This is a genomic window from Hyalangium sp. (assembly GCF_035629615.1).
In the GTDB taxonomy this organism is placed as follows: domain Bacteria; phylum Myxococcota; class Myxococcia; order Myxococcales; family Myxococcaceae; genus Hyalangium.
Window position 1 is genome coordinate 1 of sequence record NZ_DASPHO010000071.1, and the last position, 40,940, is coordinate 40,940.

Here is a 40,940-nt window from a genome sequence, read left to right on the forward strand (position 1 = left end):
ATGAGCAGCGGCTTGCCGCTGCGGGCCACCTGCTCGAGGATGGGGATCATGTCCTGCATCGACGCGACCTTCTTCTCGCTGATGAGGATGTAGGGGTCTTCCTGGACGGCCTCCATGCGCTCGCGGTTCGTCACGAAGTACGGCGAGACGTAGCCGCGGTCGAACTGCATGCCCTCCACCACGGTGAGGTTGGTCTCCAGGCCCTTGGCCTCCTCGACGGTGATGACGCCCTCCTTGCCCACCTTCTCCATCGCGTCCGCGATGATGGTGCCGATGGTCTCATCCCCGTTGGCGGAGATGGTGCCCACCTGGGCAATGGCCTTCTTGTCCGAGGTAGGCTTGGAGAGCTTCTTCAGCTCCTGCACCACCACCTCGACGGCCTTGTCGATGCCGCGCTTGAGATCCATGGGGTTGTGGCCGGCGGCCACCAGCTTCAGGCCCTCCTCATAGATGGCCCGGGCGAGCACCGTGGCGGTGGTGGTGCCGTCACCCGCCTTGTCGGAAGTCTTGCTGGCGACCTCCTTCACCATCTGGGCGCCCATGTTCTCGAACCGGTTCTCGAGATCGATCTCCTTGGCGACGGTGACGCCGTCCTTGGTGATCGTGGGGGAGCCGAAGCTCTTCTCGATGACCACGTTGCGGCCCTTGGGCCCCAGCGTGACGGCCACCGCGTCGGATAGGATCCGGACGCCGCGGAGAATGGCCTCACGGGCGGACTGGTGGAAGAAAATCTCCTTCGCTGCCATGGTAACCTCCTGAAACTACTGGGAAATGGAAATTGGGGGCCGTTAGCACTCGACCCAGGCGAGCGCCAAAATAAGGGTCAGGCAGAGGATGTCAACACGGAAAGCCGCAGGTGTGGGCGGCAGGACGGCTGGAGTGCCTGCCCGGCTACTCGGCGAAGCGCACCAGGGTGAGCAGCTGGCCCATGTCCACCGGCTTCTCGAGCATCATCGCCACGCCCTTGCGCAGCCCCCTGTCCGTGGTGGCCACGTCCGGGGAGGCGGTGATCAAGAGCACGGGGATGGACGCGAAGCGCGGATCCGCCTTGAGCATCTCGGCGAAGCGGATGCCATCCACGTGGGGCATGAGGTAGTCGGTGATGATGAGCTCGACGGGCTGGCGCTCCATGACATCGAGCGCCTGCAGGGCATCCCCGGCCGAGTAGACCGTGTATCCATTCCTCTCCAGGAATTGGGAGAGGCTGGAGCAGAGGCTGAGGTCATCATCGACGACAAGGATGTTCACGAAAGCGCACCTGGCCCTGGGAGCCCAGGGAGGTTGCGAAGGTAACAACCACCCCCTGCGTTGACAACGCACTGTGGGACCTGGATATGAGGCCGCTCATGATGGGGAAGCGGGAGAAGCGCTCGGCGCCGGGGGATGTGGAGGAGCGGCTGGAGGCGATGGCCGGTGCATTCGAGTCAGAGGACTTCAAGGGAGTGCTGGAGCAGGCGGAGGCGCTCTTGAAGGAGGCGCCGGCGCAGCCCGAGGCGCTGCACTACCGCGCCGCAGCGCTGGTGGAGCTGGAGCAGTTCGAAGAGGCGGCCCAGGCCTGGCAGCAGGCGCTGAGGGTCAGCCCGGAGGACCTGGAGCTCATCCTGGGCGCGGCGGACTTCCTGCTCTGTCGGATGGGGGAGGATCGGGAGGCGGTGGAGGATGGGCTGACCCTGTGTGGGCGCGGCCGGACGCTGGCGGAGCGCACGGACAATGTGGAGATGGTGTACGAGTTCCTGCTCCTGGAGGGCATGGGGCTGAACCAGGTGGGCGAGTGCGAGCGGGCGCTGGAGAGCCTGGAGGCGGCGCTGGAGCACATGCCGCGCTCGGTGGATGCGCGGGTGGAGCGAGGCATCGCGCTGTTCGAGCTGTGCCGCTTCAAGGAGGCGCAGTCGGCCTTCGAGAAGGTGCTGAAGGACACGCCGGACGAGGCATGGGCGCACCACTACCTGGGGCTGCTGGCGGAGCGCAAAGGAGACCCGAAGGAGGCGAAGAAGCGCTTCGCCAAGGCGCAGGCGCTGATGCCGGAGGAGTTCCCGCCGCCGGTGTCATTGTCGGAGCAGGAGTTCGATCAGGCGCTGGAGGCGGCGGTGAAGGCGCTGCCCGAGCACGTGAAGGGCTACCTGGACAACGCGACGATCTCGGTGGAGGACATTCCGGCGGACGATGAGCTGATGGATCAGTCCCCTCCCCTGTCGCCGTGCATCCTGGGGGTGTTCCGGGGGACGCCGGTGGGGGAGCGGAGCGTGACGAACGCGTACGATCACTTCCCGGCGGCGATCGTGCTGTACCAGAAGAACCTGGAGCGCTTCGCGAAGACGCGAGAGGAGCTCATCGAGCAGATCGGGATCACCGTGATGCACGAGGTGGGGCACCTGGTGGGGCTCGACGAGGACGACCTGTGGGAGCGCGGGCTGGACTGAGCGGAGGAGGAACTCCGAGCCGAAGCAGGAGTCGGCCTGGGCTTCACGGCGGCTTCGAGGTGGGCTGGCGCTGGGGCGGAAACGAGGGCAAGTAGCAGGCCCCTTTCCAGTCGTACGCGTCATCCTTGCAGGGGGGCTTGGCGGCTCCGAGCAGGTACCAGCACCCGTCCCGAAGCTCCACCTCGCCAAACTTGTTGCAGGGCGGCGTGCGCTGGCCGGGCAGCGGCTTCTCGGGCAGAGGTCCTCCCAAGGCTTGAACCATTTCGGCCCTGAGCTGCGTCCCACTGGGAGCGCTCGCCGTGCGGTCGCCCAGGGCCACGATGCCACCATCGCGGGAATCCATCTCCGAGGCGGCCTGCCCCTCCTGCTGGGCCTGGTCAGGTCCCAACAGAGCCACCATGACGAGCAGCACTCCCAAGAAGGCCACCGCGCCTGCCGCTCCCCAAGCCGGCGCGAAGACTGGGGGCCGAGCCTGCTCGACGGCTGGCCTGGATCGATTCCTCTCCTCGGCCTCGCGCCGCTGGAACTCCTCCCTCGCAGCGGCATCCTGCTCAGCGGCGCGACGCACTCTCTCCAGAGAACGCGTGGAAGATCCGTACTCGTGCTCCCAACGGAACAGGAGCCTGCCCGCCTCAGGCCTGATGCCCTCCGCTGCCTTCTCCAGCGCCTGGGCCGCCTCTTGGGCACTGCCGTTGAAGCGCACATTCGGGGGAATGGCCAGCGCGCGAAGGATGAGGGAGTCCAGCTCCGGACCCAGGAGGGGGTTGAGAGCTCGCGGAGGCAGCGGCCCCGGCCCATCCTCGCACCATACCTCCCCGCCTCTCTCCTCGAGATCGGTAGGAGGCGGGTACTCATCCGTCACCAACCGGTATGCCATGACTCCCAGCGCGAACAGGTCGTCGCACGCGCTGGCCGGGTAGACGATGGTGGGGTGGCGCCGGAACGCCCGGAGAAAAGCCCACGCCTCGGGGCTGCGATAGGCAGGAGTGCTCGGGGGCAGCAACTTCGACGTGAGCGTGAGTGCTCCTCGGAAGTGCCCGGCGCCAAAATCCGTGAGGAAGGCCCGGCCATCCGCCGCGCGCACCAGCACATTGTCGCCTTTAACATCCCGGTGCACGCCGCCCGCCGCATGCGTAGCCTCGAGGGCTCGGGCCACCTGGGCCAACAGCCTGAGCACTTCGTGTTGAGTGGGGTTACGCCGCGCAGCCCACGCGTACAGCGGCTCGCCTTCAATCCACTCCATCACCAGAAATGGAAAGGCTCCCGAGGAATGCTCCCACACCCCCTGGTCATAGAGCTGTGGGACGTGGGGACTCTGGATGTGCGAGAGCAACCAGGCCTCTCGCTTGAAGCGCTCATCCCGGGGGTGGATGGCCAGCTTGAGCGCGAACGACCCGGCGGCCTCCTGGCCTTCCTTCTCTACACGGTAGAGCGTGCCATAGGAGCCACGCCCTCCCCAGCCCCGGATCCGCCACGGCCCCAGCAGCATCCCGATGGGCAGGGCGAGCGGATCCACTTCCAGCAAGGGCTCCTTCTTCCCCATGAGCGTTCTCCGGCGTGGGGTAGCCACTTCACCTCCTCAGCCTACCCTACCTCATGGGTTCCTAGAACGCTTCCTGCCCTGAAGGTCCACACCCTTTCTCAGGTACCCGCATCGACTGACGAGGGCACTCCCCCATCCCGCATCCATGATGGAGTTCGTGGCTCGACGCGTTCAGGTACACTCCCTCCATCTGTCCCACTCCCTCCGTCCCTCCACCCAGGAGGCAGGTGACGTGCGGTGTCATACCCGGGAGGTTTGAGGACGGTAGCGAGGCCCGGTTCATTGAAGAGTTTGCCAGGGCCAGCGTCCGGGTTCGTCGAGGCAGCAAGTGCTCCGGACTCATGGTCGAAGGCGCGCCGCAGGATGCGACCGTCCGCACTGATCGCGTACTTCACGCCAGAATCCAGCATCAGGAAAGGCTGCCCACAGCGGGCAAGATCCGCATGGATGGAGACAAAGACGATGTCTCCCTGCCGTACGACCTGGAACCCACGCGCTTCCAGCGTTTCCCAACAGAGCCGGGACCCGGTCCCAGATGGCATGAGATCATTGGCCGCAACCATCAGAGCGCGAAACATGACGCCATCGAGCGCGTAGGTCTTGTCGCGCTCTCCGACAATGATCGCGGGACTCCTGTAGAAATCCGGGAACACGACGGACGGGTCCTCGTGCACGGGCGGCGCGGAGGAGCTCTGACTCCGCACGCAGCTCACGAGGATCGCCAGTGCCACCAAGGGGATGCTTCTCATGAGGTCCCAGGTCCATGAAATTAGAGAGGCGCGGAGTGTGGCACGGAGCCAGAAGTACGCATGACTCTCACGGCCAGTATCATCACTCCCACCCAGTGCTCGTGCAGGTAGGCAACGCATCCTCACGTCGAGGCATCAGGGCATCTTCGCGCAGCGGGTAAGAATCCTTCGGGCGGAACTCCCTGGCGGACTCGCATGGCCCACAGCCGTCCTCCACCGAGAGCGGCGTTGACGACTTCTGGGAGACCGGGCAGTAGAGTCGAGCGTGGTAGGGCCTCCGGATCTGGTGGCCGGCCCGGTCTTCAAAACCGGTGAGGGGCCGTGAGAGCGGTCCCTGGTGAGTTCGATTCTCATGCCCTACCGCCACCTTTTCTCCTCTGAAATCGGGCGGTTGTGGCTGGCCGTCGGCGGGACTTGAAGCGTTCGGGCAAGTGCGCAGGCGTTCAGTGGTTACGTCCCTTTTACGTCACTTTTACGTCCCTATGGCGGCCCATCGCAGCGCTCGATCGTGACGTCGCCTCAATGCAGATGGCCACGTGACAAGACACTGGTGTCGCCAGTGCGGAAACGTTCAGCGCCGGCGTGCAGACCTTCTCTAGCGCGATGGCCACGAAGTGCACGCCGCTTTGCCGTGCAATGCGAGCGACTCCAGCGAACTACGTGTCCGGTCCGTACACAGCTGTGCGTGTCGGTCGAAAGTCGTATGCTAGCTTCAAAGGACAGCACCCAGCATGACCAGGTATTGGTGGGTTAACCACTCGCAGACTTTCCGCCAGGAGATCGAGGGAGGGTACCTCTGGTCGCCCAAGCAGGAGGCCCACGGAGCCCGGAGCCAGTTCTACGAGAACATGCGGCTGGCTCGTCCAGGAGACATGGTGCTCTCGTTCGCCGATGCGCACGTTCGCTTTATCGGGCGAGTCACTGACTATGCACTCAGTGTCCCGAAACCCTCGGAGTTTGGAAGCGTGGGGGCGAACTGGTCGGCCGAGGGCTGGCTCCTTCCAGTGACGTGGGTCCGCCTCAATCCGGCAGCCCGTCCCAAGGACTTCATGGACGTACTCGGGACGCTGCTGCCAACGAAGTACTCCCCCATCAACCCGGTCACTGGGAACGGCAACCAGAAGGCCTATCTCGCGGAGATCTCGCGAGCGGTCTTCGAATCGGTCACGAGCAGGGGCACGTTCGACCAGGAAGCGCTCCGAACAACCACCGGAAGGAACTCCGGCGACTTCGTCGAGCTTCTGGAGGTTACAGTTGAAGAGCGGTTGAAGCAGGACGTGTCGCTCGGAGAGACGGAGAGGACACAACTCCTCAAGGCCCGAAGGGGGCAAGGCCAATTCCGCGAGCGCCTCTGCCGCATCGAGCAGCGATGCCGGGTGACGGGCGTGTCGAATCTAGCGCTACTAGTCGCCAGCCACATAAAGCCATGGCGGGCCTGCACAACGGCACAGGAACGCCTCGACGGCTACAATGGCCTGCTGCTCACCCCACACGTCGACCTCCTATTCGACCGGGGGCTCCTCAGCTTCGGGGACGAGGGGCGAATCCTGCTGTGCCCTCGCCTGGAGCGAGACGACCTTGAGAGATTGGGCTTGGAAACACGCCTCCAGCACTCTGTGGGAACCTTCCTGCCCGAGCAACGGCGCTATCTGCGGTACCACCGGGAACACGTCTTCCTCGCCGAGTGACGTAGCGGGCGGGTGTTTCGTGCCGCATCAGGACGAGTTGCCGCCTAACGTGCCTGCCGCGCTCCGGTGTTCGTGGTGAGCCGTCACGTCGTTTCCCCGAGGCGGAGCACCACCTAGCTATTCGTGCGGACGCTCCGCTAAAGGCCGGGAGAACAGCTCCAGGAGTCGTTGAATCTTCTCCCGTTTGGAGCCTCCGATCTTCAGCTGGTGCTTCGCCAAGACGGCATCGAGCTGCTTGGAGTCAAGTTCCATCATCAGCGAAACCTCGCTGAATCGAGACTCCCAGAGTAGCTGGACGAGGTGCTCCTTCGAGCCAGTTATCCGCGGTGCGTCGATACCCGAGAGGATGTCCGACAGATCCTGGCCTCGGAACGAAGCGAAGAGTGCGTCGAATGCGGGCGCGGACAGCTGGCGTGGCTCGGGCGGCGGAGGCGGGGGTTCGGCAGGCTTAGGCCGAATGTCGTAGCCGAGAGCGAAGAAACGGACCAGGCGAGTAACGAGTTCGTCCTTGCTGCCTCCCACCCCGAGTCCGACATCCCGGCACACATCGCGAAGCGTCGCGAGCGGCACCGGTGTCAAGACCTCGATGGGCTGCACGTAGTTGTCCACGAGTCGCTGAACTTTTTCCTCCTTGGTACCGCTCGTCCGGAGGGCTGCCGCTTCGAGGGCCGCACTCACATCGGCTCCCGTCAGGCGCTCGAAAAGCCGCTTGCGAGCTGCGGCGCCGGCTTCGAGGCCCAGCACCTGCCGAGCGATCGCGACGAGGTCTTCCGGGAAACGGAGTTGGCCGTGCGCGCTATGAACTAGCCCACTCGAACGCAGCCCGTTGAGGGCTCCGAGGAAGGCGTGGTCCGCGTTCCAGAAATGGTGGAAGTCCTCGTGGTGCTCGATGAGGAAATGCTCGACCTGACGAATCTTCAGCTCGCGACGAAGCACCCCCAGGAGCGCGGCTTCGGATGCATCGAGTTCGAGTTCGTTCCGCCGCGCCTCGAGCAGTACGTGTCGGTAGACGACAAGCCCATTATCCCGTCCCAGGATTTGCCCCTTGGTCACCCGCTGCGCCAAGTCGAGGGTCTCAGCGATGACGCTCTCCTTGAGGCCGTCGAGTGGGAGAGAGTAACCCTCCGCATCGAGCAGCCGCTCGAGCATCCGGAATGATGGGGGCTGGAGATTGTAGATGGTTTCTCGGACGTACTTCGGGCTGCGCAGCACGTTCTCCAGGTTGAGGCACACAGTCGCACGATTCTCCGCCTCACCCGCTTCAAGATGGTGATGGGCGAGCCTATCGAGCGTCTCTTGATCCAAACCTGCGAGGAGCTCTACGAGCCGCATGGAGTCATTCTCACATGATTTCCGCGAGTGCCGTGAGACCAAAGCGCCCAAGTGCCGAGGTCAACGCGTCACCCTCCAGTTGCGGAGTACCGTGCAGGTGAACGACATACCGGACCGACGACACTCCGGGATCGACCGCATGGATGCGCGGAACCGTGGCGAGGGCGAAGGCCATCGGAGGAATCAACAACCGGTACCGAGTCGAGGCTGCGTCCAGAGTCGCAAGCGATAGGCTGTGTCGCGCGAGCGCTTCGAGCAGCGGTGTCGCATCGGAGAGGCGGGCAAAGAGCGACCTCACGAGATCAGCCACGCTCTGCCCCGTGGCGCTGCGGTCTGCCGCGAGTGAGAGGAGGATGCCAGAACCGTCTTGGGGAGCCACCTGGGTGAGCGACACATGGTGCACACCAGGGTGGCGCGAAGCCTTCACCTCCAACCGTGCCTCTTCGACGAAGAAGTCGTACGTCCCGCCATCGCTCCCCCGCCAGCCGCGCACGAGGACGTCCGGGTCAGCGCTCTGATTGATGGTCCACAACTCGCCCCACAAGCCGAGTTCCTCCGCCTCCGAAAGACGAGCGGCAGGCGCGAAGAGGCTACTCCAGCGCTGGAGCAGCGAAACAACCATCGCCGCCGTCGGTGCCGGAGTGGAAACGAGCGCGTTGCCCAATTCGACTCCCAGCGGAGCGAAGACGTCCAAGAGGTGTTCGTCCACGCAGGCGACGGCAATGGCGCTCGCGGAAAACTGTGTGCCGCCCACGTCGAAATCCACAGCGGGATATCCATGCACCCGGAGCGCACGGGTAGAGAAGCCTGTCGTGGCATGGCCATGCACCCCCGTAACAAGGAGCGTGGGATCACGCTTCGGGCTGAGCGCCACAAGCAGCTTGGCGTGTCCGGCCACGAGCTCACCGACGACTTGGTATGTCTTCTCGTCCGGGTTCGGCGCAGCCGCGGCGGCGTCCGCAAGTAGACGGCGCAAGTCGGAGGCAGCCCATTTCATTCGACGGGTCCGGCGCCGGCGCTTGCGTCGTTGAAGACGTGCGTGGGCAGATCGGCTCGCATGGGTAGGACGAGTTCCGGGAAGATGTACGGGAAGTCGATGTTGACTTCGACCGTTTGCCCGATTCGCTTCAGCTGCCCCGAATCGTCCTTGAAGATGCAGAGGACGGGACGCCCGGCAGCGCGCAGTTCCTGGAGCTCCGCCCCCCCGACCATGCCTTCGGTCAAACTCGTGCGCTTTGCGGTACGTGCGTACAGATAACCTTGGTTCCCGAAGAGAGCCGAGGAGCTTTGCAGGACACTCTTGATGGCCTCAGGGTCCCACTGCCCCGTGCCCAGATTGTCGTACGGGAGGTAGCCCAGCGCCTCGATGATCTCCGCGAGCGACACGGGGTGGAGCGCGTCCCGCTTGATCGGTCCGAACTTCCCACCCGGGAACAGCTTCTCGACCTTGTCGAGGGCCTTCTTGTGCTCCGCGGCAGCCGACTTCGGCTGGAAGAGAGGCGCCGCTGGGTAGAGGTGCTCGCCCGGCATGTAGGCCACGACGTGTGACGTATCGAGCACGCTGGTGCGCGTTGCCCGCAGTTTGCGCGCGACTTGTACCGGCACTCGAGCCGGGGAGCCGTTTGTCCCGAGAAGGTTGCGCAGCCGGTGCTCGGCCGTGCAGATCTGGTGGAAGCGCAGGGCCTGGATCTCGGGGATGTACACGCGGAGGAAAGGCTTGGCCGACTCCCGGTAGCCGAACATACGCGCGTGCTGAAGCATCGTGTCCATCTGAGCGATCTTCGCGGAGCGCAAGTAGTAGGTGACGAGCAGATTGTCGATCGTCAGGCCGCGGCCCAGGATGTTCCCGCCGACGATGAAGTTCAGCTTCGGCCCGAAATTGGCGTCGTCCTGCTCCGAGTTGACGACCTTCACCTCACGATTGCGCAGGCGCTGCCGCACGTACTCCTCGACGGTTTCCAGCGGAGGCAGGGAGGTGACGCTGCGCGACAGCTCCTTGAGCCCACGCTGCAAGCCGATGCGGGCGGTCGTGCGGTCGCCCTTGAGCGACTCGTAGACCTCCATGAGCAGCTCGCGTACACGCTTCGCCGCCACCTCGTGGTCGTCTTTCTTGACGCTCGTGTGACAGAGGTAACTCTGCGGGCCGAGCTTCGACTTTGGGTCGGCGAGTCCCTGCGCAGCAGCTGCGACCAGGAAGTAGTACAGGGAGTTGCGCAGGCCATCGGGCGTCTCGCCCCCGGTGAGACTGTCGCCCTCGTCAGCGGCGATATAGACCAACGGGGCCGCACCTTCATCGATCACGTTCTTGGGGAAGAAGAACTCCCCACCCGTGTACCCTTGCCCCGGCTCAAGCACCTCGGTGAATAGGGGCCGAAGCGGGCTGTCCGTGTTCTGGAGGAGCAGGGCATACGGCGTCGCGGTCACTTGGAGGTACAGGTGGTGGCGAAGCGTCTGCCGGATCGAGAAGCCCTCCTCCCCTTCGCGGTCGTTGACGTTCGTTTTCGAGAAGATCGCGCTCGGGACCGCACTGGGAGCAGGAGCCTTGCCCTTTGCGCGCGCACGTGCCCGGGCAGCAACACTCGTGTCGAGCGACGCCTGATCGGCCTCGTCGTCGAGGATCAAGGCTGGATGCTCCGAAGCCCCGACCGTCTGTAGGAAATCGACGAACGTCGAGAGGTGCGAGGTGTTCTTCGCCGTAATCAGGACAAGACCGGCCTCTGAGAGCGACGCACGCACGTGGTCGACGTCCGAGATCCACGACCCGATGTCCGTCGACTCTTTCACAACGACGCCCTGGAGCACGCCGAAGCGGTCCGCGGTCTGCTTCACCAAGCTGACGTTGTCCGAGGTGAGGACGACGATGACTTTGAAGCCGTTGTCGATGGCCATCGCAGCGGTGGTGATCATCGCCAGCGTCTTGCCGCTCTGGACTCGACCATAGAGCAGTCCCGTCGGGCAACCGTCCTTGAACGGAGCCTGCTCCGTCGCGAGCCCCGTGCCGCTCGGGCCGACCTCTCCGGATGCAACGTTCGCCTCGTAGTGCCGCAGGATCGATGTCATGAGCCGCATCACCTGCTCCTTGACGCGCTCAAGGGTCGCCAGAGGCATGGGTAGCGACTTGCCAATTCCCGCCGCGAGTGCGCTCAGGGTGTCCGACAGCACGGGACCGTCGATACGTGGCACGAGCGTTGGCGCTCCTGACCCGACCTTGGCAGTACCGATCTCTCCACTCACCGTGCACCCTCCTCAGGTATGGCGGAACGAGCCGTGTTGGCCGGCCCCCCGCCGGGAAGTCACTATCCTATGCGGGCATGGAGGAACTCCCCCCCGCATTTGAGCCTGGCCCGCAGGTATCTTACCTGCTCTGGGATCGGCAAGCCTTGAGGCCCATCCGTCCCGAGCAGAATATTTTTGGGGCGACCATCCCACCACTTCGTGTCAGGCCGCTTCTCCGGTCTGGCTCCGCAGGCGATTCAGGCGGCCGTTGGGCTCGTTGCGAGTTGCTGAATTCAGCTCCGTGGCAGAGAACTTCCAGCGAGAGCTGAACGAGCAGCGGCGTGAGTTACGGGCGCTCGGCAGGCATTGCACGAGGCGATGACGAGCATCACAGCCCGGCAGGACTCGCTGGAGGCGCTTATCCGCGGTACGCCCCGAGAGGAGCGCGTTTCCAGTGGCAAGGGTGAGCCTTCCTCCTCCCCTGCCCCGCACCAGGCGACGGCCAACAACGCCGCGCCCGGCGGCAAGTACCAGGGAAACGCCCACGAGGCCAGACTCGCGCCTACCTTGGGCCGTGCTGCTGTAGGGGAGCTTCGCGCTGCACGTCTTCGCCTACTCCCTGTAGCGGTGCCATCATCGGAGAGTCCCCTCCCACGATCTAACCCTCATCCCTGGCTATAAGCTCCTGGCGGAACTCCTCCGCTGACGCTCGGATGGCTGCGACGGGTAACGAGCTGACACTACCTGTCGAGCTCACCTGAGCGTCGCTACACCGCAGAGCCCCTACCCCACTCAACCCTGCGCCCGCTGGTGCGCATCACGCGCGCCGAGCGGGCTCCACGCCCTTCATGCGCGCACGCATGGACGACACGTGAAGAAGATCATCACCGCAGTCCGGAACTGCCGCCTGTTCCGGCCAATGACGTTCGAGGAGGCGAAGTGCCTCTGCCGAATCCTCAGCAAGCCCATCGTCTGCGAGAACACGAGCATCCTGAAGACGCCCCTAGACCACGACGATCACCGCGGAGTTGCACGGCACTTGGTCTGGATGGCCAAGCGCACGAGGAGGCTCCGCCTGAGCCGAGCCCGTCTGCTGCTGCACTTCCGCCTACTGGTGGGCAGCTCACAGGAGCGGGGGGACATCATCGCAGGCTGCTTCGATGCGAACTTCGAACTGATGCTCAAGCTCCACCAGGACGATGGGCCACCGCCTGGAACGAAGAGTCCGCCTGACCAGTGCGACAGCGTCCGAAACGCGCGGGCGCCGGTGGGTATCAGCATCTGAACCCGGGAATTCCCTCTCGGATCCCACCAGAAGTCCTGCATGGCCGTTTTCCCCATCATCACCAACAACCTCGGCAAGATCGCCGCCACCGCGGCGGCAGCCACCTTGAGCGCGGTGGGCTACGCAAACCGCCGTACACGCACTGACGCCGAATTCACCCACGAGCCATCCACGAGCAACAGCCTGGACCTCGCTGGAGGCGGGCACGCCAGACTAGGCTCTTCACCGAGAGAGCAGCCACGTAAGGGGCAACCGCGTGCATCAGTTAGGCAACGCCGGGGGCGCCGTATTATCCTTCCCTACGTGACACGTCCTGAAGAAACCATACAACCCCCGGCAGAGGTCTCGCGGCGGATGAAGACCGTGCGGCATCGAGACACGAAGCCGGAAATTGCGGTTCGGCGTCTCCTGTGGAGAGCAGGAGCGCGGTTCCGGACCTGTCCCCGCGACTTGCCGGGAAGACCCGACATCGCCAATAAGGGCGCGCGCTGGGCGGTATTCGTTCACGGCTGCTTCTGGCATGGCCATCGCGGTTGCAAGCTGGCGACCGTCCCGAAGAGCAACCGCGCTTTCTGGCAGGAGAAGTTGGCCTCCAACCGTCAGCGTGATGCACGCAAGGCGCTTGCACTTCGGCGCCTCGGTTTCCGGGTTTTTGTGGTATGGCAGTGTGAGCTGCGGAACCCGGATACCCTCGTCCGTCGTTTTTCCAATGAGGGTGTAACGAAGTAATGAGCCACGACTTGGACGAGATCAACGACGGCGACCTGGCATTCTTGTGCCGCAAGAATCGTCCGGAGGACCCTGACGGCTCTGAATGCTTGCGACTGGTCGATCTCTTCGCAGGCTCGGGAGGCCTGACCTTGGGGGTCATGGAGGCGTGCCGTGCAGTGGGAGTGGGTCTTGAGGTCCTCCTAGCCATGGAGTTGGAGGAAAAAGTTCGTAAGGTGTACGACCTGAACTTCAAGTCGGCAGTGGAGCGCGATCGAGACGATGTACGTTCCCGGTTCAACCGGGCTCCCGGACGGAAGCTATCCTCCGCCGAGCTCAAGACCCAAAAAGAAGTTGGGAAGGTAGACATCCTCGTGGGAGGTCCCCCATGCCAAGGGCACTCGGATCTCAACAACCATACCCGCCGGAACGACGAGAAAAACGAACTTTACATGGTGATGGTCCGAGCGGTGGAGATTCTCAGGCCCTCTTATGTCCTCATCGAGAACGTCCAGGGCATCCGTCGCGACCACAGCGCGGTCCTTGAGCGCGCGACCAAGTATCTGAAAGAAAAGCTGCACTACTCGGTGGACCACCAATTGGTGCGCATGATCGACATCGGGGTACCCCAAAAGCGCGTTCGGCACATCCTCGTCGCAGCCCGAGATATCGACGTCACAGGGGTGCTCAAGTTCCCTCCGCTCGATAAGCCTCGCACCCTGGAGTGGGCTATCGGAGACCTTCAAGGAATTATACTTCCATCAGTCCTCGACGTCGCTGCTCGGCTAACGCCCGAGAATAAGAAGAGAGCGAAGTACCTTCTCACGAAGAATAAGTACGACTTGCCAAACAGGCTTCGCCCTCCTTGCCATAAAAACAATCCCTCTCACCGCTACACGGCAATGTATGGGCGACTGAAGTGGGACGAGCCCGCGCACACCATCACCACCGGATTCGGCAGCCCTGGCCAGGGGCGTTATCTGCACCCCAGACAACTCCGGACACTGACCCCACATGAAGCGGCGCGGGTGCAATTCTTCCCGGACTGGTTCAAATTTGGCGAATCCCCCGGGCGTGGATTACTTGCTCACTGCATCGGCAATGCAGTGCCTCCGAAGCTGGCCTTCTCCGTACTCGTCCAACTCCTGCGCAAAGACGCAACCATTACCGCGACGCTGAAAGCCCAAGGGGAAGCGGCCTAAGACTCGCAGAGTCCTGAGTAGAACTGGAGTAATACCGTCTCCTCAGGGCATAGACCGAAGCCCAAGAACCAAGAAAGATGCCAGGCTAGCGGGGACGTCCCTCCCCGATGGATTGGCGTGCAGCAACGTGTCCCCGCCGGAAGGCGCAGCGGGTCACCAACTGCTGCTCACCCTTGCGGCGCCCCCGGCTTCTTCTTCGGTGTCATGGGAAACGCTTCAGCGCGAGCTGCCCGACGTGAGTGTCTTTCGGGAATCCTTGCAGAAGACTCGCGATGTCAATCGCGTCCTACGCTGGGCCTGCTTCGAACTCTCGAACCGCCAGGCCTAACTCCTGGCCCCGGATCCCCTTACTCCGAAGGGAACCTCGACCGAGCCACAGAGCCTTCTGTGGCTGGAGAAGCTTGAGTGGCGCATGGATGATCGCATCTGGGATCTGTGACTCTTCCAGACGCCTCCTGGGGCTCCTAAAGCCAGTTGCACGCCTGCCACGAAATTGCGTACGCACCAAACCCCATCAGGGTCGGAGGAGTGTTCTCTCTACTCCGTTCGTCAGGGTAAATCCGTGTTGGCTTTGTCTCCCCCGGGCAGGCGAAGCCGGAGGGAGAAGACGTAGGACACGTCGAGCGGCTTGCCGTCACACAGGAGCGGCGTGTAGCGGCTGCCATGCAAGACGTCGAGGACCTCCTGCTCCATGGAAGGCAGGGCCTTGATGACGCGGCAGTCCTTCACGACGCCCTGACTCGTGAGGGTGCAGCGCGCGATACCAAGGCCGCTCACGCCAGCCTCCAGGGCCTCTGGGGTGAACTTCGGCTCCCTGCCACTGCGCTTCTTCGGGAGGGTCAAGGTCCCAGTCTCGCAGAAGGGATACCCCACAGGAGCCGATGGGTCGGACGCGGGAAATCGCGGAGGCTTGCCCCTCTGAACCGTGCCCAGGACGCACGTGCCCAGATATGGCTCCTTGGAAGATGCGGAGTCGGTCGGCTCACACTGGGCCACTGGCGCCTGGGAGGAAGTGCCCCCATCCTCCCCAGCGGCATGCCCCCTGGGGCCCACCAGCAGCAACCCCGACAGGACAAGCGCGGCGAGTACGGATGAACGCTTAGAGGGCGTAGGCTCGTTCACGGTGGGCACTTGTAGCACCCCTGAAGCGCCCCGGCTTCCAGAACACTCTCCGACCGTTGAGCGGTGGAGCAAGGCAGCCTGAGGAAGAACGGCTTGGACGGGGCGCCCTCCGTTCGTTAGCTTCAACCGAAGTCCCCCTTCATGACCCGCCTCTACCTCGTCCGCCACGGCCAGGCCTCCTTCGGCGCCGGCCCCTATGATCGACTCTCCCCTCTCGGGGAACGCCAGTCGCTCCTGCTCGGCCAGCACCTCCAGCGCATCGGCCTCCGCGCCGACGCCTGGCTCAGCGGGACCCTGGACCGTCAGCGCTCCACCCTCGCGGGGATGCTCCAGGGACTGGAGGCCCCCCCCTCCACAGAGGCCCTCGCTTCCTTCAACGAGTACGATCACGAGGCCATCCTCAGCGCCTACCTGCCCCGCGTCATGAAGGAGATGGGGTTCGCTCCCGATCAGCTCAACGTCCTCTTCACGGACAACCGCCAGTTCCAGGCCGCCTTCGTCCGCGTCATGCGGCACTGGATGGACGGCGCGCCCCATGAGCGTGCCCCCTTCGAGACGTGGGAGGCCTTCCAGGCGCGCCTCGGCGAGAGCCTGGAGCAGCTGACCCGCTCCCACCACGAGCGCATCGTCGTCGTCACCTCCGGAGGCCCCATCGCGCTCGCCGTCCAGGTCGCGCTGGGCCTCACGCCCGAGAAGACCTTCGCCCTCAACTGGGCCATCTACAACGCTTCCCTCACCGAGCTGCGCGCCCGCCGTGGCACACTCATGCTGTCCAGCTTCAACACGGTGGCCCACCTGGAGCTCGCCGGCGACCCCAGCCTGCTCACCTACCGCTGAGAGATCCCATGCACCCTTCCCTCTCTCCCACCACCCGCGAGCTGCTCACACGGCTCCGCCAGTTCGTGGACCGTGAGCTCCTCCCCCTCGAGCCCCTCTTCCTCAGCGCCGACTGGGCCCGGCTCGAGCCCGTCCTCGCCGAGAAGCGCCGCGCCGCCAAGGACCTGGGCTTCTGGGCTCCCAACCTCCCCAAGGAGGTGGGCGGCCTGGGGCTGTCCCTCGTGGAGCTCGGCCTCTTCTCCGAGGTCGCCGGCCGCACCCCCACGGGCCACTACGTGTTCGGCTGCCAGGCGCCCGACGCCGGCAACGCGGAGCTGCTCCTGCTGCACGGCACCCCCGAGCAGAAAGAGCGCTGGCTCCAGCCCCTGGCCCGCGGCGACATCCGCAGCTGCTTCGCGATGACGGAGCCGGAGAACCCCGGCTCCAACCCCACCACCCTCACCGCCATGGCCGTGCGCGACGGTGATGACTACGTGCTCAACGGCCATAAGTGGTTCACCTCGGCGGCCGACGGCGCGAGCTTCGCCATTGCCATGGTCGTCACTTCGCCCCAGGCACAGCGCCACCAGCGCGCCTCCATGGTCATCGTCGAGACGGACCGGCCCGGCTTCCAGCTCGTGCGCAACATCCCCGTCATGGGCCACTCGGGCGGCGGCTACTACTCGCACGCGGAGGTGCGCTTCACGAACTGCCGCGTCCCCGTCACCCACCTGCTAGGCGCCGAGGGCCAAGGCTTCGTCCTCGCACAGGATCGGCTCGGCCCCGGCCGCATCCACCACTGCATGCGCTGGCTCGGCATCTCCCAGCGCGCACTCGACGAGCTCATCCACCGAGCCCTCACCCGCCAGATCGCCGAGGGCCAGCGGCTGGCCGATCAGCAGATCGTCCAGGTGTGGATCGCCGAGTCCGCCGCGGAGATCCAGGCCGCGCGCGCCCTGGTGCTGCAGACCGCCGCGCTCGCCGAGCACGAGGGCTTCAAGGCCGCGCGCGATCAGATCTCCATGATCAAGTACGTCACCGCGCAGGCCATGGAGCGCGTGCTGGATCGCGCCATCCAGGTCCACGGCGCGCTGGGCGTCACCGATGACACGATCCTCGCGTTCCTCTACCGGCACGAGCGGGCGGCGCGCATCTACGATGGCCCGGACGAGGTCCACAAGCTGTCCGTGGCTCGGAGCCTCCTGAAGCAGCACGCACGGCACACCCGCGAGGAGACCCACCCTCCCCGCCAAGGGGAGGCGCTGGATGCGAACAAGCTGCAGGAGTGGCTGGTGCGCCAGAACCCCGCCTTCCTCGGCCCGCTGCAGATCACCCAGTTCTCCGGAGGCGCCTCCAACCTCACCTACCTGCTGCGCCAGGGCGACCGGGAGTGGGTGCTGCGCCGGCCGCCCTTCGGGACGAAGGCGAAGACGGCCCATGACATGGGGCGGGAGTACCGGGTGCTCTCCGTGCTGAACCGCGTGTTCCCCTACAGCCCCAAGCCCCTGGCCTACTGCGAGGATGAGGGCGTCATCGGCAGCCCCTTCTACGTGATGGAGCGGCTCCACGGCACCATCCTCCGCAAGGAGCTCCCCTCAGGCCTCACCCTGAGCCCGGAGGATGCGCGAAAGCTCTGCGAGCACCTGGTGGATGTGCAGCTGGCCCTTCACAAGGTGGACATCCAGGCCGCGGGGCTGACGGACTTCGGCAAGCCCGAGGGCTACGTGCGCCGCCAGGTGGAGGGCTGGAGTGAGCGCTACCGCAAGGCGCGCACCGATGACGTCCCGGACGGCGAGCCGCTCATGAAGTGGCTCGCCGATCACCTCCCCCCCGAGAGCGGCCGCGCCGCGCTCATCCACAACGACTACAAGTTCGACAACGTCGTCCTGGACCCGAAGGACCCGCTGAAGATCATCGGCGTGCTCGACTGGGAGATGGCCACCCTGGGCGATCCGCTCATGGATCTAGGCTGCTCGCTGGCGTACTGGATCCAGGCGGATGATCCGGAGGAACTCCAGATGGTCCGCATGCTCCCCACGCACCTGCCGGGCATGATGACCCGCCGCGAGCTCGTGGAGGACTACGCGCGCAAGTCCGGCCTGGCCATCAACGACTTCCTCTTCTATTACGTGTTCGGCCTGTTCCGCCTGGCCGTCATCGCGCAGCAGATCTACTACCGCTACGCGAAGGGGCAGACGACAAACCCGCGCTTCGCCCAGTTCGGCATGGTCGTCGGCCTGCTGAACTACCGCGCCGAGCAGGTCATCCAGAGCGGGACGTTCTGAGCCACCCTCCCGCTCTGCGCTCAGCGCCGTGTCGAACAGTGAACGACCACGGCCGCCCGTTCAATCGAGGACGGCCGTGACTTCGATCTCCACCAGCATCCGGGGATCGGCGAGCCGGCTCACGCCCACCGCCGTGGACACCGGGAGCTTGCCCTTCTCGAAGAAGCTCAGCAGCACCGCGTGCCCCTGCTGCAGGTACTTGTCCACGTCCACGGTGAAGATGTTGATCCGGACCACATCCGAGGGCTTGGCCTGTACCGCCGCCAGCGCCTTGACGATGTTCTCCATGGTGACTCGCACCTGGGTCACCACATCTCCCTCACCCACAAGGTTCCACTGGGGATCCACGGCCACCATCCCGGCCAGGAAGACCTGGGTCCTGCCCGTGGTCCGGATGGCCTGCGTGTACATGTCCTGAAACGGCGCGTAGATGTCCTTCGGGTTCACTCGCTCAATGGGCATGAGTCCTCCTTGATGAGGGGCCTGTGGGTGGGCGTTCGTCGCACGGGGCACCCGAACATGGGATTCCTTGCGACATCTTCTATTCTTAAGAGATTGGAACTCTTGGTTGATCTAGGCAGCTTTCGCCATGTATCATTTTTTTTGCGTGCTATCATAGTTTTCCACGGAGCCTCTGGATGCTCGACCCGACCGCAGTTGGGCGTTCCCATGCCACTCCCAGGCCGCGTTCGCGGCGTCCCCAGGCCCCCAGCTCCTCCGCCGACTGGCGCCTGGGGCCCGACGTCGCGCCTCCGACGTATTACCCGGCCCAGCACCACGTCTGGCGCAAGCTGAACCAGATCCAGCGCGAGCTGGCCCCATGTTTCGCGTGCCCTGAGTACCTGCGGGCGCGTGAGCGGTTGGCCGTCGACGAGATGCGGATCCCCGAGCTGCGTGCGCTGGACTGCCGGCTCAAGCAGCTGTGCGGCTGGGGCATCATCAAGGTCTCGGGGTACGTCCCCTCCCAGCCGTTCTTCCGGCTGCTGGAGCAGAAGCTCTTCCCCTGTACGGATCTGCTCCGGCACGCCTCCGAGCTCGCGTACGCTCAAGCGCCAGACATGTGGCACGACGTGATGGGCCACCTGCCCATGCTCGTCGAGCCGGCCTTCGGTGAGTTCAACCACCTCTTCGGCCGTGTCGGCTCACGCATCCGCCACGAGGCCCACCTCAACACGCTCGAGAAGATCTACTGGTTCAGCATGGAGTTCGGGATTGTTCACCCCCCCACACTTCCCGGCGACCCGAGGGACATTTCTCGCGCGCGGCTCTACGGTGCGACCCTTGTCTCCAGCGCCCATGAGATGACTACCTGCCTCACTGACGCGGTCGAGCGGCGCCCCTTCTCCATAGAGGCGGTGTCGCAGATGAAGACAGATGTTTCACGTGTCAACACGGTGCTCTTCGAGATCCCCAGCTTTGATGCGTTGCTCCAACAGCTCATTGACTGGGCGACAGACGAGCACCTGCTCTGAGTCTGGACGCCCCCACCTGGAGAGGCTTGCTTCCCATGACTGGATTGAAGACACACGGCCGGCGATTCGATTCAGTTCAGTATGATCCCCTCGCCCAGCACGAAGAGGATCTGCAGATCTGCGCGCTCGATCCGCTGAAGGCGGATGCCGTCCTGCGCCAGCTGCCCAAGCTCAACCTGGAGCGGGACGTCCCTGGGATCATCGCGCTGTTGCGCACGGTGATCCCGGACATGGAGACGGCGCGCACCTTCTCCCGGCTCGAGGCCACCGCCGCGCTGCGGGATCTCGGGATGTTCCTGGGCTCCTTGAAGAAGCACGGCGTGGAGCCGGTGGAGGTGCTGCCGCAGCTCGAGCCCGTCCTGCTCCACTTCGGGCACGAGAGTGACCTGCCCCCTCGGGACACCGTCATCCACTACGGCGTGTGGAACCCGGATGGTGAGCGGCAGCGGCTGTACACCGTCCACGAGGAGGAGGCGCGGCTGGTCGACGCCACCAAGATCGGCGCGATCCATGTGCACAACGCCATCGAGCATCTCGTCGCGCTCTACGAGATCCCGCTGGTCTCCGAAGACTTCGTCCCCGCGTCCGAGCGGGTGATTCGGGAGGTAGCGGGGCTGGTGGACGCGATCCTCTATGTGGCCAAGCACGTGCCCCGGAAGCTCTTCGCGGAGGAGATCCGTTTCTACTTCGATCCCATCCGGATCGCCGGGAAGGACTACCTGGGGCCCGGCTCCGTCGAGACCCCCACCTACGTCATCGACCACATCCTCTGGAGCGGCCAGTCCACCGATCCCGAGTACGTCCAGTTCAAGCGCGGCTACATCCCCTACGCCAAGCCGTGGGTGCGCGAGCTCTTCTTCCGCTTCGACGGACAGCCGCCGCTGCTCAGGCTGGTGGCCGAGGCGCTCTCCATCACGAGCTCGCACCCGTACCTGCTGGCCTCTGCGTCCGCGACGCTGAAGCTCATCGACGCGATGCTGAAGTTCCGGATGCCGCACAAGAAGCTGGCGGACGAAGCGTACACCCACTCCGCCACCCTCAACCCGGGACGGACGCAGGGCAGCGGAGGCTACGAGCCCTCCATCCTGGATCACATCAAGGATCTGACGCTCCAGGCGCGCAACGAGCTCAAGGAGCACATCCAGGCGTATGTCCAGAGGACGGGCGCAAGCGCGGACACCAGCGCTCTTGCAGCCCGTCAGCTGGCCTCGAACAGCTGACGCGCCCCCCCAGCCCATAAAAAGAAGCCTGGCACCCTCACAGGGATGCCAGGCTTCAGTGACGCTCGATTGAGCCGAGCGAAGGGGCTACTTCTTGGGGCCGCCCGGAGGAGTCGCCGCGCCGCCCGGAGGGCCACCCGCGCCGCCCGGAGGGCCACCCGCGCCACCGGCGGGCGGCGTGGGCTCGGGGACCTTGTTCTTCAGGGGTGGAATCGCCTTCAGGTACGCGAAGACCGCCTTGATGTCCTCGTCCGTCATCGCACGAAGGTTCTGCCACGGCATCGGCGGGAGGATGGGCCGGCCCTGGCCCATGTGCTTGCCCGTCCTCATCGTCTGGATGAACTGCTGCTCCGTCCAGTTGGCGAGCACCCCCGTCTCCTTGTCCGGAGTCAGGTTCGCCGCATAGCTCACGCCCCACGGCCCCGCCATGGCCGTGTTCGTGCCCGCAAACGCCACGATCCAGGGACCTGCGGGCGGAGGAGCGGCCGGCATCTTCAGGGACTCGGGATGGCCGGAGAGCATCTTCGTCATGTCTGGAGCGGGGCCCTCGGGGCCCATCGCAAACGGCGTGTGACAATCGTTACAGCCAGAGATGGTGACCAGATACTCACCGCGCTGGACCTGCTTGCTGGCCTTGGTCGCAGGCGCCTTCGGCTTGCCCTGAGCCGCGACAACAACAGGGACCCCTACGGCAACCGCTGCCACCAGTAACACGACACGGCTCTTCATCGCCCCTCCTCAGTGTGTGTTGGAAGAATTGCCAGAGACCCCGAGCCCCGTGGTGGGGGAAGGAGTCTCAGCGATCCAGCGGGATAACAGAGCAACCGCCTCATCGTCCACAACGACAGTGCCCAGCGGCGGCATCTGCAGCGCCGCGTAGCGAGAGCTCATCCGCTGCAGCACCACGCTGCGCTCCGGGTGTCCGGGCTCGATGCGCAGGATCGCGTCCTGCGCCTGCCCTGGCGCCCGCGCCTTGATGCGCCGCCCCACCGACGTGGCCTCCGCGCGCTCGAGCGCCGTGGGGGCATCCCCCAGCGCGTGCCGCAGCGCGAGCTCGAGGTTCCTCAGCGAGCCGTCATCGTTGTGGCAGTGGCCGCAGTTGCCGTGCAGATAGCCCAGCGCCGCGCGCTCGGTGGGAGTGGCCGCGGTGATGCGGGGGGGCGTGTCCAGCAGCGCCTTCGGGAAGCGCTTGAGCAGCTTGTTCTTCACCAGGTAGTTCAGATCCACCCCGGGTGCGGGCACAGGCTCCGCGTGCACGGCGCTCGGGTCCCGGTCCGGCGACAGCTGGAGCGCGCTGAAGCCCAGCACCTGCGTGGGCTGCCCCTGGTGGCACGCCTTGCAGTCGTTGACGCTGGGGATGCGATGCCAGCCTCCGGCCACCTCGCACGCACCCGGCTTGCCCCGGTCCGGGACGAGCACCGCGTCGCTCTCGTCCTCGTTCCACGCGTACGCGGCGTACAGCCAGCTGCCGTCCGCCTGCCGCTCCAGGTAGCGCGTCTCGATGCGCCGGCCGCCGAAGGCGAACTCCTTCCAGAACTTCGTGCCCACCGGGAAGACCCAGGCGTCCGGCTTGGAGCCGTCGATGGCCGTGCCCGGCCGCAGCGAGAACCAGCGCCGCTTGGCCGCCCCGTCCGTCCAGAGCGGGTACTGCGGCGAGTATTCGAGGTTGGCCGAGGCGACCACACGCTGGCGGAAGTCGGAGTACAGCCCGGTGTCGCGCAGGTGCTGAGGCGGAGCGCGCGTGCGGCCCACCTTGCGCGCGGCGGCCGCGCCTCCCCAGAGCGCTACGGCCACTCCCACCAGGCAGGCGAGCCACTTCAAGTGCCAGCCGCCGCGTGCAGGGTGCGCCGGGGACTGCGGGGAGACGGCTGAGTCACTCACGGGCTGTTGGACCTCCCTCTCAGGAAATCAGGACGCAGGCGGGGCGAGCATAATCACGCCCAGGCGCTCCTCAGCAATGTACCCCGAAACTCCTGAAGTCCTGGCTTCTGGAACCTCCTGGCGAGCGCGACCGCTGGGGGGAGCTGGATTCCTCCGTGGGGAATGTCGTAGCGTGCACACCCTAAACGATCCCCGAGGCCTCTCTCATCCTCGGGGAGTCGTTTTGCCCCCCACATCCGTGCATGGTATGTCTGACAGAGAACCTTCCTCCGCCCTTACGGACACCTCTGGTGCAGTGCGAATGACCCGATCTCCTCTTCTGACCGGCGCACTCTGTGCGCTCCTGTTACCGAGCCTGGCCTGTAACCTCGTCGATGTGTCCGACACGGAGAACACAAGGGGTCGTGGCGCCACCGTCTTCGACCCGTACCAGTCGGCGGCCTCCGGCTCCATCCGCCTGTCGCTGCAGTGGTACAACGGCTGCGCGATGCTGCCGAACGCCCAGGCAGTGCCCAAGAATTCCACGCCCATCCCCTACCCCGACACGTGCCCGAGCTCCGCGCACGTCGATGGCTTCCCGGACTATGTCCCCCCAGGGGAGCTCCGGCTGGTGGCCAACACCAACTACTTCTTCAACCAGTTCACGGTGACTGACACCGTCGTCAATCTCCACACGAACCCCGCGGACATGAGGGAGCCGCTGAACTGGCTCACGAAGCAGTCGCGCTTCAAGAGCCTGGACTGGAACAACGTCGCCATTCAGTCGGAGGACTGGATCTTCGGCGCCGAAGTGCCCGGAGCGCTCCAGGACCGGTGGACCCGCCAGGTCCTCTTCGACAACGCCAACTGGCGAAACGTCAAGGGCGACACCTTCACGATCGAGATCCTGGACGCAGAGGGCACGGTGCGTGGCACGCCCATCGAGTACGACCGCTCGGAGTTCCTCGTGGAGACGGCGCAGTCGGGGCACTCGCAGTTCAGCTGGCGCATGGAGAATGTCCTCCCGCCGCGCTTCCCAGGTGACATCGGGGTCAACCGCCAGCCGGAGATCCCAGGCTGGCCGCCGCAGGGGCCCGTCTTCCGCACCACGGCGCGCATGGACCTCTTGGGGAGCACCAACCCCTTCAAGACCTTCCGCATCCCGGACCTCCGCGGCGAGGGCGCCCTGCGCGTCGTCTGGAGCCAGATGCCCAACGAGCCGTTCTACTTCCCGGTGACGTTCGTGTCCCAGCAGGATCTGCCGCCCACCTGTACGGACGCGGCGGGCAACCCCACTCCGTGCGGCTTCGGTATCGATCCCAACCTCCAGATCGTCGCGCCGGCCAATGGCGAGTTCTTCACGGGGGGCGAGACCATGAACATGTTCATCGACCTGCGTGACGGGGAGGGCAACCGGCTGCACTCGCCGGACACGCTGCCGAGCGCGCAGGAGATGGTGTCCAACCAGAGCAACGGCCTGCTCTACATGATCCTGCCCTACCTGGATAACACGCTGGAGCTGGACATGATCCCCATCGTCAACGTGGCGGGTCCGCTCCACAAGCTCGTCACCCGCAGCAACCCGAAGGAGCCGGCGTCCTACTTCGCGCGAACCTTCAACTACTCGGCCATCCTCGAGACGGCGGCCACGCCGCTGGAGACCGCCGCGTTCCCGGTGAAGTGGTCCACGCGCTTCGGGCTCCAGCTGCCCGGCCAGCTCGACTCCGGCACCTACGTGGCCCTCATCAAGTGGAGCCGCTACTTCGCCGGCGAGCGCACCACCAAGCTCAAGCCCTACTTCATCCAGGTGGGCTCCAATGAGAAGACCACGTACCCGGGGCGGGTCGGCAACTGCCAGATCTGCCACCGCGGCGTGCTCTCGCTGGACAACCTGCGCCACGGCCTGTCGGTGGATCACATCGAGACCTGCAAGGCGTGCCACCAGTACGAGACGTTCCAGGGCAACACCTTCATGGAGAACCTCCACAAGCTGCACATGCGGTCGCCCAAGTACCCGCTGCCCAAGAACGACTGCACCGCCTGCCACCTCGTCAAGGACAGCGCCACGCGCCCCAGCCTCTATGCGTGCGGCACGTGCCACCTGACGTCTCACGGAGAAGAGTTCTTCGCGGCCAAGTTCGTTACCCGGGCGGAGCCGAGCCGCTATGGCAACTGCGCGCAGCAGTGCCATGGGGACAACACGCCTCAGCTCCACATCCTCCCTGAGAACTAGAAGGAAGCCTCTCGCCATGAATGGTCATCTCCGAAGCACCCTCATCCTTGGCTCCCTTCTGCTGGCAGCGGGTTGCGAGCAGTCAACCCCGCCAGAGGATTCCAAGTTCATCCCCACCGCGAGCTTCGTCAGCGCCAGCAGCGTCAAGCTGGAGACGCGCATCTCCGGCGTGGCCTGGGATCCTGAAGCGTTCTTCATGAGCCTGGCCTTCTGCGGCCAGGGCTGCCCCATGCCGCCGTTCCTCAACGAGGGCATCCCCCTGTACCTGCGCTCGTCGGTGCGCAACGCCACCATCAGCGCCTTTGATCCGGTCGCCGGAGCGCCCGTCGGTTCGGTGACTTCGGATCCGCGGGGGATCTGGGAGCTGCCCGGTGTCCCCAGCCGCAGCACCGTGCCCTACTTCATCCTCGCGACGGGCTCGGGCGAGCTGCCCACGGAGCAGATCGGTCCACCGCTTCCGCCCACTCCGCCGACGCAGTACCTGCCCACCCTGACGCTGCGCCCCATCATGACCACGGACGGCACCTGCATCTCCCAGGAGGCCGTCCACATCGGCAGGCACGGCATCTTGGAGGCCGTCGCCAAGCACCTGACGGTCGTCCAGAGCCGCCCCACGGTGGTGACGGATCTGATCGATCCCGCCCAGTACCACTCCGTTGCTGTCCTCGGCCTCTTCCACGCTGGCAACTCCTCGTTGAGGGCGCCGGCGGACAGCATTGGTGTCGAGGTGGAGGGTGGGGGCCAAGTGTATTACATCGACTGGGCTCCTCCGGGTATCCCTCCGCCCGAGCTGCGCTCCACCCGCGGCTTCATCGTCACGGACACGCCGTCGCCCGTGGGCTTCGCGGTGGTGCTGGTGCCCAATACGGGGCCGCGTCCCCTTCAGCTCACCTACAAGGTGGCGGACCCGAAGACGGACGCCGTGTCGCGCCGGCCGTGGAACTTCCCGCCCGTCACCGCGCCGCCAGCGCCCGGGATCGTCACCTTCATTGGCATGCCGATGCGTTACGCGCTTCCTGCGATTCCGCTCTACACGTTCCCGCCGCCCCCCTCGTTCTGCGTCCCGCAGTAACAGGGTGAGTTGGACGGGCGTCCCTGAGGGCGCCCGTCCTCCCAGCCCTCCCTCTCCCCGCCGCCAGGCGATCACCTCCAGCAGAGCCTTCAGCTCGCGCCGGTGATCCCCCCGCTCGTCGGCACTGGGAGACCCTGAAGAGCGTATTGGGTGCAGCGGCGCGTGCCGCCCTCGAGTGCCCCTGTCCGGCCTTGCGCGCCCCGCTCTCCCAGAGTCCCTCCGATCCTTGGGCGTGGCCGTGGCGCAACACCGTCCGGTGGCTGCCGCGAGGACGAGCACCCGCTACGGGTGGGTATGACTCGTCGTGTTGTGTGCGCTCACAATCTGTCCTTTTTCCAGCATTGTGACATTCTTTCACTCACATTATGCGCATCGCGATCATTGCCACGTTCACTCACCCCACTCGGAAGCGCGTCAAGGAGTACTCCATCATGCAGTCCTCGGTGCCGGAGCTCATCGCCGGGCTCTGTCCGCCGCATGTGGAGGTGGAGATCTTCAATGAGAAGGAGGTGGAGATCCCGCTGGATCGGCATTGGGACCTCGTCTTCTTCTCCTACCTGCACTCGTACTACGAGCACACGAAGGTGCTCTCCACGCTGTTCCGCCAGCGCGGGATGGTGACGGTGGCGGGGGGGCGGCACGCGGGCCACTTCGCCGATGATGTGGCGCAGTACTTCGACGCCGTGGTCCTGGGAGAGCCCGAGGCCAACGTCCCCTCGGTCATCCAGGACTTCGAGAAGGGCCAGCTCCAGAAGCGCTACAGCCTGCCCTCGCTCGGCCCGGCCGCCATCAAGCCGCAGCGGTACGATCTGCTCGACTTCAAGATGAGCCCGATGCGGATGTCGAGCATCGAGGCGTCGCGGGGCTGCCCCTTCACCTGCAACTTCTGCGTGCTCACGGGCCACGAGAAGTACCGCTACCGCCCCGTCGCGGACGTCATCGACGAGATCAAGACGAAGATGGCCTTCAACAAGAACTTCTTCGGGCTGATCGACGACTTCTTCGGGTTCGTGGACAACAACCTGGGCGGCTCGCCCAAGTACCTGCGCGAGCTGTGCGAGGCGCTCATCCCCCTGAAGAAGAACTGGGGCTGCGCCCTGACCTTCAACATCCTCAAGGACGAGTCCCTGGTGAGGCTGATGGCGCAGGCCGGGTGCCGCTACATCTACACCGGCCTGGAGTCCCTCAACCCGGACTCCCTCAAGGCCATGAACAAGGGCCAGAACAAGCTGTCCGAGATCGACGCCGTCATCCGCCGCGCCTTCTCGAACGGCATCGTCCTCTCGTTCGGCCTGATCGTCGGCTCGGACGGCGACACCAACGAGTACCTGGCGAAAGTGCCGGAGTACCTGTCGGACCTGCGCTACTTCTCCATCACGTTCCTGGGCATCGTCTCCCCGTACCCGGAGACGCCCTTCTACCGCCAGCTCCAGGCGGAGGGGCGGCTGCTGCCCGGCACCATCAGCAGGGACTATGACGGGTACACGCTGTGCCACCGCCCGAAGAACCTGCACCCCTCAGAGGTGGCGGAGCACTTCACCCGCCTGTGCACTGAGCTGGGCTCCCTGCCCAACCTGGTGCGGCACTACTGGTCCAAGCTGATGATGAGCAACATGCCGCGCTACAAGAGCAGCGTGCTCTTCTCCGGGCCGGAGATCCTCAGCATCCGCAACCCCGTGAAGAACAAGGCCCGCCGCTACATCGCCGGCCTGGATCCGATCGAGGACTGGGACGCCGAGCAGATGGCGAAGCTGGGGCTACAGCCGCAGCGGCTCAGTTGAGGCAGGCGCAGTCGAGGAGGGCAGCGCCGCGGGCTGCTTGAGCATGGGCGCGCCCTCCACCTCCATCCGCTGCACACGCCGTAGCTCGGCCAGGGCGCCAACGGAGGTGAACACCTCCCGCGCCCGCGCCAGCAGCTGCGTGCGGCGGTGCGGCAGGGCCACGGCCGCGTCGAAGCAGGCCACGCCCAGCTCCCAGCGGTTGGGCCCCTTCTCGAGCAGCTCGATGGCCTGGAGGAACACGGGCTCAGCGGCAGCGCTGCCCTTGCGCAGCCGCAGGAAGCGGGCCGTCACCCGGAGCGCCGGGCCCTTCATGTACGGGTAGATGCGGGACAGGGCGCGCGCCTTGAAGCTGCCCAGGCGGACGATCCGCAGCAGCTTCGAGCGAGGCACCGAGGTGGCCCCCTCCTCCAGCGCGAAGAGCGCCGCCTCCGCCGAGTCCACCAGTCCGATCTGCAGGAACGGCACCAGCACCTGGTACTTCCACACGGTGTCGAAGGCCTGCACGGCCACTCGCGCCGCCTCCTCCGCCCGGTGCTCTCGCACGGCGACATTGGCCAGGTGGTTGAGCGCGGCGCACTGGTTGGCCAGATCATCCACCTCGATGCTGATGCGCAGCCCCTTCTCCAGATCCGCGCACTGCTGCGCCACCTCGCCCTCGCCCCGCAGGTAGCGGCACATGGGCAGCCAGGCGTGCGCCCACCCCTGATGCATGAGCGCGTTCAGCTCCACGCCCAGCTCGCCCATCTCCCGGAAGTACCGCTCGGCCGTCTCGAAGCGCGAGGCGAGGAAGTGGCTGGTGGCCACGACCATCATCGCGGTCTGCACCTCCCACCGCTCGCCCACCTGGCGGAGCATCTCGATCGCCTCCACCCCCAGCTTGCCGGCACGATCCTGCTCATTGGCGAAGATGGCGCTGAAGCCCAGGCGGCCCAGCGCGATCCCCTCCGCCACCGCGTCCTGCGAGCGCCGGCCGAACTCCAGCGCCCGCTCGAGGTAGCGCGTCGAGCGCTTGAGCAGCCCCGCGCCAAAGAGCACGGTGCCGTAGTACGAGCCGGCCTGGCTCAGCCCCCAGTCCGTGCGGACCCGCTCCGCCATGTTGATGGACACCAGCGTGGCCCAGATGAGCTTGGAGAGATCCACGAAGTAGTAGATCCGGCCCAGCGAGTAGAGCGTGCCGAGCTGCTTGATGAAGATCGCCCGCTTGTGTGCCGGCACGGGCCGGAGGATCCACGGGAAGGCCAGGCTCAGCAGGTGGAGGCCGAAGCTGACCGCCGTGCGCAGCACCAGCCCCACCTTGGTGCGAGGCGGGGTGTGCCCCATCAGCTTCAGCGCGTGCTCCAGCTCCTGAATGGCCCGGCCGGACTCGCCCTTCTCCTGGAAGGCGCGGCCCAGTCCCACGTGGATCTCCGCGCGCACATCATCCGCGTCCTCATCGGCCAGGCGCTGCTCGAACATCTGGATGGCGGCGGCGTAGTTGCCGGACTGGAGCAGCGTCTGCGCCAGCTCCAGCATGACCTGGCGCGTGTCCTCGAGCACGACGATGCGATCCAGCGTCTCCGCGGTGGAGAGCACCTCCAGGGCCTTGTTGTAGTGGTGGATGGCTTCATCGTTCGCGTACTGGCGCTTGGCGGCGCGCGCGGCCATGAGCGTGTACTCCAGCCCCTTGGCCTCGTCGTTCCCCGTCAGGTAGTGGTACGCGAGGATGCCCGCCGGCTTCACGGCGTTGTCCTCGGCCTTCGCCTCCAGGAAGCGCGCCAGGCGCCGGTGCAGGTCCTCGCGCCCCGACACCAGCAGCGTGTTGTACGCCACGTCACGGATGACGATGTGCTTGAAGAGGCAGGTGTACGGCTCCTCCATCTCCAGCAGGACGAGCCCCAGGCTGGTGAGCTGCGCCATGGCCCGCTTCGCCTCGTCCAGCTCGATGCCCTCGGGCAGGAGCGCGTGGACGGCGTCCAGCGAGAAGATGCGCCCGATGACGGAGGCCACCTTGACGATGAGCTTCTCCATCTCCGGCAGCAGGTCAATGCGGTTGAGCACCACGTCCTGGATGGAGTCCGGGATCCGCAGGCTCTGGAGGCTGCGCCGCAGCACCCGCCCGCCCCCCGTCATCTCCTCCAGGTGCCCCTCCTCCACCAACCCCTCCACCAAGGACTCGATGAAGAACGGGTTGCCCTGAACCTTCGCCATCATCAGGTTCTCGAGGGCGGGGTTCGGCGGGGAGAGCTTCAGGTGCAGCCGCAGCAGCTCGCGCGTGTCCTCCTCGTCCAGCTGGGTCAGGTCCACCCGGCGGACGACGCCCGGCGCCCGCAGATCGCTCAGCGCGTTGCCCGGCCGCATCGTCACCAGCAGGGTGAGCCGCAGCGAGTGGATCCGCGCGGCCATGTACTCGATGAGATCCAGCGAGATCTGGTCCGCCCAGTGCAGATCCTCGAAGAAGAGGAGCACGGGCATGGACTCGTTGAGCTTCACCAGCAGCTTGTAGATGATCTGGAAGACCTGCTGGTTCTTCTGGCGCGCATCCAGGGCCGCCGTCCGCTCGTCCTCCACCACCGGCAGGCCCATGATGCCGGCCAGTACCGGCACCCACTCCGGCCCTACGTCCTCCAGTCCCTCGAAGATGCGGTGGATGCGCTCCAGCCGATCCTGGGGCCCGTCCCCCTCACGGAGCTGGAAGAGCTGCACGAGCACTTCCTTCCAAGGGAAGAAGGGCGTGAACGTCTCGTACGAGTAGCAGATGCCGTAGAGCGTCAGCGCGCCCTGCGTCTCGGCCTCCTCCACCAGCCGGCTGGACAGACGGGACTTGCCGATGCCCGCCTCGCCGGAGATGACACACATGCGGCCGTTTCCGGCGATGGCCTCATCCACCGCCTCGCGCAGCACCTCCAGCTCCTTGCGGCGCCCGACGATCTCGCCCTGCCCCTTGACGAGCAGGCTGCGCACCTGCCGCGACTGGACGCGGTAGATGGGGACCACGCGGGAGATGCCCTTGAGCTTCGCATCCTCCACGTGCGCCAGGGCGAACTCGTGGAGCGTCTTCCGCTGTGTGTTCGCGTCGATCTGGATGCCGGGCTCGCGCGCGTGGGCCATCAGCCGCGCCGCGATGTTCACCACCTCGCCCAGCGCCCAGGAGCCCTTGCGCGACTGCGCGCCCATCTCCCCCCAGTACGCCGGGCCAGTGGCGATGCCGATCCGCAGCTCCTCAATGGCGGGGAAGCCCGCCTGCCCCTGCAGGAGCTTGGAGGCGAAGTGGCAGGCCAGCGATTCCTTGTTCTGTTGGGCCGTGGGCGCGCCGAAGACGAAGTAGAGGACGTTCCCCTTGTCCGTGAAGTCCGGCATCAGCAGCACGCCGCGGTGGGCGTTGCTCTCGCGCTGGGCAAACGTGAAGAACCCGTTGAACTCCCGCACGAAGGCCTCGGCCTCGGCGTGCGGCCGGCTGGAGCCCACCTTCACGAAGACGCACGTAATATCGCGGAAGTCTCCGGTGAACCCCTGGTGCGAGGTCATCACCTTGCGCAACAGCTCCGGGTGGAGCAGCAGCGAGCACTGCCCCAGCGCCCGCGCGCCGCCCACATGCAGCGCGCGCTGGGGCGGGGGGATGTGGTTCGCTGGCGGCGCGAACCGGAAGAAGCCCTCACGCGGCTCGCCCGCCGTGTTGGGGGGAAGCAGCGCGGAGGCCTCACGGCTCAGGATCACCTCTCCGCCGGAGGACTTCTTCTCCGCATGCACCGCCTGCTCCAGCGGCTGGCCGATGAGCCCCGGCTGCAGCCACTGCTCCGGCTCTCCGAGGACGATCCGGTGGCACTCGCCGAAGCCCACGCCGACGCGTGAGGACACGGTGAAGCGCTGCCCCAGCAGCTCCACGCTGCTGAAGCGGGCCAGCTTCTTCTGGACGTGTGTCCCGCAGATCGCCGCGCGCCGCACCACGTCCGCGTCCGTCTCTCCCCGATCCGGCTCGAAGAGGGCCAGCACCGAGTCTCCGGCGAACTGGTAGATGTCCCCACCGTAGTCGCGGATGCCCTCGATGATCTCCGTGAAGAGGCTGGAGAGCAGGCGCTGGAGCGCGTCGATGCCCCGAGGCCCGGCACCGCTCAGCGAGACGACGATCGGCGTGAAGCCGGCGATGTCCAGCAGCAGGCTGGCTCCGCGTGTGGGCTCCACCGGCGGCAGGGGCGCCTCCCCCAGCTGGGCCAGCTTGCGCACGATGGCCGTCGGGACGTACGGCGCCAGCGCCGCCAGCGTCATCCGCTCGTTCAAGACCCGGTCCTCTCGAGCTGCACTGCGTCCAGGAGCATGGCTCAGGCCAGCACCGAGAAGCGGATCCAGACAGCGAACACGAACGCCACCCCCCACACGGCGATCTCCACGGTCTCGGAGAGCGGCTGCGTCTTGCGGATGGCCCCCCACACGTGGATGAGGATCATCAACCCCGAGGCCATGGCCACCAGATCGAAGAGCAGGTGGTGGCTCTTCGGATTCGGGATGCCGTGCGCCACCGCGATGATGATGGACAGCGCCGCCGCGCCGAGGCACCGCCCCAAGTAGACTGTCAGGTCCGTGTTGCCCTCCGGGATCTTCCACCCGAACCACCGCGCCCACGTCAGCGGCACGAACAACAGCGGCAGGGCGATGACCACCACGAAGAACAGCGTGGAGATCACGAGGTACCAACTGGCCAACGGATAGTCGGGGTTGATCATGGCGGAGACAGCACCCTGAACGACGCAAGACAGAGACGAGGCGTCGGGTGGCACGACTGTTCGCCACTGACCATACCAGAGTCAGCGCGCGGAAGACCTGTCAGGTTCGCTGGGAGCGCCTACCGGACCGTCGCCAGCAGCCACTCGCAGATCCGCTCCAGTGAGTCTGTTCGCTCGAGCGCGGCCGGGAACCTCCGGAACTCCCGTTCAGGTCCGAAGAGGATGGCGGCCTTGCGGTATTGGAGGGTCAGCTCCGCCTCCGACAGCGTGCCCGGCCCACCCGGCAGGAAGACGAGCGCGTGAGCGGTGAGGACGTTCACGTGGTTGCGGCTCATGGGCTCCCGGCCTCGCGCCCCGCGCAGCGGCAGGTGGGTGAGCACCGGCAGCTCCACGTTCGGGTTGGGGTAGCCCGGCGAGGGCTTGTACACCCCGTCCACCACCTCGCCGGGGATGATGCCCACGGAGAGCCCACGACGCCCTGGCACGGCGACGAACGCCTCCGCTGCCACCCGCATGACCCCCTCTCCCGCCCCTGTGAGCAGATCGTAGCCGTGCTCGGCCAGCCACCGCGCCAACGGCACCACCCACTCGCGGTACTCCTCCCGTCCGGAGCCCATCACGCCGATGATCTTTCTGAGCTGCAACATGACCCTTCCCATGTAGGGAGGCAGAGCCTCGGATTCCAGAACTTCAATGCAATCTCGGTGCTGAGGCATTCCCCCCGCTGCCAGGACTTCGAACGGCGGCGCGGCTTCACTCGCCAGACACTGAACCTTCTACGTCACCCCGCCCTGGGACATGCCCAGGATCCCACAAGTTCCCGAGTCCCTGGGCCTGCCAGTCCGTGAGGTGGCACCCTACCCGCGCACCGCGTCAACCCACCTCCATGTCGGACCATCCCCCTACCTTTTGCGAGGAAGCCGGGAGGATCAGTCATGTTCGATGTGTGCGCGGGGTGTGAACGGCGCGGCAAGGCCTATGAAATCTTTGACTGGTGCGCCCACTGCGAGCGCTCCCTCTGCCCCGGCTGCATGGAGGAGGGGTGCTGCGAGAGGCTCCCCGCACGCTCCGGCCAGCTGTCCTTCAAGCAGCTCCGAGGGCGGCTGAGCTCTCGCGCCCAGTGGCTCAGCGCCCTGCCCTCACCGGATGAGACGCCCCCCACGCTCGAGGAGCACTTCGGCGGGCGCTGCTGCGCCAGGGCCCGGGCCATGCCGTGCTCCTGCGCGTTCCACTGGGTCTGCCCCAGCCACGGAGACCAGCACGTCGGCTCGCACGACTGAAGCGCGGCCGCGCGCGGGAGCTGGAGGAGCTGAACGCCGCTCCTCCTCCCGCACCCGGCTCATTTCTTCGGACGGGGATCGATCTCGACTTCCTGGCCAGGCACGGCCATCACCGACACGGAGACATCGCCTGACGGGCAGGTGACGATGACCGGCAGCTCCTTGCCCGCCTCGATGGGAGTCTTGAGCGTGTTCTCCGGGAGCACCTCGTTGCCCACCTTGATGCGACACCCCTTGGGGTTGCCCACGAGGATCAGCATCCCCGTGCTGCCCGGCTGCGGCAGCGCCTCGGGGATGGTGCGCACATCGATGCGGTCCCGGCGCTCCGTCCTGCCGAAGCGTCGCAGCCGGCCATCCACGGCGGTGGAGACGAGCAACGCGCCGGGCTTCTCGATGCGCGGAGGGCCATCCACCCGGAGCCCACCGATGTAGAGCCTCTCGCCGGGCGAGAGGTTGTCCACCCTGATGCCGTCGCCTCCGCCCATGAGGCGCATGGCGATGAAGATCAGGATGCCCAGGGCGACGACACCCCCGGCCATCCAGATCCACTTGCGAGACGAGGGGGGCTCGGCCAGCTCGAACGGGTCCGCCGCAGGCGTGTGCTGAGCGGGAACGGGCGAGGGCGAGACGGCGGGCAAGGCGGTGCGTGACGGCGCCTGGGCAGGGGCGGGCACGGCGGGGCGGGGCATCGGCGCCGGGCTGGTGATCTGGGAGTTGGGGCGAGGTGCGGGCGCCGTGGCGACGGCGACGGCCGGGGTGCCCACTGAGGAGGGACGCTGAGCCGGCTGCTGGGCTACGGCCATGGGCGCGCCGCCAGCCTGCGCCACGGCCTGAGCGGGCGAGGACTGGGCTCCGGACATCGGACGGAGCGCCTGGCGCGAGGCGCTGCCCGCGGGAGCCTGCGCCGACGGGAGCGCGGGGCGTGAGCCCGTACCAGGGCTTCGCGCCTGCTGGCCCGCGGCCTGCTTCATCTTCGCCTGCTCGGCAGCCTCCGCCGCCGCGGCATTGGCAGCCTCCACGGCCCCCGGAGGCGCGGAGGCCGCTGGGATCGGGCGGGGGCCGCTCCCGGACTTGGCGGGGGCAACGGGACGAGGACCGGAGCCCGTGCCTGAGCGGGAGGCCGTCAGGTTGGGACGAGAGCCCGAGCCTGTCCCGGAGTTGCTGGCAGAGCCCGCCAGCCGCGCCGAGGAGCGCGTGTTGGACGGAGACTCCAGGTCACCCGTGCCGCTGGTGGCCACCTTCGGGTGCGAGCCAGAGCCGGGCGAGGCGGCGCCCGCGGGCGCGTACTCCTGCAGCCTGTCGCCCAGTGTGTCCTTGAAGAACTGGGCCACCGCGGCCGGCGAGGAGTTGAGCCGGTGGTGCGCCATCACCGCTTCGATCTCCTCGCGTACCGCCGCCGACGAGGGCGTGCGCCGCGCCGGATCCTTCACCAGCGCGCGCAGGATCAGATCTGACACATCCTGCGGAATGCTCGGCTTGAGCTGCGAGGGGACGGGCGCCGGCTCGCGGACGATGGCGTTGAGCGTGGCCGCGTCGTGATCGCGGCGGAACGGCAGCTGCCCGGTGAGCAGCTCGAAGAGCACCACGCCCAGCGCGAACACGTCGTTGCGCGCATCCAGCGGACGGCCCGCGGCGGCCTCCGGGGAGATGTACGAGATCTTCCCCTTGAGCACGCCCGCCTGGGTGTGGTCCTCGCCCTGCACCTTGGCGATGCCGAAGTCGCTCAGCTTCACGGCGCCGTCGAGCGAGATGAGGATGTTGTGCGGGCTGACGTCCCGGTGCACCACCGGGTGCGCGTTGCCCGCCGGATCCACGTAGCTGTGGGCGTAGTGCAGGCCCGCCGCCGTCTCCGCGACGATGCGCAGCGCGTGCTCCATGGGCAGCGCCAGGCCCTTGCGGCGCAGCTCGTTCATCAGCCGCTTGAGATCCGGGCCGCGCACGTACTCCATGAGGATGTACGCGACGCCCTCGGTGACGCCCACGTCGAACGTTTGGACGACGTTGGGGTGCGTGAGCCGCGCGTTCGCCCGGGCCTCGGCGAAGAGCATGTCCACGAACTCGGGATTCTCCGCGAACTGCTGGAGAATCTTCTTCATCACCAGGAACTTCTCGAAGCCCTTCACGCCCACCTGCTTGGCGAGGAAGACTTCGGCCATGCCGCCCTGGCCCAGCCGGCGGATGATCTGCAGCTTGCCGCCGCCGTGAGAGCCGCTGATGTCCGTGTTGCCCGCGTTGGCCACCGGCTCCGCGTTGGCTGAGCCGAAGAGGAACTGGGTGGTGGACTTGGACTCCAGCGCCTCGATGTCCTCCAGGGGCTTGTCCGTCAGCGGCACCCGGGACAGGAACTGCGCCAGGTTGGGAATGGAGGCCAGCCGCGAGGCCCCGCCACACACCGAGCACGGACGCTCCTGCCCCTCGTTCTGCTTGAGCAGCTGCAGGAATGAGGCGGCATGCTGTCGCTGGTGCTGCAGCTGGCCGCAGTTCTGACACTCGTACGGCAGCCACAGCGAGTGGACCTTGGCGGGCAGCGGCTTGCCGGACTTGGCCAGCGGAGACAGCACGGAGGGCGGCACCCGGCAGAGCACCACCTGCCCGGCCTTGGCCGACGTCTCCAGCACCTGCTCCAGCTTCAGCACGCCCTCCAGCTCCACCTTGGCCACGTGCGAGAAGTCGAACGCGACGCGCCCCTCCAGCCCCGAGGCCAGCCGGCGCACGTTGAGATCACCCCGGATGACGCTGGCCAGGGTGATGTAGGTGATGTCGTCCTGCACCACCTTCAGGTGCGAGGGCAGATCCAGCGGCTCCGCTGCCACCATGAGGCGCAGGTAGCGCATCACCACCGGATCCACGGTGCCCAGGTTCTGCCGGCGCATGTAGCCGAAGAACTCGCTCGGCAGATCCGCGAACTCCAGCGGGTTGGAGCAGACAGGGCAGTTGTGCTCGGGGGCGCGGTTCTCCGAGATGATCTGCGCCTCGTCCATCAGGTTGACGGCGCGCAGCCGATCCTCGCTGCACGTCTTGCACGAGTACGGCGCCAGCACCGTGAGCACGCGCGAGATGCCCGCGAAGCCCTCCACCATGTTCAGCTGGTCCACGACCACGGGGGGCGCGAAGACCACGTACATGCTGATGGCGCCAGACGGCAGCCTGGAGACGAACTCGATCCACTTGCGCACGCCGAACGAGCTGATGCGGTCCACGGCGCCGAGATCGACGACGACGATCCCGGTGAGCTCCGTGGTGGCGGGCGAGAGCGGGAACGTCTCGTCAATGACGCCCGAGATCCGCACGTGGGTGATGTTGCCCACACGGGAGCGGCTGATGTTTGCGTTAGAACCCTGGTTCTCCACCGGCCCTACCCTCATTCCGTACAGAACAGCAGCGACTTGGGGAACGCTGCGCGACGGCGCGCCTCCCCGAGATCCACCGCGCAGAGCACGCGCGACTCACGCCCCCGGATGACGCGCACGGCGATGGCATCGCTGTGCTCGATCATCCGCCTCAGTCCCAGCCCCGCCCCGCCGCCTGAAGAATTGACCTGCACACGCCCTCCATAGGAATCCAGCGCTCGGGCGAACGGCCCCGTCGTCAGCCGGCCAAACCTGTCCACCGCCTCCAGGTAGATGCGAGATCCATCCACCGCGAGCCCCAGCTCGCAAGCATCCTCCGGATCCACCTCCTGCACCTCGGTACGCCTGTGGGCATACTTCGGCTCGCCCTGCGCATCCACGGGCGCATCGAGCAGGGCGTTGACTGCCAGCTCGTGCAGCACGTCCGCCACCAGCAGAGCCGCCGTCTTCGAGCCCCCGGCCTCCTGGACGATCAACGCGGCCGCATCCGCCGAGTGCTGCACGTCCCGCATCTGCCGGATCCTCTGCCGGGCCACGGACAGGCCCTCCGGCACCAGCGAGCCCGCTCGCAGGATGGCCCCGATCAGGCGCGCCTCCCACTCCGTGGGCCCGCTCTCCGGCTCGCGCGTGGCCAGCAGCAGCGCGGGCGGGTCGCGGCGCAGCAGCTCCGCGTGCGACGGCTGTAGCCGCCCGTCGAACAGGACGAGCCGGCGCACGGTGGCGCGCGGACCGCCCGGCTCCTCGGTGCCCGAGAACAGGGAGACCCCACCGCGTGCGAGCGTGGGGGCCACCTGCTCGAGCACCGTCGGCGCGAGCGAGGGATCTGCGATCAACAGGAGGCCTTGGTCGGCCTCCAGGTGAGAGGCGGGTCTCAAAGGAGGCTAGTAGCGGATCTTGACTTCACTGAAGACGCCTCGCGGGGGGGCCGGGAAGCCGTGGGACTCCTCGTACTGCGAGTCGAACAGGTTGGTGCCCAGCAGCGACAAGGACACGGTCTCGTTGACGTTCACACCCACACGGGCGGTGGCGGTGACGTAGCTCGGCAGCTTCACACGCTCGGTGACGCCCGTCTCCTCGACGATGAAGCCGGGATCGAAGCGCGGGCCCACGAAGAGGCCATACACCTCCGCGAAGCCCACCTTGCCGATGTTGGTGCGGGCGCGGGCGTAGATGCGGTGGTGCGGGGCGTAGTCCAGCTGCGCGGAGTCGCCGCCGCCATACGGCAGCGACTGCGCATCCAGGAACTGGTAGGCCACGTCGAACGACGAGTTGGCGGAGGGGATCTGCGCCGCCATCTCCAGCTCCGCGCCCACCACGCGCGCATCGCCGATGTTCCGGAACTGCGAGGTGGAGCCGAACATGAGCTGCTGGTTGATGAAGTTCTTGGCGTGGTTGTAGAAGCCCGTGGCCGTCATGCGCACCCGGCGATTGAAGGGCCAGAAGTCCACCGCCACCTCGTAGGTGTCCAGCGTCTCCGCGCGCAGGTCCGAGGCGCCGATCAGCGTGGCCGCGTACATCTGCTGGTTGATGGCCAGCTCTGCCAGCGTGGGCGCGCGGAAGGCGCGGCCGTAGTTGGTGCGCAGCGTCAGGTCGTCCATCGCGTGGAACACGATGGAGGCGCGCGGGGAGATCTGATTCGAGCGCGCGGTCCACACGTTCTCGGGGATCTGGTACCGGTCATAGCGGGCGCCGGCGCTGAGCACCAGCCGGCTCAGGGGCCGATACTCGGCGTCCACGAAGCCGCCGATGATGGTCTGCGTCGTGTCATCCGAGGTCAACCCCTGGAGGACGTTCTGGTTGTTGACCAGGTCGTCCTTCACGTCGCCGCCGAAGGTGACGTTGAACTTGTCCAGGCTGACCAGCGCACGCACCTCACCGCCAAACCGGCGGCGCTTGCCGAGCGTGGGCTGCAGCTCCTCGGTGATCATGTTCTTCAGGTCGATCTTGCGGCGCTTGAAGAGCGCGAAGCCCTGACCGAAGACGCGCACGTTGTCCGTCACCTGGTTGTCGAACTGGACCGAGGCGTTGAGGTTCTCCACGTGCTCGTTGTCATCCGGCGTGTAGTGGCACCGGCCGCAGTTTCCGATGGTGGAGATCTGCTTGCCACCCGGACGGCCGAGGTTCGCATTGGTGTAGTCCGCATCGAGCGAGAAGCTCTTCACCTTGACCTTGCCGCTCACCTGGTGGACCCGCGAGTCCTCGTTGGTGTCCACGCGGCCCGTTCGCACGTCATTGAAGAGCTGCGGACCATCCGAGATGAAGCCGTAGTAGCTGGCCAGCGCCTCTACCGGGCCGGCCCGGCCGGCCGCCGTCGTCTGCACGCGGTAGGTGTTGTCCTGGCCCGCCAGCAGGCGGCCCTCAGCGCCGAAGTCCCGGCCCTCCTGCATCAGGTCCGCCGGCTGACGCTCGATGAGGTTGATCACGCCGCTGAAGGCGTTGGAGCCGTACAGTGAGGAGCCAGGGCCTCGGATCACCTCCACCTGCTTGAGGTTGGTCATCGGCGTCGTCTCATCCGCGTAGAACTGGCCCGTCCACGGATCCGTCAGCGGACGGCCATCCTTGAGCAGCAGCAGCCGATTGGACAGGTAGTTGGAGCCCAGGCCGCGCGCGCTCACCGCCACCTTGCGCATGGCGCCGCGGCGGCACTCCAGGCCGGGGAAGTACTGGATGGCCTCGCAGAGCGTGAAGGCGCCCGTGCCCTCCAGCTCCTCGGCGGGGATCCACGCCACGGTCAGTGGCACGTCCTGCAGGCGCTGGTTACGCTTGCCCGCGGTGGTCACCACGGCCTCGCTCAGCAGCTGGTTCACCGCCGTCTCGATGGAGCTCTGACCCGAGAGCGGATCCTCGAGGCCCACGCCCGCCATGCTGGAGGGCGGCGGCAGCGCCCGGCTGCTCTCGGGGCCGGCAAAGGGGGACGTGTTCGGAAGATTAGAGGACGGCGCCGGCTCTGCGGCCAGGCCTCCGGGCGGAGGCAGCGAGCCCGCCGCGGGCGCAGGAGCAGCCACGGGCGTGGGCATAGGCGCTGCCACAGGAGCAGGCTCCGGCGGTGGCTCGGGCGGCAGAGAGTGGCTCGCGGCCGGAGCGGCGGGCTCCTCTGTCATCGACGGTGTCACCGTCGGATCCTCGGAGGGCATGCTGTCCAGCGGAGAAGGCGCGGGCGTGGGGGTGATGACGGGCGCGGGCGGAGGCGCCGGCGTCTTCCCCTTCTTCACACCCTTGACGCCCTTGCCCTTGACGCCCTTGCCCTTGGTCTGGCCATCCGCCGCGACGTTCTTGGGCTTCGTCTGGGCCTGGGCAGTGCCTGTGGTGAGCCCCACGGCGAAGCAGACGGCCAAACCGGAGAGAACCACGGCCGCGACACGGCGCGGCCAACTCATTGCAGTCGAGTGCATCATTCTCACATCCGCTAAGTGGAGCAGCCTTCTACGTTTCTTGAAGCCCCGAACAACAGGAGGAGCGCAGGAGCCCCCTCCAACCCAGGGTTTGGCTCAGACGCTCGAACTGTCAGATTCAAGTTACCCTACTGCATTCATGTGCGCCAAGTGGAGGGCCAGACCCGCTCGGGAGTCGCTCACCCTACCCCTGGGACCCGCTGACACAGCGTGAGAG

The 40,940-nt window shown here is 66.3% G+C and carries 29 protein-coding genes and 1 tRNA gene; 14 read left to right on the forward strand and 16 right to left on the reverse strand.

Features of this window, described 5'->3' with window-relative positions; translation table 11 throughout:
• Both groEL and VD972_RS03090 read right to left on the reverse strand, forming a co-directional pair.
• A partial coding sequence (groEL, locus tag VD972_RS03085) for a chaperonin GroEL (protein WP_324980473.1) occupies nucleotides 1-746 on the reverse strand: 746 nt, incomplete at its 3' end.
• 145 nt (nucleotides 747-891) lie between these two features.
• The gene (locus tag VD972_RS03090) at nucleotides 892-1,248 is read right to left on the reverse strand and encodes a response regulator (RefSeq protein ID WP_324980476.1); all 357 of its coding nucleotides are present in this window, start codon (nucleotides 1,246-1,248) and stop codon (nucleotides 892-894) included.
• 98 nt (nucleotides 1,249-1,346) lie between these two features.
• Here VD972_RS03090 and VD972_RS03095 point away from each other — a divergent pair, with 98 nt between their 5' ends.
• Nucleotides 1,347-2,420 (forward strand): metallopeptidase family protein, encoded by a 1,074-nt coding sequence (locus tag VD972_RS03095; RefSeq protein ID WP_414653976.1) that lies wholly within the window; start codon nucleotides 1,347-1,349, stop codon nucleotides 2,418-2,420.
• Nucleotides 2,421-2,463: 43 nt separating this feature from the next.
• Here VD972_RS03095 and VD972_RS03100 read toward each other — a convergent pair whose 3' ends face one another.
• On the reverse strand, nucleotides 2,464-3,963 hold the full coding sequence (locus tag VD972_RS03100; RefSeq protein ID WP_324980479.1) for a serine/threonine-protein kinase: 1,500 nt from the start codon (nucleotides 3,961-3,963) through the stop codon (nucleotides 2,464-2,466).
• Between the two features lie 1,016 nt (nucleotides 3,964-4,979).
• Between VD972_RS03100 and VD972_RS03105 the strand changes: the two genes are divergently transcribed.
• Both VD972_RS03105 and VD972_RS03110 read left to right on the forward strand, forming a co-directional pair.
• A tRNA-Sec gene (locus tag VD972_RS03105) sits at nucleotides 4,980-5,078 on the forward strand.
• A gap of 506 nt (nucleotides 5,079-5,584) precedes the next feature.
• Nucleotides 5,585-6,400 (forward strand): HNH endonuclease, encoded by an 816-nt coding sequence (locus tag VD972_RS03110; protein ID WP_324980481.1) that lies wholly within the window; start codon nucleotides 5,585-5,587, stop codon nucleotides 6,398-6,400.
• 117 nt (nucleotides 6,401-6,517) lie between these two features.
• On the opposite strand, the gene VD972_RS03115 is transcribed toward VD972_RS03110, so the two are convergent.
• The 3 genes from VD972_RS03115 to VD972_RS03125 are packed head-to-tail and all read right to left on the reverse strand — an operon-like array spanning nucleotide 6,518 to nucleotide 10,915.
• The gene (locus tag VD972_RS03115; RefSeq protein ID WP_324980483.1) at nucleotides 6,518-7,732 is read right to left on the reverse strand and encodes an SAP domain-containing protein; all 1,215 of its coding nucleotides are present in this window, start codon (nucleotides 7,730-7,732) and stop codon (nucleotides 6,518-6,520) included.
• A 10-nt stretch (nucleotides 7,733-7,742) separates the two neighbouring features.
• A complete protein-coding gene (locus VD972_RS03120) occupies nucleotides 7,743-8,729 on the reverse strand; it encodes a PD-(D/E)XK motif protein (protein ID WP_324980485.1) in 987 nt (328 codons plus the stop codon).
• Nucleotides 8,726-10,915, reverse strand: coding sequence for a Z1 domain-containing protein (locus VD972_RS03125; protein WP_324980488.1), 2,190 nt, complete (start codon nucleotides 10,913-10,915; stop codon nucleotides 8,726-8,728). Before VD972_RS03125 ends, VD972_RS03120 begins: the two co-directional genes overlap by 4 nt.
• Nucleotides 10,916-11,819: 904 nt before the next feature.
• On the opposite strand from VD972_RS03125, the gene VD972_RS03130 reads away from it, so the two are divergent.
• Genes VD972_RS03130 through VD972_RS03135 form a run of 3 tightly spaced genes read left to right on the forward strand, consistent with a single transcriptional unit; the run spans nucleotide 11,820 to nucleotide 14,143 of the window.
• Entirely contained in the window at nucleotides 11,820-12,233 is a 414-nt protein-coding gene (locus VD972_RS03130) for a hypothetical protein (RefSeq protein ID WP_324980491.1), read from the forward strand.
• Between the two features lie 39 nt (nucleotides 12,234-12,272).
• A complete protein-coding gene (locus VD972_RS45400) occupies nucleotides 12,273-12,962 on the forward strand; it encodes a very short patch repair endonuclease (RefSeq protein WP_414653977.1) in 690 nt (229 codons plus the stop codon).
• A gap of 11 nt (nucleotides 12,963-12,973) precedes the next feature.
• A complete protein-coding gene (locus VD972_RS03135) occupies nucleotides 12,974-14,143 on the forward strand; it encodes a DNA cytosine methyltransferase (protein WP_324980494.1) in 1,170 nt (389 codons plus the stop codon).
• A 549-nt stretch (nucleotides 14,144-14,692) separates the two neighbouring features.
• On the opposite strand, the gene VD972_RS03140 is transcribed toward VD972_RS03135, so the two are convergent.
• Nucleotides 14,693-15,514, reverse strand: a complete 822-nt coding sequence (locus tag VD972_RS03140) for an energy transducer TonB (RefSeq protein ID WP_324980495.1) — start codon at nucleotides 15,512-15,514, stop codon at nucleotides 14,693-14,695.
• Here VD972_RS03140 and VD972_RS03145 point away from each other — a divergent pair.
• Nucleotides 15,407-16,102 (forward strand): histidine phosphatase family protein, encoded by a 696-nt coding sequence (locus VD972_RS03145; RefSeq protein ID WP_324980498.1) that lies wholly within the window; start codon nucleotides 15,407-15,409, stop codon nucleotides 16,100-16,102. The genes VD972_RS03140 and VD972_RS03145 overlap by 108 nt on opposite strands.
• A gap of 8 nt (nucleotides 16,103-16,110) precedes the next feature.
• Nucleotides 16,111-18,366, forward strand: a complete 2,256-nt coding sequence (locus tag VD972_RS03150; protein ID WP_324980501.1) for a phosphotransferase — start codon at nucleotides 16,111-16,113, stop codon at nucleotides 18,364-18,366.
• A 60-nt stretch (nucleotides 18,367-18,426) separates the two neighbouring features.
• Here VD972_RS03150 and VD972_RS03155 read toward each other — a convergent pair whose 3' ends face one another.
• Nucleotides 18,427-18,828 (reverse strand): Rid family hydrolase, encoded by a 402-nt coding sequence (locus tag VD972_RS03155; protein WP_324980504.1) that lies wholly within the window; start codon nucleotides 18,826-18,828, stop codon nucleotides 18,427-18,429.
• A gap of 176 nt (nucleotides 18,829-19,004) precedes the next feature.
• Between VD972_RS03155 and VD972_RS03160 the strand changes: the two genes are divergently transcribed.
• The gene (locus VD972_RS03160; protein ID WP_324980507.1) at nucleotides 19,005-19,838 is read left to right on the forward strand and encodes a hypothetical protein; all 834 of its coding nucleotides are present in this window, start codon (nucleotides 19,005-19,007) and stop codon (nucleotides 19,836-19,838) included.
• 35 nt (nucleotides 19,839-19,873) lie between these two features.
• Nucleotides 19,874-21,058: a monodechloroaminopyrrolnitrin synthase PrnB family protein gene (locus tag VD972_RS03165; RefSeq protein ID WP_324980510.1), complete on the forward strand. Its 1,185-nt coding sequence runs from the start codon at nucleotides 19,874-19,876 to the stop codon at nucleotides 21,056-21,058.
• A gap of 87 nt (nucleotides 21,059-21,145) precedes the next feature.
• Here VD972_RS03165 and VD972_RS03170 read toward each other — a convergent pair whose 3' ends face one another.
• Together VD972_RS03170 and VD972_RS03175 are read right to left on the reverse strand one after the other, a co-directional pair.
• The gene (locus VD972_RS03170; protein WP_324980513.1) at nucleotides 21,146-21,787 is read right to left on the reverse strand and encodes a diheme cytochrome c-553; all 642 of its coding nucleotides are present in this window, start codon (nucleotides 21,785-21,787) and stop codon (nucleotides 21,146-21,148) included.
• Between the two features lie 9 nt (nucleotides 21,788-21,796).
• On the reverse strand, nucleotides 21,797-22,939 hold the full coding sequence (locus tag VD972_RS03175) for a hypothetical protein (RefSeq protein WP_324980516.1): 1,143 nt from the start codon (nucleotides 22,937-22,939) through the stop codon (nucleotides 21,797-21,799).
• Nucleotides 22,940-23,240: 301 nt separating this feature from the next.
• Here VD972_RS03175 and VD972_RS03180 point away from each other — a divergent pair, with 301 nt between their 5' ends.
• The 3 genes from VD972_RS03180 (at nucleotide 23,241) to VD972_RS03190 (ending at nucleotide 28,004) form a co-directional block, all read left to right on the forward strand.
• Nucleotides 23,241-25,151: a hypothetical protein gene (locus VD972_RS03180; protein ID WP_324980518.1), complete on the forward strand. Its 1,911-nt coding sequence runs from the start codon at nucleotides 23,241-23,243 to the stop codon at nucleotides 25,149-25,151.
• A 16-nt stretch (nucleotides 25,152-25,167) separates the two neighbouring features.
• Complete coding sequence (locus VD972_RS03185; RefSeq protein WP_324980521.1) at nucleotides 25,168-26,223, forward strand: hypothetical protein; 1,056 nt, start codon at nucleotides 25,168-25,170, stop codon at nucleotides 26,221-26,223.
• A 431-nt stretch (nucleotides 26,224-26,654) separates the two neighbouring features.
• The gene (locus tag VD972_RS03190; RefSeq protein WP_324980524.1) at nucleotides 26,655-28,004 is read left to right on the forward strand and encodes a radical SAM protein; all 1,350 of its coding nucleotides are present in this window, start codon (nucleotides 26,655-26,657) and stop codon (nucleotides 28,002-28,004) included.
• Here the strand turns inward: VD972_RS03190 and VD972_RS03195 are convergent.
• The 3 genes from VD972_RS03195 to VD972_RS03205 form a co-directional block, all read right to left on the reverse strand.
• On the reverse strand, nucleotides 27,981-32,258 hold the full coding sequence (locus VD972_RS03195) for an AAA family ATPase (RefSeq protein ID WP_324980526.1): 4,278 nt from the start codon (nucleotides 32,256-32,258) through the stop codon (nucleotides 27,981-27,983). The two genes, VD972_RS03190 and VD972_RS03195, sit on opposite strands and share 24 nt — an antisense overlap.
• Nucleotides 32,259-32,299: 41 nt before the next feature.
• Entirely contained in the window at nucleotides 32,300-32,701 is a 402-nt protein-coding gene (locus tag VD972_RS03200) for a hypothetical protein (protein WP_324980529.1), read from the reverse strand.
• Nucleotides 32,702-32,820: 119 nt separating this feature from the next.
• Nucleotides 32,821-33,348 carry a molybdenum cofactor carrier protein gene (locus tag VD972_RS03205; RefSeq protein ID WP_324980533.1) on the reverse strand — a complete coding sequence of 176 codons (528 nt, stop codon included), beginning with the start codon at nucleotides 33,346-33,348 and terminating at the stop codon, nucleotides 32,821-32,823.
• 288 nt (nucleotides 33,349-33,636) lie between these two features.
• On the opposite strand from VD972_RS03205, the gene VD972_RS03210 reads away from it, so the two are divergent.
• Nucleotides 33,637-33,981 carry a hypothetical protein gene (locus VD972_RS03210; protein ID WP_324980536.1) on the forward strand — a complete coding sequence of 115 codons (345 nt, stop codon included), beginning with the start codon at nucleotides 33,637-33,639 and terminating at the stop codon, nucleotides 33,979-33,981.
• Between the two features lie 59 nt (nucleotides 33,982-34,040).
• On the opposite strand, the gene VD972_RS03215 is transcribed toward VD972_RS03210, so the two are convergent.
• From VD972_RS03215 to VD972_RS03225, 3 genes are read right to left on the reverse strand one after another with little or no spacing between them, the layout of a single operon-like run.
• Nucleotides 34,041-37,346, reverse strand: a complete 3,306-nt coding sequence (locus VD972_RS03215) for a serine/threonine-protein kinase (RefSeq protein WP_324980539.1) — start codon at nucleotides 37,344-37,346, stop codon at nucleotides 34,041-34,043.
• Nucleotides 37,343-38,164, reverse strand: a complete 822-nt coding sequence (locus tag VD972_RS03220; RefSeq protein WP_324980542.1) for a hypothetical protein — start codon at nucleotides 38,162-38,164, stop codon at nucleotides 37,343-37,345. Before VD972_RS03220 ends, VD972_RS03215 begins: the two co-directional genes overlap by 4 nt.
• A 48-nt stretch (nucleotides 38,165-38,212) precedes the next feature.
• Nucleotides 38,213-40,708, reverse strand: coding sequence for a TonB-dependent receptor plug domain-containing protein (locus tag VD972_RS03225; RefSeq protein ID WP_324980545.1), 2,496 nt, complete (start codon nucleotides 40,706-40,708; stop codon nucleotides 38,213-38,215).
• Between the last annotated feature and the right edge of the window lie 232 nt (nucleotides 40,709-40,940).

What these genes read in the sequence shown, in the direction of transcription:
- VD972_RS03095 (WP_414653976.1), top strand. Translation starts at nt 1,347, where the DNA reads ATGATGGGGAAGCGGGAGAAGCGCTCGGCGCCGGGGGATGTGGAGGAG.
- VD972_RS03100 (WP_324980479.1), bottom strand. Translation starts at nt 3,963, where the DNA reads ATGGGGAAGAAGGAGCCCTTGCTGGAAGTGGATCCGCTCGCCCTGCCC.
- VD972_RS03110 (WP_324980481.1), top strand. Translation starts at nt 5,585, where the DNA reads ATGGTGCTCTCGTTCGCCGATGCGCACGTTCGCTTTATCGGGCGAGTC.
- VD972_RS03115 (WP_324980483.1), bottom strand. Translation starts at nt 7,732, where the DNA reads ATGCGGCTCGTAGAGCTCCTCGCAGGTTTGGATCAAGAGACGCTCGAT.
- VD972_RS03120 (WP_324980485.1), bottom strand. Translation starts at nt 8,729, where the DNA reads ATGAAATGGGCTGCCTCCGACTTGCGCCGTCTACTTGCGGACGCCGCC.
- VD972_RS45400 (WP_414653977.1), top strand. Translation starts at nt 12,273, where the DNA reads ATGGCCGTTTTCCCCATCATCACCAACAACCTCGGCAAGATCGCCGCC.
- VD972_RS03145 (WP_324980498.1), top strand. Translation starts at nt 15,407, where the DNA reads ATGACCCGCCTCTACCTCGTCCGCCACGGCCAGGCCTCCTTCGGCGCC.
- VD972_RS03150 (WP_324980501.1), top strand. Translation starts at nt 16,111, where the DNA reads ATGCACCCTTCCCTCTCTCCCACCACCCGCGAGCTGCTCACACGGCTC.
- VD972_RS03155 (WP_324980504.1), bottom strand. Translation starts at nt 18,828, where the DNA reads ATGCCCATTGAGCGAGTGAACCCGAAGGACATCTACGCGCCGTTTCAG.
- VD972_RS03160 (WP_324980507.1), top strand. Translation starts at nt 19,005, where the DNA reads ATGCTCGACCCGACCGCAGTTGGGCGTTCCCATGCCACTCCCAGGCCG.
- VD972_RS03165 (WP_324980510.1), top strand. Translation starts at nt 19,874, where the DNA reads ATGACTGGATTGAAGACACACGGCCGGCGATTCGATTCAGTTCAGTAT.
- VD972_RS03170 (WP_324980513.1), bottom strand. Translation starts at nt 21,787, where the DNA reads ATGAAGAGCCGTGTCGTGTTACTGGTGGCAGCGGTTGCCGTAGGGGTC.
- VD972_RS03180 (WP_324980518.1), top strand. Translation starts at nt 23,241, where the DNA reads ATGACCCGATCTCCTCTTCTGACCGGCGCACTCTGTGCGCTCCTGTTA.
- VD972_RS03185 (WP_324980521.1), top strand. Translation starts at nt 25,168, where the DNA reads ATGAATGGTCATCTCCGAAGCACCCTCATCCTTGGCTCCCTTCTGCTG.
- VD972_RS03190 (WP_324980524.1), top strand. Translation starts at nt 26,655, where the DNA reads ATGCAGTCCTCGGTGCCGGAGCTCATCGCCGGGCTCTGTCCGCCGCAT.
- VD972_RS03200 (WP_324980529.1), bottom strand. Translation starts at nt 32,701, where the DNA reads ATGATCAACCCCGACTATCCGTTGGCCAGTTGGTACCTCGTGATCTCC.
- VD972_RS03205 (WP_324980533.1), bottom strand. Translation starts at nt 33,348, where the DNA reads ATGTTGCAGCTCAGAAAGATCATCGGCGTGATGGGCTCCGGACGGGAG.
- VD972_RS03210 (WP_324980536.1), top strand. Translation starts at nt 33,637, where the DNA reads ATGTTCGATGTGTGCGCGGGGTGTGAACGGCGCGGCAAGGCCTATGAA.
- VD972_RS03215 (WP_324980539.1), bottom strand. Translation starts at nt 37,346, where the DNA reads ATGAGGGTAGGGCCGGTGGAGAACCAGGGTTCTAACGCAAACATCAGC.
- VD972_RS03225 (WP_324980545.1), bottom strand. Translation starts at nt 40,708, where the DNA reads ATGAGTTGGCCGCGCCGTGTCGCGGCCGTGGTTCTCTCCGGTTTGGCC.